Raw genomic sequence first — 57,010 nt, 5'->3', positions numbered from 1 at the left:
CCATCCGGGTGCGGTAAAACCACATTGTTGCGCATTATTGCCGGACTGGAATCGCCTGATAAAGGTCAGGTATTGTTTGATGGCGTCGATACTACACATGCAGATGTGCGTGAGCGCCAGGTTGGCTTTGTATTTCAGCATTACGCGCTGTTCAGGCACATGACGGTGTTTGAAAATGTAGCGTTTGGTCTGCGTGTGCGTCCAAAAGAGACACGTCCTTCAAACGCCGAAATTAAAAAGCGTGTACACGACTTGCTGAAGCTGGTGCAACTGGACTGGCTGGCAGACCGTTACCCGCCACAGCTTTCCGGTGGCCAGCGCCAGCGTATTGCCCTGGCACGTGCACTGGCGGTTGAGCCAAAAGTATTATTACTGGATGAGCCATTTGGCGCACTGGATGCCAAGGTGCGTAAAGATCTGCGCCGCTGGTTGCGCCGCCTGCATGACGAGTTGCATGTGACCAGCGTATTTGTGACTCATGACCAGGAAGAAGCCCTTGAAGTGGCTGACACCATTGTCGTAATGAACCACGGCCAGATCGAGCAGGTGGGTTCGCCGCAAGCCGTGTATGACGATCCGGCCACGCCATTTGTGTATGAGTTCCTCGGCAATGTAAACGCGTTTGAAACCCCGCAAGGTAAAGGCTTTGTGCGCCCTTACGAGATTGCAGTCAGCCGCGAACCAGCATTGAATACAATTGCCGGCGCACTGACTTATGTGCACTCGGTCGGTTCATTGGTGCGCCTGGAAATCAAACGTACAGACAATGAGCAATATGTCGATGTGGAATTGGGCCGCGATGTCTTTAATCAGCTCAATTTCAAGCAGGGCGAAACGGTATATATCAAACCTACGCAATTGCGCGTGTTTTAATCTGTACTCTAGCTTAGGCTGATAAAATAAAAAGGCGTAACGGTGATCGTTACGCCTTTTTTGTTTAAAGCACACTAAGGCATAGCTGTTCCTATGCCTTATTTTTTTCCAGGTGATGCGCGACCAGGGCATTGGCATGACCATGTCCCAATCCATGTGCCGATTTGAGCAGGTTGACCAGCTCCATATGTTTTTTAAGATCACCAGCCTGGCGCAAGATATCAAACCAGTGTTCAACCGGATGGCCATACTTTGCTTTTATAGACGGGAAGTAAGAGGCGGGGCCTTTGATTTTCTCTGTGTCTTCCATCATGTCTCAGAAGTAGTCGAATAAGTCATTCTATAAAAAAACAGGCCTTGCTGGTAAAACCAGTAAGGGAGTTATTGGGGACTGGCAATCTTGCTGAGCACCTGCATCAGCCTGTCAATGTTCAGTTCATTTGCTGACCCCACAATCTGTTTGACGGCTTGCGCAGTCTGCGCATCATCGAAAACCTGCTGCCAGTTTAAATGGGTGCCATCGCTGACAGGCGTAAGCTCCACCGTCAGCGTGAAAAACGGCTGGCAGGCATGATAGATGACGACTTTGGCATCCTTGACCAGTTCCTTGAAGGTGCTTTCGTTCGCATAATGCTTGCCGTCAGGGCCATGCATCACAAACTTCCAGCGTCCGCCCTTCTTGAACTCAAAAATCTCGAAGGTATTGGTAAAACCATCCGGCCCCCACCATGCTGCCAGCAGCTCAGCGGATGCAAAGGCGTCATAGATTTTACTGGGTGTGTAGGGCAGCGTTCGTGACGTGCTTAGTGTTCTTTCTTCGCTCATCAAGTGATTTCCTGGGTTATCAGTTGATTAGTATGGGGCAATAGTGACTATTTAATCACACCACAGGCAAACCGCGCACCACCACCGCCCAGCGCTGCAGGATGATCAGAATGATTGTCCCCACCGACATGTACCATCAGGGCGCGGCCACTGATATCACTCAGCTTCAGTCTGGGAGCCAGTACCGGCTGGTTAGATGTGCCATTGGCGTTCACATACAGGGCTGGCAAATCACCCAGGTGGCCATCACCCCATGGTGCATCGTGCTTGTTGCTATTGTCAGGGTCATAATGACCACCCGCTGCACCAGCAGCCGTCATTTTTCCATCTTTCTCTTTTGGGTCACAGCTAGGGTTCTGGTGAATATGAAACCCATGTGTCCCTGCAGGCAGGCCTTGCAATTCCGGCGTAAACACCAGGCCATATTTGGTTTCAGAAATCGTGACTTTCCCGGCGTTTGCACCCGTGCCTTTTTCCATCCACCACTTGTAGCGGTACGACAATATTTGCGAGGGTGGCGTTTGAAACAATTGCCAGAGTAAGCGCAATCATGGTTTTCATGTTTTTTCTCCAAGGATGATCCATCGTAAGGGCATGTTAGCAGACATGGCTTTTTAAAGTGCCTGAACAGTCAACAATCAAAGCCTGTCATCGATCTGATGACAGCAAGATAATAAAAGTTCTAGGCCATCATCTGGCATGTGCAAGTTATTTCTCACTGACGATATTGCCCGTCACGACATAGCGCTCTTCGCCTTCAATAATGGTTGAGTAAACTTTCAAGGTGTTCAGATTAATCACCCGGGATACCTGAATTCCTGTTTTTTCTACCCAGCTGGAAAAGTAAATCTTGTCTGCTACTTTAAAACGCTCAGGGTTTTCTATGCCTTGCGCACCTTTTTCCGGGCCTTTGATGCATTCCCGTGACAGCGACATGGCATCCTTCAAAATCACGCGATAGACGCTGCCGCCTTCATAATTGAAAAGAAACTGGCCGATATATGACCCTGAAGCACAAGCGACCGCAGTAAAAGTCAGCAACAGTATGCTGGTGATAAGCGAGCGCACAGGCAGTAATTGTTTTCCCTCTTTATAGTATTAGCAGAAACACTATGCCGAAATCAGGTGTTCGTCAAAGCGTCATGCGTTATCAATGTTTATACCTTTGACAGTGCCTGCTCCAGGTCGGCAATCAGGTCATCAATATGTTCCAGGCCAGCCGAAAGCCTGACCAGGTCTTCGCTGACACCTGCTTTTGCCAGTTCTTCAGGATTCAGTTGACGGTGCGTGGTTGTCGCTGGATGGCAAGCTAGACTTTTGGCATCGCCAATATTCACCAGGCGGGTGAACAATTGCAGCGCATCTATAAATTTGGTACCGCCTTCTTTACCGCCCTGCACACCAAAGGAAAGGATGCCCGAAGCCAGGCCATTCAGGTATTTTTTGACCAGCGGGTAATCCCTGTGATCTTCCAGCCCGGCATAGTTGACCCACTTCACTTTTGGATGCTGCTTGAGGTAATGCGCAATCGCCAGGGCATTGCTGCTATGACGTTCCATGCGTAGCGGTAATGTTTCCAGCCCTTGCAGGATAAGGAAGCTATTAAAAGGGCTGATGGCTGCGCCGGTATTACGTAAGGGCACGACACGGGCGCGGGCGATGAAAGCAGCCGGCCCCAATGCTTCAACATAGTTAACGCCGTGATAGCTGGGGTCAGGTGTATTCAAACTAGGGAAGCGCGCTGCGTGATCCCCCCACGGAAATTTGCCGCTATCGACAATAATGCCGCCAATCGAGTTGCCATGGCCGCCTATATATTTTGTGAGTGAGTGCACAACAATATCTACGCCATGTTCAAACGGCTTGGACAGAATCGGAGTCGCAACCGTGTTGTCTACAATCACCGGTACGCCATGTTTGTGTGCGGCTTCACTGATGGCGGCTAGGTCGACCACATTACCCAGTGGATTACCTATGGTTTCTGCGAACACCAGCTTGGTACGGCTATCGATCAGTTTCTCAAGCGAAGCCGGGTCGCGGTAATCAAAGAACCGGACCTCAATGCCTTGCTTGGGCAATGTGTGCGCAAACAGGTTATAAGTGCCGCCATACAGCGTTGATACCGAAACGATGTTGTCGCCAGCTTCGGCAATGGTCTGAATGGCGTAAGTGATGGCAGCCATGCCTGAGGCCAGCGCAAGCCCGCCAATGCCGCCTTCAAGCTGGGTGATGCGCTCTTCAAGCACCGCGGTGGTCGGGTTCATGATGCGCGTATAGATATTGCCCTGAACCTTGAGATCGAACAGGTCGGCGCCATGCTGGGTATTGTCAAACGCGTAAGAAGTGGTTTGATAAATAGGGACGGCGACCGCTTTGGTCGTGGCTTCTGGTGAATAGCCGCCATGGATGGAGATCGTCTCAGGTTTCATCTTGCTGCTCCTTGTGATTGCGTGACAAGCGTGCAGTATAAACCTGGCGTTTGGCCATGGTTATAACATTTAATTCAATGCTTATAACCGCAAGAAATCGGTCGCGTTTTGAACTGAAAGCGCTCAAGCGTGCTTGCCGCGACTTACCCCATCAGGTCAGGAATAATATGACCAAGTTTTGCGGATTTGGTTTGCAGGTATCTCAGGTTTTCTAAAGTAGGTTCGGTCAGCAAAGGTACTTGCTGGTGCACAGTAATCCCTAGCATTTCCAGTGCGGAACGTTTGCCAGAGTTGTTGGTAAGCAGGCGCACAGAATTAATTTCAAAGAATGCCAGCATCTCTGAAGCCGCTTCGTAGCTGCGACTATCCACCGGCAGCCCAAGTGCTTCGTTGGCTTCTACTGTGTCCAGTCCCTGGTCCTGCAAGGCATAGGCGCGCATTTTATTGCTGAGGCCTATGCCGCGTCCCTCATGGTTTTTCAGGTAAAGCACCAGGCCGTGGCCATGTTCCTGAATCAGCCGCTGGGCATGATGCAACTGTTCACCGCAATCGCAGCGCGTAGAAGAAAACACATCCCCGGTGAGGCATTCGGAATGCACGCGTACCAGCGGATTCTGTGAACGGGTGATGTCGCCGCAGGTCAGCGCGACATGTTCAACATTGGTCCGGTTATCATGAAATACGTGCAGATCAAAATCACCATACTGGGTAGGTAACCTTGCGCTGGAACTATGGGTAAGAAATTGCATGTGTTTGACTGGAAAATAATTTAAATCTTCAAGCCATTATTGTAACGTTTACATGCAGGTTCGTATGTATTTTTTGCTTTAAACCTTGTGTGTGTTGCAGTCAAAACCCGCGTGAATAAACGAACCGATTCAGCTTGGATTAATCCTAATGCTGTTACACTTTTAGCCAGTGACAGTTGGTAGCCGCTGTTAACGGCAATGTTATTGAGGAGTGATATGCGCAGGTCGACGACCTTTTCTCGAGTAATGATGGTTTGCCTGGTGTGTTGCAGCCTGGCTGCTACCGGCTGGCTGTTACCAATTGCCGGTTCTGGCGAAAGCCCTGCTATTGCCGCGCAACTTGCTGCCAAAGGTCAGATTTTGAGCCTAGAGAAAATATCCAGGCTGGCAAAGTCACATAAGCCAGGTGAAATTCTCGAAGTAGAACTGGAGAAAAAACATGGCCGCTATCTTTATGAGGTGGAAATCCTCGATGCGCGCAGCCAGGTATGGGAACTCAAGCTGGACGCCAAGACCGGCCAACTACTTAAAATGGAGCTGGATGACTGATGCGTATGCTGCTGGTCGAAGATGATGCCTTGCTCGGTGCCAGCGTGCAGCAGGCGTTGAAAGCTGCCGGTTATGCCAGCGACTGGATACAGGAAGGTAACGAGGCCAGAATACAAGGTAGCCTGGAGCCTTATGACGTGGCTATCTTGGATATTGGTTTGCCGGGGCTAAATGGGCTGCAAGTATTGGCCGCCTGGCGTGAGGAAGGACGGAGTATGCCGGTGATCGTATTGACGGCCCGCAGTAGCTGGCAGGAAAAAGTGGAAGCCTTTAACCTGGGCGCGGATGATTATGTGACCAAGCCATTCCATATTGAAGAACTGCTGGCGCGCATTAGTGCGGTACACAAACGCAGCGTTGGCTTGGTCAGTGGCGAATTGAGTATGCAAGGATTACGTCTGGACGAGCATACGCAAACGGTCTGGCAGGGCGCTGATTCTTACAGTTTGACGGGTACTGAATTCCGCCTGTTGCGTTATTTCATGCTTCATCCCGGGCGCATACTCTCTAAAAGCGAGCTTACCGAACATGTGTATGCTTATGATGAAGATAAAGATAGCAATGTGATCGAGGTGTATGTCAATCGCTTGCGCCAAAAAGTCGGGATGGACAAAATCCAGACCCGGCGCGGACAAGGCTATGTATTCGGCCAGCTTCATCCAGAAAGTCACTCTGCATGAAGTCATTGCGCAAGCAGCTCACCCTTGGCCTGACGTTAAGCCTGGTAGGGCTGTTAACGTTGCAATGGGCGGTGGTCACATTCACGATTGACCACCTGATCCAGTCTCAGATGACAGAGCGCATGCAGCAGGAAGCAGAAGCGCTGCTGGCGGGTGTAACCGTTAATAGCCGCGGCCAGCCCGTAGTAGAACAGCGGCTGATCACCGCAAGTTACCAGCGTCCTTTCTCCGGACGTTATTTTATCGTCATGATTGATGAAGCGCATAAACTCCAGTCGCGTTCAGCTTGGGATGTGAATTTGCCAGTGATGCCGCTAGCGGTGGGGCAGCAGCAGGTGACCCATATCACCGGACCTGAGGATCAACCTTTATTATTGTGGGGGCATGGTTACCGCAAGCAGCAACGGGATATCACTATCTATATCGCCGAAAGCCTGGTCGATTTGCAGCACAGTTTACGCGTGTTTCATGGTATCTACGGTGCGCTATCTTTATTAGGCCTGATTGCTTTATTAGCCCTGCAACGCTGGATTGTGCTGAATAGCCTGAACCCATTGCAGCAAATCAAGGAAAATCTGGCACGGGTTGCCAGCGGTGAATTACAGCAGATTAATGCCAATGGCCCGGCGGAAGTCATGCCGCTGGTGAATGAATTCAACCGCATTCTCAAAAGCGCCAGCCAGAAAACCAAACGGTCGCGCCTCTCTATCGGCAACCTGGCGCACGCGCTTAAAACGCGGCTGGCGCATTTGCAACTGCTGTTCGATAACGACTCACGGATAGGCATTTCGCAGTTGCGGCTAACCATGAAAGCCTGTGCAGAAGAAATACATCAGGATGTCGAGCGTGAGCTCAAACGCGCCCGTCTGATGGGTGACGTGTACACCAGTCAGCAGACCGATTTAGAGATTGAAGTGCCTAAACTCGTGGCAACCTTGCAAAAAATTTACAGTGAAAAACAGGTGGCATTCGCCTGGCAACATGATGCCCAGACCAAGCTGATGGTTGACCGCGAAGATATGCTCGAGCTGTTGGGGAATGTACTGGATAACGCTTTTAAATGGTGCCGTGGCCAGGTACAACTCAATATCTCGGTACAGGATGGAATTACCGTGATGGTAGAGGATGATGGCCCAGGCAGTAGCGCACCTGAACTGGATACATTATTACAGCGTGGAATGCGCATGGATGAATCCAAACCGGGCAGTGGCCTGGGGCTGGCGATTGTGCAGGATATTGTGCAGCATTATCATGGGGATATTTCCCTCGATCACTCTGCCCGGTTAGGTGGGTTACGTGTGCAGTTGCGCTTAAAGCCTGCATGAAGCAGGCTTTATATTAGAACCAGTCGCGGTTCACGCTATTCACTTTGCCGGTTTTCGCATCAATATACACTTCCCATTCAGCGCCCTCGGCATCCACAATTTCCACTTCGTAATCCCAGCCGGATTTGAATTTGCGGCGTTCCAGTTCGACTTCTTTAACGACACCTGGCTTGGCGGCCAGTGCTTTACTTTGTGCGTCTTCCCATGAAATAAAGCCGAATGCTTTTGCCGTTTCGGTCATTTTCTGAATATCGTCCCCATCATCGTCTGCCATGGCTGGTTGATTGGTTAGCACGCCGCAAAGCAGGCTGATCATCAACACACTGCCTGAAGTTTGCATAAAGTTTTTCATCGTGATTCTCCTAATAATTGTTGTCGAATTATCAAGATAGTCTGCACGCCTTAATTCAAACTGAATAATTGTTGGTAATACTGTAAGGCTACTGAAATATTCACGAAAGCTTTTTGTAAGGCTGGCGCGCTACAGTGAGTCACATCAAATCCGTCATCTATATATGGCGGTGTACGCAAGGTTATATCTCTAAAATATTATTTTGAAGGAGCGAACGATGAAAAAAGTGAAAGCGTATCAAGTGATGGGATTGGCTGCATTAGTCTTTTCCGGATCGGTATTGGCGGAGCAAGCCAATGCCACCCAAAATATCGCCAGAAGAGCAGTGACTGCGCAATCTGTCAGTGCGAGTGCAGATCAGGCATGGGAAGGGACCAGTTTGCAGTTGAATGCAGCCCAGCAAAAACAGCAGGCAGCTAAACCGTTCAGCTTGCAATATGTGAGCAGACGCTCGACTATCTGATCCAAGAGGCAAGGCGCTGCAAATTTACGAGTAATTGGGCATTTGTAAATTAGGCTGATGTTGTTTGAGCTGGGTAAATAACCAGCGTGTCTCTAGCAATATCCAGACCCGCAGCATGGCTTCCATTGGGTCAAATGGCTTGGTTAGAAAGTCTTTTGCCCCCAGTGCCAGCGCCTTGCGTCGTGTAGCAATCGTGGCATCAGCTGTCAGCACCAGTACTGGCAGATACTCATTCGGCCCGACATGATGTGATAACTGGTCTAGCACGGCAAAGCCATCCAGCACCGGCATCATTAAATCCAGCAAAATCAGGTCAGGCTGGAAAGCGTTCACCAGGTCCATGGTTTTGGTAGAATCGGTGGTGCTGATGACTTGCTCAAAGCCTTCTTTGGTCAGCAGCTCTTCCAGCAGCCTCAGGTTGGCTTCAGCATCATCAATAATCAGGATTTTAGAGGCTCGCAGCTGTTCAATATTCATGGTGTCGGTTCTGGTAATAGTTTTAACAATAACTGGTTAAACGTGGCGACATTTAACGGTTTGGTGAAGTAGTGGGTGATGCCTAGCGCCTGCAAACGCTGGATGGTTTCTGGCAGTGCGTCGGCACTCAGGATCACTAGCGGGATGTCACGCAGATTATCGCGGTCAGACTGTATATGTTGAATCAGTAATTCTCCCGAGCCATCGGGCAGGTTTAGATCGAGTAATAATAAGTCAGGCGTCATGTCGCGCAGCCAAACCATGCTGCCTTGCAGGCTGGCAGTGACGTGCAGTTTGATATGGCGATGCTTGCTGATAATTGCTTCCATCAATGCCTGATTGCTAGGGTTGTCTTCTACATACAGGATATGACGCTTGCGCGGAGTTGCAGAAATGGTGGCTGGCATTTGCACATCAAGCTCTTCTGCGGTTTCTGAGGCGGCCTGCATTTGAATATCTTCTTCACAGGCTGGCAGGCTAAACCAGAACATGCTTTTATCTTCCGCCACGCCGATCTGCCCGCCCATAGCGTCCATGAGTTGTTTACTTAACACCAGACCTAACCCAGTACCTTCGGTCACTGTGCGTTCTGCACCCAGGCGGTCAAATGGCGTAAACAGGCGTGATCGATGTTCTGCGGGAATACCTTTGCCCTGGTCTTGTACTTCTACTCGGATATGGCCTTGCTGGCGGTATGCGCTGATGGTGACCAGGGTATTTTCCGGCCCATATTTCAGTGCATTCGCCAGCAGGTTTAAAATCACTTGCAATAACCGCTGCCGGTCAGCACGCACCTTCAACCGCGGTTCAAAGCGGGTTTCTATGCTCATGTCACGTACTTTTTCCAGCGGCTTGAGGTAATGATAGGCTTCTTCCAATAGAGGATTCAGCGCGATGACTTCCATAGACATGCCGATATCACCACTTTCGATACGTGAGATATCCAGTACTTCATTGATCAGTTTCAGTAAGTGCTGTCCCGCGTTATGGATTAACGTCGCACTGTCTTTCTGGCGGCCATCGGGCAAATCGTTTTCCAGGATTTGCGCAAATCCTAAAATCGCATTCAGCGGAGTGCGTAGTTCGTGACTGGTACGTGACAGGAAATTACTTTTTGCAGCGCTGGCTTCTTCCGCTTCAACTCTTGCCTGATGTGCTTCGTGCGCACTTTTTTTCAGTAATTGTGAGGCATGCTCTAGCTCCATCGTCAGTTCGCCCAATTCATCCTGGCTGATACTGGGTAACGCCAGCGGCTCACTTTTTACCAGGTGAATGGCGCTGTCACGGATAGTCCTGACACGGGCGACGATTGTTTGCGTAAATACCCAAACGCCAATCAGAGAACCGAATACGCCTGCGATCACCGCCATCAACGTAATACGCAGGTTGCGTTTACGCTCAAAAATCACTTCTTTTTTATCTTGATCGACAATTCGGGATTCCCGCAGACTCATTTCGTCCAGGTGTGAACGTAACTGATTAAGCGCAGCGCCCTGGGAGCTGAACTTGCGTATCAACTCTTCATCGGCTTCTTTTTCGGTATTGCTGGCCAACACGGCCAGGTCGTTAAGGTTTTTTTGTACCAGCGGATGTATCACCAGCAGCAATTTCTGTTGTGCCTGGTCATCCAGGCGCAGTTCCAGTGAATCCAGTAACTGCGGCATGGCTTGTTTGGCACTTTCATAGCCGGACAAAAATTGACTGTTGTCGGTAAGCAGGTAATCGCGTACGCCGGTAGAAGCTTCGAGCAACTGCGTTTGCAGGGTTTGAATATCCTGCTGGATTTGTAGCGCATTTTGCACGCGGCGTTCCAGTAACGCCGCCTGTTGCTCACTTTCAAAAATCAGGGCCAGTGACGCCAGCAAAACGGTCAGTGGCAAGGTGTTCAGGATAATGCCTTTGATCGTTAAAGGCGCGTCTTGCCAAAGTTGGTTTAAATAGCTGAATAGTTGCAGGTTGCGAAAAGGCATATCAGGTATCACAATCCATCGCTTTTGAACCCAGCCTCCACTGCCTTGACCGCGGCCTGGGTACGGTCATTGAGGTCCAGTTTGCTGAGGATACGCTCTATATGAATTTTGACCGTACCGGGTGAAATGCCCAGCTTACTCGCTAGTAAAGCATTGCTTGCACCGGAAGGCAGCAGGGCAAACACTTCGCGCTCCCGTGGCGTGAGTTTTTGCACGTAACTGTCATCAATCATGGTGCTTGACTGGGCTTGACCGTATAAGGCAAAACCCAGCATGCCGCACAGGCTGTATAAAATCTGCAAGCTGTTATGGCTTAAAGGATTGCCTGTGATCAATGCCAGTAAACCGACAGGGCGTTGCTGGCAAGCAATGGGCAAGTGATAACAATGCACATTTGCCTCGATGGTGGCAGGCAATGTCCATAAGCTAGACACGTATTGCTGATGCACTTCAAAGCGGATGGGTTCTTTTAACCATTGCCCCAATACACCCAGCATGGGAATACGTGCACCGACCGGGTAGCTCTTGCCACGCAATGCCAGAATCTTTAGCGCACCGCCATGTTGCTGGCTGATCAGGCCGTGCTGTGCGCCGAATTGCATGCATATTTCATCAAGCAACCATTGCAATAACTCGGTGGACCAGCCGGAAACAAATAATTGCTGGCCAAATTTTTCAAATAATTTGTCTTGGGCAATTTGCGCCTGGTTTTGTTTCAAGGCGCTGCGCAGGGCAAACGCACTCTCGGCTTCAGGGGTTGGGCTGTCATTCGGCATATGCCGTTAAGTATATACCGAACTACCTATATTGGTAGATTTTTTGTTGCCAGCTACGGTGCAAAATGCAAACCATGATGAATCAATTAAAACCCCAACGAACAATGAATGTCCAACAAACAGTGAATAGGAGAAATAATATGCGTAACGTTTATACAGCAATGTTAATGGTGTTTGGTTTGGTAGCGGCTTTGCCGGTGAATGCCCAAGACCAAAATGAAGAAGTGACCATAGAATCCAAAATCCATCACCACCAGTCCCTGAGCAGAAGACCTTACCAGGCACCAGTAGTGATAGCGAACAAGCCTGCTGCCGAACAAGGCTGGGAAGGTGCGTCCATGACAGCCGGCCAGGAGCAGAAAGAAAGACACCTGCAATTATTGAGAATGCATTCCATTGGTAAGCGTCCACTTTAAGTCAGGGTCAAATTAGCGAGTCAGAATTGCGTAAGGATACTGGCACATAATATTGCCAGGCCTTGGCTAGAATGCTTGAAGGCTGCCTGACGTTTATATGATAAAGGAGTATGAAAATGAGCAAATTATTATTGGTAGTTTTGGTGTCATTCGGAGTGATGGCAAATGTTCATGCGGATGAAACACAAGCGCAGGATAATGATGTACGTACTTTACATCATAAGAACTTTAGCAGCCGTCCTTACAGTAAAGCTCCAGTGGCTAAACAGCAGAGTGCTGAAGATAAATGGGAAGGTGCAGGTATTGTGACCGATAGTCCAGATAAAGGATTTGATAAACACGATCAACTGCGTTTAAACTTTATTGGTAGACGTCCTTACGTAGCTGATACTCCAAGAGACTAATGAATACTGCATATAGTCTTTAGCGTTCAAACCACCCCGCACGCGTGCGGGGTTTTGTGTATTGTGTATATGGCATAATCATAGAATCTAATTATAATTAACGATAATAATATAACGAAAAATTGTTTCACTTGTGAAGGAAAAACACTATGTCCGCTACACCATCAAGGTCGGATTTTTTCGACCTGTTTAAGCATTTGAATCGGGATTTACCGGCTTCAATCGTTGTTTTTTTTGTAGCTTTGCCGCTTTGCCTGGGCATCGCACTAGCCTCAGGGGCACCACTCTTCTCAGGCGTCATCGCCGGGATTGTCGGCGGTATCGTCGTTGGCCTGGCCAGTGGATCCCAGCAAGGCGTTAGTGGCCCGGCAGCCGGTTTGGCTGTGATTGTGATGGCCGCCATCAGCAACCTGGGATCTTATGAAGTATTTTTAGCCGCTGTAGTATTGGCCGGTATTTTTCAATTTCTACTTGGTCAATTTAAAGCAGGTTTCATTGCTTACTTTGTCCCTTCTTCAGTGATTACCGGCATGCTGACCGGTATCGGTTTGCTGATTATCCTGAAACAGATTCCGCATGCATTTGGTTACGATGCCGACTATGAAGGTGATGAATCGTTTGGTTTTGACGGCCACAATACTTTCAGCGATATTTTGCAGGCATGGGACTTATTGACGCCAGGGGCTGTGTTGATTGCCGCAGTTTCTTTTGCGATCCTGCTTCTGTGGGATACTGTGCTGACTAAAAAACATAGAGTGTTCCAGTTGTTGCAAGGGCCGATTGTGGTGGTATTGGTAGGGATTTTGTTCAATATTGCCTTTATGCGCGGCTGGTTAAATTTTTCGCTGGCTGAAGACCAGATTGTACGATTGCCGGTAGCGGGTAGCCTGGGTGAATTTACCAGCTTTTTTACCCACCCGGATTTCAGCCAGGTTGCACAGCCTGCAGTGATTAAAACCGCGTTGGTCATGGCGATTGTCGCCAGCCTGGAAACATTGCTATGCGTAGAGGCAACCGACAAACTGGACACCCTGAAACGGGTGACGCCGACCAACAGGGAGCTCAAAGCGCAGGGGTTAGGCAATATCGTGTCCGGTTTAATCGGTGGTTTACCTGTGACCCAGGTGATTGTACGCAGTAGTGCGAATATCACGTTTGGCGCACAAACTAAAATATCTGCAATTTTGCATGGTTTCTGGTTACTGCTCAGCGCCATTACCATTGCCAGCTTCTTGAATCTTATTCCCCTGGCCAGCCTGGCCACTATCCTGATCATGGTGGGCTATAAACTGGCTAAACCGAGCTTATTTAAACAACAGTTCGCCCTGGGCTGGGAACAGTTTATCCCGTTTATTGTGACTATTATCGCCATTGTATTTACCGATTTGCTGACGGGTATCGGCCTCGGATTAGTGGTAGCGATCTTTTTCACTTTGCATCATAGCTACCGTAACTCTCATTACATCAAGCAAACACGCAGCACCAAGGATGGACAGGAAGTGTTTGAACTGGTGTTGGCGGAAGAAGTGTCTTTCTTCAACAAGGCCAGCATCCTGGAGGTATTGGAGTCGATCCCGCGCAACAGCAAAGTGGTGATCGATTGCACTCACAGCAAAGCGATTGCCTATGATGTGGTGGAGTTTATTCATGGCTACCAGCAGCATGCCAAACTGAAAAACATTACCGTAGAAACCATTGCGTTTAACCCGCCCAAGCATTTGCTGGGGCATTAATCAAAAGCGGGGCTGAATAGCCTTGCTAAAACAATAATTTACTAGAGGATTATTTGTATGTACAAACACCCATTACTTGATCGTGACAAAATGACGCCGCGTGAGGCACTGGATATTTTGATCGAGGGTAACCAACGTTTCACTTCAGAGGTGGAAGAGGAAAAAGACTTCAAGGCTCTGATTCAAATCACCAAGGACAAACAGCATCCGTTTGCGTCTTTCCTGAGTTGCAGTGATTCTCGCGCACCGGTTGAATTACTGTTTGACCAGGCCCTTGGCGATATTTTCAGTGTGCGTCTGGCCGGTAATATCGCTTCCGACAAAGCGATGGGCAGCCTGGAATTCGCTAGCAAATACCTGGGGAGCAAACTGATTGTGGTGATGGGGCATACTTCCTGTGGCGCGGTGAAGGCGGCTTGTGATGACTTTAAAGATGGCCATATCGGTGAAATCATTAACCTGATCAAACCTGCTATCCGTCATGAAAAAACGGTGAGTGATGCGGCACAGCGTAATTCCAAGAATGCTGATTTTGTTGAAAAGATTAATGAATTGAATGTCAGGTATCAGATAGATACGATTATCCGTAGCAGTGATATTGTCGATGACATGATACACAGCAAGCAAATTGCGATTGTTGGTGCGATATACGACATTTCTAACGGTAAGGTGAACTTCCTGAATGATACTTACGTCGGCTAATCAATCCGTGGTGTATTAAATAAAAAAGCCGATGTTACAACATCGGCTTTTTTATTATCATTTTGATTACTGATGGCCTTCTTTAGCCAGGTTGATACTGTATTTAGGGATTTCCACCGTCACATCGGCCTCTTGTAAAATGGCCTGGCAAGAGAGTCTCGAGAAGGGCTGCAAGCCCCAGGCGCGATCCAGCATATCTTCTTCATCTTCTTCAATCTCGTTCAAGGTTTTAAAGCCTTCTCGCACGACCACATGACAAGTGGTACAGGCACAGACGCCGCCACAGGCGCTGTCAATGTCGATCTCGTTATTATGCAAAGCATCACAGATGGAGGTGCCTTTTTCTGCTTCAATCACAGCGCCTTTCGGGCAAAGTTCAGCATGGGGGAGGATGGTGATTTTAGGCATATTACAGTTCCAGAGAGTCCAGGTTTTTACCCGCTAGGGCTTTTTGTACAGAAGCATCCATGCGTTTGGCTGCAAAGTTTTCTGTCGCATGATTCAATGCTTCAGTGCCATGCTTGATGGCTTGGCTATCTGTGCCCTGGCACAAGGTGTGCAAGGCCTCCAGATGCGCTTGTATGGTATCGCGCTCGTCCTGCGCGAGTAAGGTTGCGCCATTCTCAGCCAGTGCTGCCTGAATCGCTTCTATCAGGCGTTGCGCATCCACAGTGGCTTCACGCAGCATACGGGCTGCTTTGTCGCTTTCAGCCGCGCCAAATGAATCTTTGAGCATGGTGGTAATCTGGTCTTCGCTCAGGCCATAAGATGGTTTCACGGTAATATTGGATTCAACGCCGCTGGTTTGTTCACGAGCCGTCACCGAAAGCAGGCCATCGGCATCTACCTGGAAAGTGACACGAATACGCGCAGCGCCTGCGGCCATTGGCGGAATACCGCGTAGCTCAAAACGGGCCAGTGAGCGGCAGTCGGCCACCAGTTCGCGCTCGCCTTGTACCACATGGATAGCCATCGCTGTCTGGCCGTCTTTGTAGGTAGTAAAGTCTTGCGCGCGCGCAATCGGTAAAGTCGAATTGCGAGGAATGACTTTTTCAACCAGTCCGCCCATGGTTTCCAAGCCAAGAGACAATGGCGTCACATCCAGCAGCAATAAATCTTCTTCGCTACGATTGCCTACCAGCACATTCGCCTGGATGGCTGCACCCAGTGCAACTACTTTGTCCGGGTCCAGATTGGTCAACGGTTCCTGCTTGAAAAATGCCTGCACTGCATGGCGGATATGCGGCATGCGGGTGGCGCCACCAACCAGTACAACACCATTGATATCCTCCATGCTCAAGCCGGCATCGCGCATGGCTTTGCGGGTAGGGCTTAAAGTCTTGCTAACCAGGTTTTCAGTCAGGCTGACAAACTGCTGAACTGTAAGCGTTTCATCAACCAGTGCGCCATTGCTGAGCTTGCACAGAATATTGGCTTCGTGGTTATCGGTCAGCCATTCTTTCGCCTGACGCGATTTGGTCAACAGCAGGCGGGTATCGGCTTCGGTCAGTGGCTTGAAGTCTGCCGTTTTACTCCGCACCTGATCCAGTACCCAGCAATAGATGCGGTGATCAAAGTCATCACCGCCAAGGGCCGAGTCACCGTTAGTCGCCAATACCTCAAAAATGCCTTTACTCAAGCGTAGAATCGAAATATCAAATGTGCCACCGCCAAGGTCATAAATGACATACACCCCTTCAGAGGCATTATCCAGGCCATAAGCGACTGCAGCGGCAGTTGGCTCATTCAGTAAGCGTAAAACGTTCAGGCCAGCCAATCTGGCAGCATCTTTGGTGGCCTGGCGCTGGGCATCGTCAAAATAAGCAGGGACGGTCACCACGACGCCGGTGAGTTCACCGCCAAGTGCTTTTTCAGCACGTATTTTTAATGCTTTTAAAATATCCGCAGAAATCTCAACCGGGCTTTTTAAGCCGGCGCGCGTTTTGAGTTCTAAAATGCCTTCTGAAGATGCATTTTCAACAAAGTGGTAGGGGATATGTGCACGGTCGGTAATGTCGTTTAAAGCGCGCCCCATAAAGCGTTTGACTGAGACGATCGTATTGACCGGATCCTGGCTTTGTGCGGCTTGCGCTGCATGGCCAACCACAATTTCATTTTCAAGATAACGTACAACAGAAGGCAATAAGGCATGGCCATGTTCATCATGCAATACTGTACTCATGCCACTGCGTACTGTAGCCACCAGTGAGTTGGTCGTACCCAGATCTATGCCTACCGCCAGCTTGTGCTGGTGTGGGGCAGGGGACATACCTGGTTCGGATATCTGTAATAGCGCCATGAAACTTAGTCTTCCAATTGAGCGATCAGCTGGTTCACATCTTCGCTCACTTTATCTATAAACCGCAGCTTGCGAACAGTCATTGCCGCTTGTGTCGGCGCTTGCGTAATTTCTTCTGCCACTTGCTGTTGCAGGATGTTGGCTTGTGCGCGCATATCAATTAAAAGCGCATCCAGTGCTGCGATATCTTTGGCAAATTTGGCGTCGTCTATTGCTTCTCGCCATTCCATTTGCGCCATCAGGAAATCGGCAGGCATCGCCGTATTGTTTTCTTCTTCAGTCTCAATACCTGCTAATTGCAATAAATATCTTGCACGCGATGTGGGCTGTTTGAGAATTTGATAGGCTTCATTAGCCAGTGTCGCTTTTTGCATGGATTGCATGCGTTCTGCAGATGAGGCATTCACAAACTTGTCCGGGTGAACTTCGGCCAGCAGTTTGCGGTAATTGCTATCTAACACTGCCAACTCAATGTTGAATTGTTGCGGTAGCTGGAATAAAGCGAAATAGTTTTGCATAGTAGAAATTAAAACCTATGCAAAACTAATAGAAGTTAACATCAAGTAGAGCATAAAGTAAGCAGCTTTAAAACACAGTCAAATCAGACCGTGAACGACTCGCCGCAACCGCACTCATCCTTAACGTTAGGGTTATTAAACTTAAACCCTTCGTTTAATCCTTCTTTGGTGAAGTCCAGCTCGGTGCCGTCGATATACACCAGACTTTTCGGGTCCACAATGACTTTGACGCCATAGCTCTCAAATATGCTGTCTTCCGGCAACATATCATCGACAAATTCCAGTGTGTAAGCCATGCCGGAACAGCCGGTGGTTTTCACGCCCAAACGCAGACCAATGCCCTTGCCACGGTTGGCAAGGAATTTTTCTACGCGTTGAGCTGCGGTTTCTGTCAGGGTAATCGCCATCTTATTTACCTTGTTTGGATTTCAGGTCAGCAATCGCAGATTTAATTGCATCTTCAGCCAGCACTGAACAGTGAATTTTCACTGGCGGCAGGGCCAACTCTTCCGCAATCGCAGAGTTCTTGATTTCCTGCGCCTGGTCCAGCGTTTTGCCTTTTAACCATTCAGTGACCAGCGAGCTTGAAGCGATCGCTGAACCACAACCGTAGGTCTTGAACTTGGCATCTTCAATCACGCCAGCTGTATTGACCTTGATTTGCAGTTTCATCACGTCACCGCAAGCAGGCGCACCCACCATACCGGTGCCGACTGTCGGGTCGTTTTTATCCATAGAACCTACGTTACGTGGATTTTCGTAGTGGTCCAGTACCTTATCGCTATATGCCATCTCTATACTCCTCGAAAATTAAAATGCTTCACAAACTCTGTGTTGGATCGGCTTGCCATACTTACGAACTGTCTTCGCCTCACCGCCTTGATTTTGTTTTGCCTTTTAATTTTTAGTTAAACTTCCATTCTTTAAAAAAATGAAGATTTGATTGTCTGGCAAGGCGGAGGATGGCGCCGTTTAGTGTTTCTAAACAAGCTATCCCACAACGCCGCCAGGCGATCAAAGATCAGTTTTTAATGCTCTGCCCATTCTACTTTGGACAGATCAATGCCATCCTTGAACATCTCCCACAATGGCGAGAGTTCTCGTAATTTGTCGATCTTGCTCTTCAACAGGTCAATTGTGTAATCGACATCTGCTTCAGTAGTGAAACGGCCAATGCTGAAACGGATAGAGCTATGTGCCAGCTCGTCTGAACGGCCTAAAGCACGCAACACGTAGCTTGGTTCCAGACTGGCAGATGTACATGCAGATCCGGAAGAAACTGCAATGCCTTTAATCGCCATGATCAATGATTCACCTTCCACAAAGTTGAAGCTGACGTTCAGGTTATGCGGCACACGATGGTCCAGATCACCATTGACATAGGTTTCTTCAATATCCAGCAGGCCGTGAAGTAAACGGTCACGCAACATGCGGATACGCTCGTTTTCGCTGGCCATTTCTTCACGCGCAATACGGAAAGCTTCGCCCATACCGGCAATCTGATGCGTAGCGAGCGTGCCTGAACGCATACCGCGCTCATGACCACCACCGTGCATTTGCGCTTCAATACGGATACGTGGTTTACGGCGCACATACAATGCACCAACCCCTTTAGGACCGTAAGTTTTATGTGCAGAGAAGCTCATCAGGTCAACTGGCAGTTTTTGCAGGTCAATCACGACCTTACCAGTGGCTTGTGCGGCATCCACATGAAAAATCACATTATTGGCACGGCAAATATTGCCCAGTGCTTCAATATCCTGGATCACGCCGATTTCATTATTCACCAGCATGATAGAAGCCAGCACGGTGTCTGGACGGATGGCAGCCTTGAATGTCTCGATATTGATCAGGCCATCGGCTTCCGGCTGCAGATAAGTCGCTTCGTAACCTTCGCGCTCCAGTTCACGGAATGTATCCAGGACTGCTTTATGTTCAGTCGCTGCCGTGATGATGTGCTTGCCTTTACCTTCGGCATAAAAGTGCGCAGCCCCTTTGATCGCGAGGTTGTTAGACTCGGTCGCGCCTGATGTCCATACGATTTCACGTGGATCGGCATTGACCAGTTTGGCAACTTCTTCGCGTGCATTTTCAACCGCTTTTTCGGCTGTCCAACCGTATGGATGGCTGCGTGAAGCAGGGTTGCCATAATCTTCGGTCAAAAATGGGATCATTTTTTGCGCAACACGTGGGTCCACCGGTGTAGTCGCAGAGTAATCCAGGTAAATCGGCTTTCTTTCAGACATGTTCATACTCTTTCAATAAAAACTTATGCCGCAACGGCATTTAATCCTTTTAAGCGTTTCACTTCTTGTTGCAACGCTTTTAAAAAACCCTGTACTTCAGCTTCACTATTGCTTTCGCCTAAACTGACGCGGACTGCACTGCGGGCGAGGTCAGGTTCAATGCCCATTGCCAATAAAACATGGCTAGGTTCTGTGCTGTCACTTGAACACGCTGAACCGCTTGCTACCGCGTATCCTGCTTTATCCAGTGCCGTTACCAATGTTTCCCCTTCAATATTGGGGATAGCAAAAAAACTGGTATTTGGCAGGCGCTCTGCCTGTTGGCCAAAAATAACTGCATTCAAATTCTGCAAACCAGTTTCAAGCTGGTCACGACACTTAGTTTGGGCCATACTGCGCATTTTCAATGTTGCAACAGCCAGCTTGCATGCTTTGGCAAATCCCACGATGCCAGCGACATTCTCAGTACCGCTGCGCAAACCACGTTCCTGTCCGCCACCATGCAGCAAAGGAGCGATATCTAAACGCTTATCCAATATCAACGCACCTACACCGACCGGGCCACCAATTTTATGACTGGATATCGTCATCGCATTCACACCCAGTGCACCGAAATCGACTTCCAGCTTGCCAAATGCCTGTACTGCATCAGTATGTAGCAAAGCACCTTTAGCTTTGGTTAATGCAGCCAGCTCAGCAATGGGCTGGATGGCGCCAGTTTCGTTATTCGCCAGCATGGCTGAAACCAGGCCGGTATGTGTGTTCAGCTTTTGTTCAGCATCCGCCAGATCAATCACGCCTTGTGTATTGACCTCCAGGGTTTGCACTTTCCAATCGTGCCAAGCAAGTGATTGTGCGGGACGCGACACACAAGGATGCTCAATCGCACTTACTAAAATTTGGGTAGGCGTCAAATTCGTAGTGATGCCTTTGACCGCAAAATTATTGGCTTCAGTGCCGCCAGAGGTAAATACCACTTGCGAGGCTTGCACACCTACACATTCAGCAATTTCTTTCCGTGCAGCTTCAACGGCGTCTCGCACATTACGGCCGTAAATATGACGGCTGGTCGCATTGCCGGCTGTTTGTGACAACCACGGCAGCATGGCTTGTAAAACCTCAGGCTTTAAAGCGGTAGTGCTGTTATGGTCGAAATAAACCGTAGTCATGCGCTTCAAAAAATCTTAAGCTGCAAGCGTGGCGTCAGAACCACATTTACGTGGTGAAAAATGCACTGTGCCAGCGCCTTTTTTCTTTTGCATATCCACCATGTCGGCCAAACTCACCCCAGACAGATAATCCAGTATTTTGCCATTGAGTGAAGCCCACAATTCATGCGTCATGCAACGGCCTTCATCGTGACAGTCTTCATTGCCACCACATTGGGTCGCATCAATCTGTTCATCTACAGCCGTGATAATGTCAGATACTGAAATTTCTGAATGAGCTTTAGCGATTCGATAACCGCCGCCTGGTCCACGCACACTGGATACCAGGCCTTGTTTGCGCAGGCGGCTAAATAGTTGTTCCAGATAGGAAAGAGAGATACTTTGACGCTCGCTGATGCCAGCCAAAGTAATTGGCTTATCAGCCTCGTAGAGGGCAATGTCCAGCATTGCTGTCACTGCAAAACGTCCTTTAGTGGTTAATCGCATCTATGACACACCTTTAAAACAGACTCAAATTTTATAATAACCTACTAATTTAGTCAATTATTATGGTAAAAAGTTTCTGTATAAAAAATGGCTTAAACCCGCATGGATGCTGGTATTGGGAATGGTTCTTATTCAGGGATGTTATTCAGGCTTTTTGGCAAAAGCGTCGCCAACATCTGATTCAGTTTCTGCGTCGCTCAGTTTGGCTAACTTGGCTTTGAGTTCAGCAATATCCAATTCCTGCTTGTGCGCATGATCCAGCAATCCGTTGATGGCTTTGATCATGGGATCATTCTCATCGTTACCCACTGCATAAGCGCTGAAGCCCATTTTTTGTGCTGCGCTTTGCCGCTGTTTGGTTTTTTCTTCCTCCAGGATACGCGCAGGGATACCGACCGCTGTTGCACCTTCAGGAACATCTTTAACGACCACGGCATTAGAGCCGATTTTGGCATTTTTACTGATCGTAATCGGGCCTAGTACTTTGGCACCAGCCCCTATCACAACGCCAGACTCCAGCGTAGGGTGACGTTTACCTTTATTCCAGCTGGTGCCGCCCAGCGTTACACCGTGGTACAGGGTACAGTCATCGCCGATAATGGCGGTCTCGCCAATCACCACGCCCATGCCATGATCAATAAATACGCGATGGCCGATCACTGCACCCGGGTGGATTTCGATACCGGTGATCCAGCGACCAAAATGCGATAGCATACGGCCAAACCAGTACAAACGATGTGTCCACAGCCAGTGGCTAACACGGTGGATAATCAGCGCGTGAACGCCAGGATAAGTCGTCAGGATTTCAAAGTGCGTGCGCGCCGCAGGGTCGCGGTCAAACACGATAGAGATATCTTCTTTGAGGTGATCAAACATGCGCGCATTATGCCACAAGTTAAGAGGGTGTCAGAAAATCACGACCTTAAAGACTGGCTAAAGATATTGGTAGGTGTCTGGTAAGGAGTTGGCGCGCAAAGCTACAATGATGCTTTCATTTCATCTTTAAATATATGTCGGATCCTTGCCAGTCGTGTGGTGCCTGTTGTGCCAGTTTCAGGGTGTCGTTCTATTGGGCTGAAAGCGATGCTCATCCGCAAGGCACCGTGCCGGCACACCTGACACAGAAAGTGAACGATCATTATGTTTGCATGCAAGGCACCGGGCAGTTTCCCGTGCGGTGCGTGGCTTTGCAGGGGGCGTTGGGACGGTCAGTAGGTTGCAGCATTTACCCATTACGCTCCAGTACATGTCGCGAATTCGAGGCCGGCTCCGAGAGTTGCAACCAGGCGCGCCAGTCCATCGGGCTGCCTACAATGTAGGTCTGTTGATATAAGGAAACTGGGAGTTAGGGGTTAAGGCTAATGCGGCCTAGTACTTGCTGTGTTTCTTAGGGTTCACACTCAGGGTTAGAATCCCGCGCAATAAATTCACTTCCTCTTTCTCCAGCCGGGTACGGCCATATAACCGACGCAGACGCTCGAACAGTTTCTTGGGTGCCCGTGGATTGATATAACCAATATGCTCCAGCACTTCACGCATATGTTCGTAAAAACGCTCCAGATCATCTTGTGAGGCGAGTTCAACCGGTTTTTCCTGGTAATGTAATTCTCCAGTCGTCATCGCCATGCGGATTTCATAGCACATGATCTGCACCGCCTGTGCCAGGTTAAGTGAAGTATATTCCGGGTTGGCGGGAATGGTCGCCAGCACATGGCAGAGATCAGCTTCAGCGTTACTCAGGCCGCTCATTTCGGTGCCGAATACCAGCGCAACCTGGCTGTGTCCGGCGGTGTTTTTTACTTCTTGCGCGGCTTCACGCACAGTCATCACTTGTTGTGACAAAGAGCGTTCTTTGCCGCTCACACCAATGACAAACTGGCAATCGGCCAAAGCTTCTTCCAATGTTTGTGTCACCACTGCATGATCAAGCACACCGGCCGCATTCACTGCCAGTGAAGTGGCTTCGGGATCTGGGAAGTACTTGGGCCTTACCAGGTAAAGACGATCCAGGCCCATGGTTTTCATGGCGCGGGCAGTGGAGCCAATATTGCCGGGATGGCTGGTCTGGCAAAGGACTACGCGGATATTATTGAAGAGTGTTGTCATGTGAATCACTGATTGCGCTCACAAAATGGCTGAGATAAAAGAGCATTTCATTTTGTGAACGCATGATAAAACGTTAAAATGCTATTTTATCAGTTGATCCTTCCAAACACAGCATGCATCCAACCTTAAATGTCGCCATTCGCGCCGCGCGTGAAGCCGGCAAAATCATTAACCGTGCCGCCCAGGATATTGGCGCTTTAAAAATTGAACAAAAGGATACCAACGACTTTGTCAGCGAAGTCGACCGCGGTGCTGAGCAAGCGATTATCTCTATTCTTAAAGAAGCTTATCCAAAACATGGTTTTTTTGGTGAAGAAAGCGGCAAAACAAATTCAGAAGCAGATAGCATTTGGATCATCGATCCGCTGGATGGTACAACCAACTTTTTGCATGGTTTCCCGGCTTACTGTATCTCAATCGCCTTGCAGGAAAAAGGTGTGCTGACACAAGCTGTCATTTATGACCCGGTGCGTAATGATTTGTTTACGGCTACAAGAGGCAGTGGTGCATTTTTGAATAACCGCCGTATCCGCGTGACACAGCGTGCCAAATTGCAAGAAGCCTTGCTTTCCACCGGTTTCCCGTTTAAAGATTTCAGCTATTTGGAAACCTATATCAATATTTTCCGCGACATGGCTAAGAAAACCTCGGGTTTGCGCCGTCCAGGCTCCGCTGCGCTTGATCTTGCCTATGTAGCGGCAGGCTATTCTGATGGATTTTTTGAAATCAACCTGTCACCTTGGGATATCGCTGCCGGGGCTTTGCTGGTACAGGAAGCAGGCGGGATAGTGGGTGATTTTGAAGGTAATGAAAGCTGGTTGAGGACTGGAAACATTGTCGCGGCGAACCCAAAGGTGTTTGGGCAAATGTTGCAGGTGATTGCACCACATTTGACCGAGCGAATTAAGACTCCGACGCTGGCATAAAATTAAAGATTAAAGATTAAAGATTAAAGATTAAAGATTAAAGATTAAAGATTAAAGTAATGAATAAACCCGGGCAGTCTTGTCCGGGTTTATTTTTTTAGCGACTATTGATCACAAGTAAGAAGGTCATTCTTTTGGTATTTTTTGCCTACAGGCGAAACACAATTGAACTAAAAACCTTCAACGCCTCGAGTCTTAAAGAATGTTTTTTTACATGCTCTTATTTCCAAGCTGACCCATAATCTTACGTCGAGAAATACCGCTTTTGTTGTAAGATACAAAAGCTTTTCTACTCATTATTTTTATAAGTCTTTCCTTCCGATGGCCTTCGAAAACCACACTCCCATGATGCGCCAATACCTGGCGCTAAAAGCACAGTATCCCGATATGCTGCTGTTTTATCGTATGGGCGATTTTTACGAACTGTTTTTTGAAGATGCCGAAAAAGCATCCCGATTATTAGGGATTACACTTACCCGGCGTGGCGCCAGCAATGGCGAACCGATCAAAATGGCTGGCTTGCCATATCATGCGGCCGAACAATATCTGGCCAAGCTGGCAAAAATGGGCGAAGCTGTCGCCATCTGCGAACAGGTTGGTGATCCAGCCACTTCCAAAGGGCCGGTAGCACGTGAGGTGACAAGGATTTTAACCCCCGGTACGCTGACCGATGCAGTTTTGCTGGATGAGACACGCGATAACACTTTGCTATGTATTGCCAAAGATGATGGCGTACTGGGTTTGGCCCGGCTGAACCTGGCTTCCGGCGAGTTTGTATTAAGCGAAATTGCACCCGGGCATTTGTCGCAAGAGTTGGAGCGGATTCATCCGGCAGAGTTGATTACCGGCGATGATCATATCTCAGACATCTTGCAACAGGCTCGATGCGCCAAGAAACGTCTGGCACCTTGGCAATTTGATCTGGAGTCAGCACAGCGTAGCTTGAGTCAGCAGTTTAATACCCATGACCTGGCAGGGTTTGGTTGTGCCGAAATGCCTGTCGCCGTGGCAGCTGCGGGTGCTTTGCTTGACTATGTCAAAAATACCCAGCGAACCGCTTTACCGCATATTTCCGGTTTGCGTGTGGAGCAGACAAATCACTATTTGCAACTGGATGCGGCCACCCGTCGTAATCTGGAAATTGATACCACTATCCGAGGTGAGTCCAGCCCGACTCTGTATTCTTTACTGAATTCAACACGAACCGCGATGGGTGCACGGTTGTTACGGCATTGGTTGCATCATCCCTTACGTAATCAGTTGGAGATACAGCAACGCCATCAGGCGGTGGCTGAATTACTGGAGCAATCGCTGGAAAGTGGATTGCAGCGTGCGCTGCACCCGATTGGTGATATTGAACGCATGACTGCCCGGGTAGCGCTTAGAAGTGCGCGCCCACGCGATTTGTCGGGTTTGCGTGATAGCCTGCTGCAACTGCCTTCACTGGTTCAAACACTGCCCCATATTCAGTCTGAGTTAATACAGAGTTTGCTATCGGAGTTGCAAGTCCCTTCAGAAGCTTTACGTTTGCTGGTCCAAACCATTCAGGCCGAACCTTCAGCGATTTTGCGTGAAGGTGGCGTGATTGCTTCGGGTTTCGATGCGGAACTGGATGAGTTGCGTGCGTTGCAGACTGACCACGGCGACTTTCTGTTGCAGTTTGAAGCGGCTGAAAAAGCGCGTACCGGTATTGCCAATCTTAAAGTCGAATATAACAGTGTGCATGGTTTTTACATTGAGATCAGCCGCTTGCAGGCTGAAAGTGCGCCAGCCGAATATCGTCGTCGCCAGACGCTGAAAAATGTAGAACGGTTTATCACGCCGGAACTAAAGACATTTGAAGATAAAGTATTGAGTGCCAACGAGCGTGCACTGGCTCGGGAAAAAATGCTGTATGAGCAGGTACTGGATGCACTGCTGCCACATATTACAACCTTGCAGCGTATTGCCACTGCGGTTGCGACTTTGGATGTGCTGGCCTGTTTTGCTGAGCGCGCGCGGGCGCTGAATTATGTACAACCCCAGTTCCGTGCCGAAATTGGCCTGGATATCCAGTACGGTCGCCATCCGGTAGTCGAGAGCATTGCCCAGCCTTATGTGGCAAATAATGTCGAATTGAATCCTTATCGCCAGTTGCTATTGATTACCGGCCCGAATATGGGTGGTAAATCCACTTTTATGCGGCAGACGGCATTGATTGTACTGCTCGCTTACTGCGGTAGTTTCGTGCCGGCGCAAAACGCCGTCATTGGTGAAATTGACCGTATATTCACACGCATAGGTGCTTCGGATGACCTGGCAGGTGGTCGCTCAACCTTTATGGTGGAAATGACTGAAACCGCAAACATCCTGAATAATGCCAGCGCCAACAGTCTGGTACTGCTGGATGAGATTGGCCGGGGTACAAGTACTTTTGACGGCTTAAGCCTGGCCTGGGCAGTCGCCAAGCAATTGCTTGAAAAAAATAAATCCCTCACCTTGTTTGCCACGCATTATTTTGAGCTGACGCGGATTATTGATGAGGGCAAGCATGCTGCCAATGTGCATCTGGATGCGGTCGAGCACGGCAAAGGCATTGTATTCCTGCACAAGGTGGAAGAGGGCGCTGCGACCATGAGTTACGGTATACAGGTAGCGCAATTGGCCGGGATTCCAAAATCGGTGGTGCAACTGGCAAAGCGTAAGCTCCTGCAACTGGAGAACCAGACTCTTGCCGCCACGCCACAAAATGACTTGTTTGCAATCGATGCCGAGCCGGAAGAACCACCTTTGCATCCTGTGGTCGCAGAATTAGAGCGCATTCAACCCGATGATTTAACACCCAAGCAGGCTTTAGAGCTGCTATACACTTTGAAAAAACAACTGTGAGGATTTATGACCATACAAAAGCCAGCCATTACGCAACAGCCTATCCATGAAGTGATTGCCAGCCGCTGGAGCGGTCGCGCTTACGACGCCAATAAACCGGTGAGTAAGGAGCAGATCATTAGCTTGCTGGAAGCCGCGCGCTGGGCGCCTTCGTGCTTTGGTGATGAGCCATGGCGCTATGTGGTCTGTAACAAGGCCGATAATATGCAGGCCTGGCAGGCTGCATTTGATTGCCTGGTTCCGGGCAATCAGGGCTGGGCAGTGAATGCGCCGGTATTGTTACTTATCTGCGCAGATACGGTATTCCGTAGCAATGGCAAGCCAAATAAATGGGCGCCTTACGACACTGGTGCCTCGACGGAAAATCTCTGCCTGCAAGCCACAGCACTAGGGTTAATGGCGCACCAGATGGGTGGCTTTGATGCCGATAAAGCGCGTACCACTTTCAAAGTGCCGGAACGTTTCCAGATATTGCCGATGGTCACTGTGGGTTATCAGGCTGCCGTTGAAGGATTGCCTGACGATGTGAAAGAGCGTGAATTAGCTGCGCGTAACCGCCAACCCCTGGGTGAATTGTTTTTTGATGGTGTGTGGGATAACGCGATTGTTTAAAACCCAGTATCCACCCTAACGAATATTAAGCTGGTTTTTAAAAATTTAGAAAAATGCCGTTGGTGAAAGCCAGTCGCATTTTTATTTTTAAAATTAAAGTGACCGCTAAGTGATTGCCCTGGGCAAATTCACCCATTCCTGCACGCTTGGACGCTGCCATTGGCGCTCTGCGTAATCCATTAAATGCTCGGGTACCGGGTCACCAGCCAATACAAGGCGGTTGATCATCACTGCGAGATCAGTATCTGCAATACTCCAGTCACCAAACAAATGTGTCTGGCCGGGCTGTAGCAGCTGGGCTGCAGCATGAAATAGTTTATTCGCCGCTGCTTGCGCCTGAGCAGACAAAGGTGGCGGCGAACGTGTCAGGAATACTACTTCGGTTGACCGTTCCTCACGTATGGGTAGCAAGTCACTTCTCAGCCAGGCTTGCAATTCCCTGGCTTTGGCTTTGGACTGAATATCCGACGGATAAAGTTGCACGCCGCTATATTGCTCATCAATATATTCACTAATTGCTGATGATTCAGACAAATTGAAGTTTTGTTCGCTATCGACCAGGGTGGGCACACGCTGGGTGTTGGAGAAAGCAGCGAATTCCGGCAAAGCCTGCTCCCTTTTGCGCAAATCGACAAGCCGTAGTTCAAATTTCAAACCCTTTTCACGCAGCGCGATATAAGCGGACATGGCGTAAGGTGAAAGATAATTGGCATCGACGTAAAGAATCATCATCAGTCCCTTCTGTGCTATTTTTCTTAAGGGAGCAGGTGCTTATTAACCTGCTTTATTGCAACTACATGAGCGCCGCGAGCTTAAGACCAATAATGCCCGCCACAATCAGTACCAGGCTGCCAATGCGTAACATGGTGACTGGCTCGCCAAACAATACCATTCCCAGTATCACGGTGCCTATCGCACCCACGCCTACCCAGATGGCATAAGCAGTACCGACAGGCAAGGTTTTCATGGCAACGCCCAGCAAGCCGAGGCTGATGATCATGGCCAGCACTGTACCAACGGTCGGCCATAATTTACTAAAGCCTTCGGTATATTTCAATCCTATCGCCCAACCCACTTCAAATAGTCCCGCAATCACAAGAATAAACCAGGCCATATTTCGTTCCTATCTTTTTTCAGGGTCGTCCCTGCAAAAATATTGGAGCGGTGGGGTCGTCCTCACTTCCTGCTGCATCCATGATACAACAGGTGAGCGCTTATTCAAGTGCAAGAGCGCCATGCGCGCATTGCCATGTCGCATTGTCTATTCAGCGTAAAGCAATCATGTATTGAGTTTGGCATGGGCAGTGGCTTCCTCTGCTACAATAACGCCACAAAAATTAATCTACAGGAACAGGAAATATCATGGCAGTGTTGACGCTGACTAAAGCGAATTTTAAAGAAACCATTGAAAATAACGAATTTGTCATTGTGGATTTTTGGGCGCCGTGGTGTGATCCATGTGTGGCATTTACGCCAACATTTGAGGCTGCTGCTGAAAAGAATCCGGATATCGTATTTGGCATGGTGAATACTGAGACTGACCCGGAAATTTCAGATTATTTTGATGTAAAACAGATACCAGGATTGCTGGTCATTCGCGAGCGTGCTGGTATTCATGCCCAGGTTGGCGAAATTGGTGCGCCAGCCTTTGATGAAATCATTAAATGGGCACGTGATTTCGATATGACAGCAATACGCAAACACTACGCAGAAGAAGACGCCAAGAAAAAATAATTGATAGTAATAAAAAGGCCATGCAATGCATGGCCTTTTTATTTTTAAACGACAGGCAACCTCGCCCTTGCAATGACATTACGTAATACAAAACTGGTATGCACACCGGTGACACCGGTAATTTTGGTGATCTTATGCAGTAACAGATGCTGGTAATCATCCATATCTTTGACCACTACTTTTAGTAAGTAATCTGATTGCTGGCCTGTGATCAGCAGACATTCCAGCACTTCAGGCACATTGACGATGCTTGCTTCAAAATTGGCAAACCGTTCCGGCGTGTGTTGGTCCATGGAAATCCCGATTAATGCCATCAGGCTTAACCCAAGTTTTTTTGCGTCCACCAGTGCCTGGTAGCCGGTAATCAGGCCATTTTGCTCCAGCGCTTTTACCCTGCGCAAACATGGCGCAGGCGAGAGGCCTATACGCTCGGCGAGCTCCTGATTACTGATATGTCCATCAGTTTGCAGAATGTCGAGAATGGCTTTGTCAAACTTGTCCAGTTTCATATATTTTTAACTATTCATTTAAAATTGAAATAATATTACATTTAATTTTTATTAATTGAAATTTAATTTCATAATTTAATTTTAAAGCACACATTTCGCAATAATATTTTTTATAAAAGCTCTATTATGTGTGGTATCGAATCAATGTTTACGGAGCACGACATGCACGCACAACCATCACAAAAATATCAGCCGTTTCCACCGGTCAATCTTAAAGACCGCCAATGGCCGAACGCAGTGATTAGCCAGCCTCCTGTTTGGCTGAGTACCGATTTGCGCGATGGGAACCAATCGTTGTTTGAACCGATGGATGCCGACAAGAAGATGCGCATGTTTAAAATGCTGTGCCAGATTGGTTTTAAAGAGATTGAAGTGGCGTTTCCCTCTGCCTCGCAAACCGATTTTAATTTTGTCCGCACACTGATTGAACAGGATCATATCCCTGCAGATGTGACGATAGAGGTACTGACACAAGCGCGTGAGCACCTGATCCGTAGAACGATGGAATCAGTACGGGGTGCACGGCGTGTGATCGTGCATATTTATAATGCGACCTCACCGACTTTCCGCGAAGTGGTGTTCAATATGAGCAGAGAGGAAGTCAAAGCAATGGCAGTCGACTCGGTCAGGCTGGTGAAAACGCTGGCTGCAGAAATGCCGGAAACGGAAGTCATCATGCAATATAGCCCGGAAACTTTTACCGCCACCGAGCTTGAGTTTGCCAAAGAGGTTTGTGATGCGGTGACCGATGCCTGGGACGCAACGCCGCAGCGTAAAGTGATTATTAATTGCCCGGCGACCGTGGAAGTGGCTACCCCCAATATTTATGCTGACCAGATTGAATGGATGCATCGCCATCTGGCGCGGCGTGACAGCGTGATTCTGAGCCTGCATCCGCATAATGATCGCGGCAGTGCGGTGGCGGCGACTGAGCTGGGTATGATGGCTGGGGCTGACCGTGTTGAAGGCTGCCTGTTTGGACATGGTGAGCGCACCGGTAATGTGGATCTGGTCACGGTGGCGCTGAATATGTATACCCAGGGCGTGCATCCAGGGCTGGATTTTTCTGATATGAATGCAGTGGGGCGTACGGTAGAGGAGTGCACCCAGATTGATATCCATCCGCGCCATCCTTATGCCGGTGACTTGGTGTTTACCGCGTTTTCCGGTTCACATCAGGATGCGATTAAGAAAGGCTTCGCCAGCCAGCAGGAAGATGCGCGCTGGAATGTGCCTTATCTTCCGATCGACCCTAAAGATCTGGGACGTAGCTACGACTCGATTATTCGCGTCAATAGCCAGTCCGGTAAAGGTGGCGTCGCTTACCTGATGGAAAGCCAGTATGGCGTGGTGATGCCGCGTCGCCTGCAAGTGGAGTTTTCCGGTGTGGTGCAGCAATTCACTGACGCGCATGGCAGCGAGGTGACAGCGAAAGATATCTGGCAGCTTTTTAACCGCACTTATATCGAGCCAGCGGCACCGTTTAGCTTTAAGGATTACCAGCTGCAATCGGAAGAGGGTGGCCAGGCCATCCGTATGACGGTTGAGGTGGATGGCGTTGCTACTATCCTGAGCGGGCACGGTAATGGCCCGGTGGATGCGGCGATTCATGCACTGCAAGGGATAGGGGTGTTTGCCCAGGTGCGTAGCTTTGAAGAGCGCTCAATTGGCGCCAGCGCCTCAGCAGGTGAAGCTTCGGCGTGTGCGTTTGTGGAAGTCGTATGTGCGGGGAAGGTGTGTTACGGGGTGGGGATCAACCCAGATATTGTGACCGCTTCAATCGAGGCGATTATTAGTGGTATCAACCGCAGCGGGCTTGTTTTAACCGCTATAGCAAAAACTGCTTGATTATGCTGGCCGTTATTTTTAAAGGTATCGGCGCAGCTTACCAGTGTCCGGTAGTCAGCAGTCTGTAAGTAAAATATACGCCTATCAGCATCATGATATATACGGGAAGGTTGCTGGCATTCCGTCGTTGCTGGTTGCTGATATGGCTGTTGTAGCGGTGGAAAACAATCACGACCACCACTGCCAGGATAGCTAAAGCCGCATTCATCGGTGAGGCTGTGATCCAGTACCACCAGTCAAATGGCGTGGTTTTGGAGCCAAACATATGCACCGCAATGCCAATGAGCCCGCAGATAATCAGGGCAACCGTTACTAAAGCCTGCAAGGTTTGCCAGCCGCTATCCGGGCGGATGTCACGATTCTTGTCGAATTGTTTAGGATCCATATAGCTTTCCTTTCTCAAACATCATGCACATGGTGCGATTTGACTGCTTGATACATCCTCGGCGAAGGCGTGCTATATTTAGCTAGCTATTACCGTTATTTGCTGCTGCATTGCCAGGCAAGTAGCTGACTGGATCAACCGGCTTACCTTTTTGCCTGATCTCAAAATGCAACATAGGCGGTTTGCTGTTAGCCGCCGCTGGCAATATTGCCAGTTTTTCACCCTGCGACACGAAAGAACCTTCTTTCACCAAAGAGTTTCCCTGATGTGCATAGACTGACAGCAGGTTGCTGTTGTGTTTGATGATAATCAGCTTGCCATAACCGCGCACATCCATGCCGCTATAAATTACTTTGCCAGCGCCAGCCGCATTCACTGTTTGCCCGGCATTGCCCGTGATATTTAATCCCTTGTTCAACTGCGGGTCGAATCCGGCACTGACTTTACCAGCCAGTGGCCATTGCCATTGAATATCATTGTCGGCAACCGCGTCAATATCTTGCCCGTCTGCAGGTGCTTTCGCGCCGTCTGTGGTAGCGGCTGCGTTAGCAGCACCGCCACTGGCGGCATCACCGGCAGGCGCCAGTTCAGGGCGGGTAATGGCAGAAGTCACCACTTCTGCATCGTCCGTCGAGGCAGTGTCATTGGCTTTATTATTGGTTGTACCAGTCGCCGCTTTTATGTTTAAAACTTGGCCGACGTGAATTTCATAAGGCGTTTGTAACTGATTGATTTCAGCAAGTTTCAGGTGAGGGATGCCGAACTTTCTGCCGATGTTGTACAGATTGTCACCTTTTTGCACCATGTACTGGTTAGGGCCAACGGATACCGGGGCTGCAGGTTTGTTATCCGGTGTTTTAGTGGTGCTGCTAACGGGTGCGCGCGGCATGGGGGAGTTTAGCGCACACGCTGCCAATGTTGCAGCAGTCAATCCGGTAATGAGAAGCGAGCGTAATCTCATGATAAAGCAGTTCCCCCTAATAATGGCACAAACTTGACCGGTTCCAGGGCGGTTTTCTGCACGCCTTGCGCGGTCCTTTCAATCAGATGCAATACTTGTTCAGCAGTGCCCACCGGAATCACCATACGGCCACCGACGGCCAGTTGATCTACCAATTCCTGTGGCACATGGCTGGAAGCAGCGGTGACCATGATGGCATCAAACGGACCGTAGTCTTTCAGGCCGATACTGCCATCCGCGTGATCCAGTTTGACATTGGTGCACTTTAATGTACGCAAATGTGTCCTGGCTTTCATTACCAGCGGGCGGATACGTTCGAGTGAGAACACTTCATTGCTGACGCGTGATAATACAGCGGTCTGGTAGCCGCAACCGGTGCCGATTTCTAGCACCTTGTTCAGCTGTTTACCGTTACGTAGAATCTGCGTCATTTTCGCCACGATATATGGCTGTGAAATGGTCTGGCCATAACCGATCGGTAATGACACATCTTCGTAGGCACGAATGGATAAAGCTTCATCGACAAAAATATGGCGGGGAATCTCGGCCATCACGTTAATCACCACTTCATCCTGTATGCCTTGCTCGCGCAAGCGCGTCAACATGCGCTCGCGTGTGCGGGATGAGGTCATGCCAATGCCGGTTTTACTGGTGTTTCTTGGAATCGCCATCTTGCTTAATTCGTGTTCTGCAACCATTGTTGCAAGTGTTTGATTTGTGAATGCTTGGTCAGGTCTACCTGAATCGGCGAAATCGATACATATCCCTGGGATACGGCATAAAAATCAGTGCCTTCGCCGCCATCATTCGGTTGACCGGCCGCACCTACCCAATAAACAGTTTCGCCACGCGGGGTTTTCAGTTGAATCACTGGCTCGGCTTTGTGACGCTTGCCTAAACGGGTCACCTGGCGGCCTTTGATTTCGCTAAAGGGGATATCCGGTACATTGACGTTCAACAACGTCGGTTCGAGGATTTCACTATGATTGAATTGCTTGACCAGGTCGACGATCACGCGCGCTGCCGTCTCAAAATGTGCAGGTTGGTGTTGTGACATAGAAACTGCAATAGACGGAATGCCTAATAAATAACCTTCTGTGGCAGCAGCGACTGTGCCTGAATAAATGGTGTCATCACCCATATTGGCGCCGTCATTAATGCCGCTGATGACCATATCCGGCATTTCTTGCATCAATCCGGTCAGCGCAATGTGCACACAGTCAGTCGGGGTGCCGTTCACATAAAAAAAGCCATTAGCGGCCTGTTTTACGCTTAACGGTCTATCCAGCGTGAGGGAATTGCTGGCGCCACTGCGATTGCGTTCCGGTGCGACTACGGTAATATCGGCCACTTTACTCAGGTGTTGCGCCAGTGCAGCCAGGCCTGGGGCTAGGTAGCCATCGTCGTTGGATAACAGAATTTTCATGCCGGATATTATATAAGGTTTACTGACCTTGTTTATGCCATACCCTGAAAGAATTTAGCATGAGAATAAGTATTTTTTCCTGCTAATGGCTGCAATACATACAGTGCATTCCGCCAGTATTTTAATCTTAATCGCTGTGAGTGGTTTCACGCTGCATTTTGCAAAGACGTTTGGTAGCGCTGCCCGGTATATTTGGCATAAGCAATCGCGCTGGCAAAAAATACTATGCTTAATAATATCTCTGACCATGCCAGCAGGCGTGTGACACCAGTCTCAGACCAGGCCCTGACCGCGCCTTCGGTAAAGTAAAACAGGATAAGCATGCCTGCCCATTGATAGGTATAGCGTTTACCGCGCAGGATACCAAATAGCGGTGCCAGCAACGGCAAACTTTTCAGGAATAGCAAACTGCCACCGCTACGCAAGGGCGCCCAGAAAATTTCCCAGCCCAGGCACAATACGATTAAACCAATCAGGCTGATACTCGCGCCCAGGCGGCTCCATTTCAGAATAGCCGGGATCATGAGCGGCCAGCTTGTGCCAGAGCCACTAAAGCCTTGCGTGCATCCATCGCGTTGAGTACGGGTTGGTCAAAATTAAAACGCAACTGGCCATACACTTCTTCGCCATGCATATATTTCACATCAAAGCCATCGGCATCCAGCCCTATCATTTCCGCCTGATCGGCCGTAACGCCATGCACGTGCTGACAATATTCCAGCATGCTGTCTATGTGGTCTTCATTCATATGCGAAACGATGCCGGATTCCTGCGAGGCCAGCATGCTATCTGCCAAATCTTCATTCAGTGAATCACCCTCAAACCAGTCTAGCCTGCCAAGGCCTGCGATGTAGCGCACATGCTCGACGCGGATGCGATACAGATGAAACTCTTCCAGGTCAAAATAAGTCACTGCATCAGGGAAGTAGCGCAGATAGCGTGCGCGTAAATCCGAGTCATTTTTATCGGAGGGCAATGCCTCGCCTATCAATGTCAGTTGTGCGTGCGCATGCTGGTTTTGTGCTTCCGAAAATACCAGTAAGGATACTTTGGCGTTTTCATGCATATTTTTGGCATGTTCAGCATTGGCATTCACCAAAATGATTGGCTCAGCCTGCTGGCTACAGATAAATGGCGCAATGGCGCCGAAGGGATAGCCAGGGTATTTCATGGAGTAGGTGGACAACACGGCATGGCGTGTGGCAAACAGAAATTGGCGTGCTTCGCGGGTGAGGGCGGCTGACATACAGGTTTCCTAAATACAGTTATTGCAATTTGAGTGCAGTTTCGGCCAGGCGTTTCCCTAAAGCCATGCACAATTTTTTTTCATCATCGGAAATTGGCTGGTCATCCATCGCACCACCTACGTGGCTGGCACCGTATGGAGTACCGCCTGTTTTGGTAGTGCCCAGTTGCGGCTCGGAATAGGGCAGGCCAACCATCAGCATGCCGTGATGCATTAACGGAATCATCATGGTCAACAATGTCATCTCGTTACCACCATGCAGGGAACCGGTTGAGGTAAACACAGCTGCCGGTTTACCGATTAATGCGCCTTTAAGCCAGAGACCTGAGGTGCCGTCGAGAAAGTATTTCACCGGTGCGGCCATATTGCCGAAACGCGTAGGACTGCCCAGCGCAAGGCCGGCACATTGTTCGAGGTCCTGCAAAGTCGCGTAAGGTGCGCCGGAGGCTGGAATGTCCGATTCAGTCGCCTCTGAGTTGGCAGAGACTTTCGGCACGGTGCGCACTCTGGCTTTGGCGCCATTCACGCTTTCCACACCACGCGCAATCAGTTGCGCCATGTCTTTGACGGCGCCGCCTTGTGAATAATAAAGAATAAGGATTTCAGTCATTTTTTTCGTTTGTCGCGTAATTTCTGTTTTTGGTCATCTAACTCAAACAAGCCGATGGCATTTACCAGTTCACTGAATTTTGTATAACCGTAATTGCGTGAGTCAAAGGCGGAAAAGTTTTTAACGATATGGTTTTTGACTGCGCCCATGGCGGCAAAACCCGTCTCGTCAGACAGCCCTTCAATGGCTGAGCGGATCAATGATACCAATTTGGCATCATTCGCTAATTGCTGTTTGGTTTTTTTACCAATTGGCACAAGCCTAATTTGTTCTTCATCCGACTTGGGTTTGATCGTGGCTTCCACTTGGGCAGAAGATTCCTCCACGTTTTTTTCCTGGAGCAGGATTTCGAAATAAACAAACTGGTTGCAGGCCGCCCTTAGGGATTCCGGCGTTTTATTCTCGCCAAAGCCATACACAAATTTCCCTGCTTCACGCAAACGAATCGCTAGCCGCGTAAAGTCACTGTCGCTGGATACGATACAGAAACCATCGAGCGGAGCAGTGTAAAGCAAATCCATAGCATCAATGATCAATGCGCTATCAGTAGCATTTTTACCTTTGGTATTAGCGTACTGCTGAATCGGCTGAATGGCATGTTTAGGCAGCACAGGCTTCCATTGCTTGACATGATCAGAAGTCCAGTCGGCATAAATACGCCTGACACTGATATCGCCGAACTTGGACATTTCTTCAAACAGCTCATCAATGATAGGAATGACCTTGAAGGTATTGTCAGCATCAATCAAGACTGCCAGTCGTGGATTTTTATTATCCTGTTGCATGCAATCCTCCTGGGTTAATCAAAGCTGAAACCGTAAAATATATCCAGCGCGTTATCCGAGCCAGTCCTGGTTTCTATCGAAATCCGGTTGGTCAGCTGGTAGGTGAGTTTACCAACATTTAATAGCCCGACAATGCTTTTTTCGTAGCCTACCACCAGGCGGCTGTTGATGCGTTTGCCAACGCTGACTGCGTAATTGGTCGACCCTGAGCCGCGCACGTCTATACTATCCAGGCCTATGGTTTGGGCGATTCTGGTTTGCAGTGAAACTGAATCGCCTTGCGACAGTAACGCGCTGGCAGCGACGGATAACATCGCCATATCACTGCTGCCGACTGCTGACATCGGTTGCCCAAGCACCAATAACGAGATTTTGTTTTCATTGCTGGTTTCAGGGGTGGAGACCAGTTTCAGTTGTGGCGTTTGCAGGCTACCATTGATTTGTATGCCTACTTTGGTGTTTTCCACCTGCCGCGTCGCCAGTACATCCAGGCCAATATTAGGGATTTTGCCACTGAAAATAAGACGGCCGGTTTCGATATTGAGCGATTGGCCATAAGCCAGATAGGTGCCGGTCACTTCCAAAGTGCCACTGGCAGCGAGATCATCCAGCATGCCGTCAAGACGCATTTTCCCGCTCAAAGCACCATTCAGGCCTTGACCGCGCAGCATGAATTGTTCTGACTCCTTAAAAGGGAGGCCGGGTTTATCACCAAAATCGAGACCGAAATCCTGGAAGCTTATCTGGGATTTTTTAGCGGGCGCTGTATTTTCAGGCGATTGAATGATGACGTCGCTATCCAGCTGCGGTTTATCGCCTTTGGGCAATTCAAATAGCCCTTTGTGGATTTTAAGGTTGCCGCTGATGCTGGTGTTTGCACTGGTCAGTTTTAACTTGGTGTCGCCACTCAGTTGTACCCAGCGGTCCACGCGGGAAAGTGCCTGTAATTGATTGAGTTTGGCAGATAAATCCAGTTGCCATTCAGGCTGCTTTAAAGACAAGCCTCCCGTGGCATCCAGCTCACCGCTCTTACCGGCAAAATGGATCTGGTTGAAAGTAACCTGATCGCCAGCCATGGTCGCATTCAGGCGGCCTTGTTCCAGCCATACCCCTTGCGAAGGTATTTGCAGTGCGAGCGCCTCACCTGTCATCGAGCCTTTTAACTGTGGCTTGGACATCACACCGCTGACCTCCGCATCGATCGCCAGCCTGCCGGCAGGTTGAATATCCGAGAATAATCTGGAAAACCAGTTTAGCTGCCGGACATCCGCTTTCAGGCTGGCAGATACCGGCGCCGAATTTTTGATCACAAATCCAGTTGCTGTAGGTGTGACGAGTGTGTTTGCTGACAATTGCAGGTTAATCGCATCAGCGGAGTTGATGGTGCTTTCAACACTTACCTTGTCATTATCTGCTTTAACATTTGCAGTGAGTGTTTGTAGACCCAGGCCCTGCCATTTGGCATTGTTGATGTCATATACCTGCCAGTCACCCTGGCTGCGTTGTAGTTGCAGAAATCCGTTGAGGCGCTGGTCTAGCTGCAAATCCCACTGTGCAGATAATCGCAGATGATCCGCCGGTAACGTGGCTGATTGCTCAGGCACCAGCCACGCCATTAATGCTTGCAATGGAAAGTCCTTGAGCGTACCGCGAGTCTGTAATTGCATCATCTCTGCCAGTTGCGCTGAAAGGGTTCCTGCAGGTTTAGCCGGGCGGTAATGTAGCCGGTCCACTTGCATCTGGCCTTCGTATACATTTAATACCAGTTGTTGCAGATCGAAACCTTGCGAAGCGCCCCAGGACATGTTCGCCGGATTGGCTAACCGGAACACCTTTCCGCTGGCATCCTGTAATTGCGTTAGCTGGGCTTGCCAGCGGTCATTCTGCCATGCGCCGTTAAGCGCTAATTGTATGTTGCGTTGCAATGAAGGATCAGAGTCTTTGATTTGCAACGCGAGTTGATGCTGTGCCAATGAGCCCTTTAAATTGAGTTCAGCCTCAATGGGCGGACTATCTGTGCCCTGGGCGTTTTGTTGCGACAAACCATGTAGCTTGATCTGGTGGTCTAAAGAGGCCTGCACATTGTCAGAAGCTTGTCCCTGCACCTCAAACCCGGCTAATGCCAGACCTTGTGGTAATTGCAGTTGTTGACCTGATAAACGGTAGCTTGCATGAAAGCCATCTGACAGGCGCTGGAGCGTGCCTTCGCCTTTCACCTGGCCGGAAAAGCCCGGCATAAACTGCGCCAGGTTTGGCAAATTGGCCTGCCATGAGAGCTGGTTTGCCTGAGGTGTAGCGGCTTGCGTACTATGGATTGTGAATGTGTTTTTATCCAGTTGCGCCAGCAAATCCAGAGCGGTTAATTGCTGGCCTTGCAATGTGGCCGTCCCGCGGACTATCAACGGCTGCGTTTGCAGGCGGCTGTCTCCTGCATCCACTTTTACCTGGATAATGCCGGTGTCGGTCAGGCTGCCATCGGCGGTCACTTTTAAATCCATATGTCCAGCCAGTTGCGGATGCACATGCCTGGCCTGGAATTGTTGCAGGTGAAACAGGAGATGGCTGTTGCGGGTGTCATCCAGGCCTATGCTGGCTTTCAATAACACCATATCTTCACCAGGCTGTGTGGCAGGCACAATAGCAAACGGTTTACTCTCTGGCTGATAGTGGTGGCTGGCGGCAATATCGACTTTAGTCAGGTCGCCATGTAATTCGGTGCGCAGGTGGTAGGGCAGATCACCTTGTGGTTGCTGGATATCCATCCAGCCATTTAATGGAAACGGCGCTGCATTCTGCATCTGGAAATGGGTGCTGATCTCCCCCCATGGGCTGTGCGCCTGCGCGATGCGGAACTGCATGGCTTTATTGTCAGCATCCAGATCAAACTTGATCTTGTCTATATGGTAAGTGCTTGGCCCTTGGATAATGGTTAGCCGTTCAATATTACCGGACAGCAAATGGAAAGGTAGAGGGATATTGATGCGGTTCGGCAAAGGCCCGCTTGCCGTTTTCGCGCCTGTGGCTGGCGTCACTGGCTGCGATTTAAACTGTAAAGTCACCTGTTTGGCCACAAAACTTGATACGGTCAATTCACCGCGTGGCGAGACGCCTAATCGCATATCTGATGCAATACCTTCGACCTTGAGGGTGGCATTACCCAGGTCAGTTTCAAATTCTTTCAGGCTGGTGACCACCATGACATTGGCTGCCCATACCATTTGCGGTGTGATAATCAGACTAAAACAAAGCGTAGTCACCAGTAATAAACGGCATAATCTTGAGAGTGTGTGCATGAATAACATTAGAAATTCACTCCCAGGTTAAAGTGCAAACGGTATTCCTTGGTTTCTTCTCCATAGGCGATATCCACCCCTACCGGCCCGATCGGGCTACGGAAACGTGCACCCACACCATAACCCAGCACCGGGTCATAATCTTTCCAGCTGTTAGTAGCGTTACCAAAATCCACAAACACTGCTGCACCCCAGGAGGGCGTCAGCCATTGCACTACCTCACTGCTGCCTGTCAGTAACACCCGGCCGCCAATCGTTGCGCCACCTTCATTCACCCCTAATGACTGGAAGGCATAACCGCGCACAGACTGATCACCACCGGCACGGAATAAATAAGTGGCAGGAACGTTGCTGGCAGAACCGGTCACACTGCCGACTTCAAGCCTGCCTAGCCATTGGGTAGAGCTGGTCAACGGGTAAAACACCTGCGCTCTGGCTTGTGATTGCAAAAAGCGCCCGTCAGAAATCTGTTCAAACGGTGAAAGCTGGAATTGGGTATTTAATATCCAGCCTTTGGTCGGTGCCTGCTGGTGGTCAAGATCGCGCAGGTTAAAACCGTAAGTGACCGTAAGCGCTTTATTGAATTGTGAAGTAACGTCATCCACTTGCAGGTATTCATACAGCAGGTTGGCGCCAATGAACTGTTCAAATTTGCGCGGTTGGCCCCAATAACGACGTACCCCGTTTTGCAATGCGGTGGTGACTTGTCCTTCCAGGTCGGTGCGGGTAAGGCTGTTCTGTATGCTATCCCGGTAACCTTTTGCATCCATCAGGAAGTTGATATTCGAAGTAGCCGCCTGTAAACGTTGCTCAAGACGGATGCTGCTGTCCCACAGTAATCCGCGATCAAACAAATTGCGATCCGTGTAGTTAAACACAATGCGCGCACCTGTATTGGTGCTGGCGCCAACGCCTACACGGAAAGATTTTTCCTCCATCTCACGCACAGTGACATCTACATCAGCCGTGCGGTCCGGGTTCAATGCCTGGGTGTTGGCGACGACATCCACCTGGCTGAATTTGCCGGTGCTCATAAAACTGTTCTGTAAAAGCAGTAAGTCCGATTGACGGTATGGGTCACCGGCTTTAACGGTATTCAGCGGACGGATCAAGGTTTCCGGATAATGCTTCAAGCCGTGGATATTCACTTTGCCAAAACGCACTGCCGGGCCGGAGTCTACTGCAATGTTAATAGAGACTTCCTGTGTTTGCGGTTGGACCATCGCTTGTGATTGCGTGATTTTCGCATTGGGGAATTCTACCTGCAGCAATGAGGCTAACAGGTCACGTTTTGCTGCTGCCCAAGCCTGCTGGGTAAAAACATTATTCTCTTTTAAAGGCCAGCTTTTGTTGGCGTTTTCCAGAATCTCTTTATAGGTGGGCTGCTGTATTTCGCCTGTCAGCAGCACAGAGACTTTGCTGACTTTTGCTTGAGGCGGCAAGTGGATGCGAAATTCAACGACATGTGGGGAAGGCTGGTAAGCCACCGTTTTTACTTTGAAATAGCCTTCTGTGGCCAGCAGGTCGGCGATTTCCTGCGGCGTTTTCTGGATCAGACGCCGCCATTCACCTTCGTTCATGCGCGGGTTTTGCATGGCTTCATGTAACGTCAGGTGTTTTTCGAGCAACTCGCGCAACTGCGCTTTATTTTCAGGTGCTGATTCGTTATCTAATGAAAAGCGGGTTTGGTAAGTCTTGCCTTCTTTGAGCTGGAACCAGTCGCTATCTTTTGCCTGAGCGACAGGCGTCATAATGATTGTTGTCGTAAGCAATACACAAAAAAATATGAAGTACTGCGAAGAATGAGGTTTTAGAGAAATCAGGCGTAGCAGCCAGGGCAGTCCGCCCTGACTAACAAAAGAAATGAAACCAAAAGCGGGCTGCCTTAATGCAGTGTGTGAGAAATTAAAAACAGAACAATCCCTGAACAAGTCACTAAATATGTTTTACCAATTGACTCGCCTTACCGGTATAAGTTGCAGGTGTCATTGCCAGTAACGTTTGTTTGGCATCGGCCGGGATTTGCAGCGTTTCAATAAAGGCATGCAGCGATTGCTGATTAATGCCGCCTTTGCCGCGAGTCAGTTCTTTTAACTGCTCATACGGGTTTTCAATGCCGTAACGACGCATCACGGTCTGGATAGGTTCGGCCAGCACTTCCCAGCTATTGTCCAGGTCTTCCTGCAAACGTTGTGGATTGATCTCAAGCTTGTTAAGGCCGCGCAGGCAGGAGTCATAAGCCAGCAGCGAGTAGCCAAGAGCGACACCCATATTACGCAACACGGTTGAGTCTGTCAGGTCACGCTGCCAGCGGGAAATCGGCAGTTTTTCTGCCAGGTGACGCAGGATGGCATTGGCCAGGCCCAGATTACCTTCAGAATTTTCAAAATCAATCGGGTTAACTTTATGCGGCATGGTAGAAGAGCCGATTTCGCCAGCCTTGACCTTTTGCTTGAAGTAACCGACCGAGATATAACCCCATATGTCACGATTCAGGTCGATCAGGATAGTGTTGATGCGGGACAGCGTGTCATACAACTCAGCCATATAGTCATGTGGTTCGATCTGGATAGTCATCGGGTTGTAAGTCAGGCCCAACGACTCTACAAAGGTTTTGGCGAAGTTTTCCCAGTCGATATCAGGATAGGCGGACAAATGCGCATTGAAGTTACCCACTGCGCCGTTGATTTTCCCCAGTATTTCATTGGCTTGCAGTTGTTTGAGCTGGCGTTGCAGGCGATATACTACATTGGCCAGCTCCTTACCCATGGTAGTCGGGCTGGCTGTCTGGCCGTGTGTACGCGACAGCATTGGTTGCTCGGCCAGTGCATGCGCAAGCTCGGTTAAGCGGGTAACGACTGAAGAAAGGTTAGGCAGGATCACGCTGTCACGTGCAGATTTAAGCATCAATGCATGTGACAGGTTATTGATATCTTCTGAAGTACAGGCAAAATGGATAAATTCACTGGCTTTTTTAATGTCGTGATTGCCGTCAAACTTTTCCTTGAGCCAGTACTCTAGCGCTTTCACGTCATGATTGGTACGTGATTCAATCGCTTTTACCTGCATGGCGTCATCTTCACTGAAAGCCTTGATGGCTGTGTCCAGCTCAGCAATAGTGTCGGCACTGAAAGGCGCGATTTCTGCCAGTTTTGGTTCCGCGCTCAGTGCTTTTAACCATTCTACTTCCACCAGGGCTCGATGCTTGATCAGTGCATATTCGCTAAAAAATGGGCGCAGCGAATCAAGTTTAGTGTGATAACGGCCGTCTAAAGGGGAGAGTGCATTGAGGGTGGTAAGAGACATGAGTTTAAAGCGGTGTGGATTTGAAAGTCGACATTTTACCCAATCCGGCAGCGCTTGTCTTTTTCTATTCTTGTGCGGTTATGTGCCTTTTCACCCTAGGCATGGGTTAGAGTACCGTTACAGATGAGCGAATTTGCAGATGAAAACCACTTTGTTTGGCAAATTATGCTTGCCAGTGCCGTGACATAATCGCTCACTGGAAATCTATTGCACATGAGACGCCACTCTCCATCCTTCATTAGTATTGCGGCAGGCTTTTGCCTGTCGCTGTGTCTGCTATGGTCGCAGATACTGGCGGATGATTACGTGCTGGCGATGCTGGAGAAGGTCCGGCAACGTTACGGGGAAGAGGCATATCAGAATGTCATGCGTCTGAACGAGCTGTATAGCCAGCTGGCAAATGCCAGTGAAATGACCAAGATCGGCATGGTCAATGATTTCACCAACCAGCATGTATTATTTGTCGATGATATCAATTTATGGGGCGTAGACGATTACTGGGCAAGCCCACTGGAAACCTTCGGTAAAGGCGCGGGCGACTGTGAAGATTTCAGTATCGCAAAATATACCTTACTCAAAAAACTTGGCATTCCGCAAGATAAGCTACGACTGACCTACGTCCGCGCACGCATGCCTAGTGGAAACATCCGTCCGCACATGGTACTGGCCTATTACGCCATGCCGACCAGCGACCCGCTCATTCTGGATAACCTGAATTTCGAAATATTGCCGGCTTCCAGGCGCGGCGATTTATTCCCTGTGTTCAGCTTTAACGAAAAAGGCCTGTTTGTGGCCAATAACCCGAATATGCGTGCCGGGTCACCGAATAATATTTCCAAGTGGCGCGATGTGCTGACACGCATGCGGCAGGATGGACTGGAATAATGAGAATGCTTAGATACCTGAACCAACTGGAATATTTGAAAACCTTGGCTAAGATATGGTTAACGTGGAAAGTTAATGCTAGGCTTATGATTAAAGCCTGCATGAGAGCCGGGTTGTCGATGAGTTTACCCCAAGAAAAAAGAGGGCTTAGAACATGTCATTAATAAAACAAATACGCATAGCGATTTCTGTCATTATCCTGATGGTGGCAGCGGGGTGCCTGTTTCTGGGAGTGTACGATGACCACCGCTTTATGGCTGAGCAATTGCAGAAAAAAAATAACGATAATGCCAATGGGCTGGCGATTACCTTGTCAAATATCCAGAAAGATAATGTCACGGTAGAACTGATTATCAGCGCCCAGTTTGATATGGGCCATTACCGTCGCATCGCGATTATCTCGCCTGATAACAAAACTATGATTGAACGCGTCAACCGCAATCCGCACTCTGTGGCACCGGCCTGGTTTCAATCGCTTTTCTCTGTCAACATTCAGCCAGGTATCGCCAACATCCAATCCGGTTGGCAGCAGTATGGCACGCTGGAACTGGAGAGCGAACCTTCGCTGGCCTATGACCAATTATGGGAAACTTCACGCCATGCGGTACTGTGGACACTGATCGTCGCCTTTATGAGTTATGTGGTTTCCGGCTTCTGGTTGAAGAAAATCCTTAAACCACTGGATGATGTGATAGCGCAGGCAGAGTCTCTCGGTGAACGTAAATACATTACGATTGAAGAGCCACAAACAGAAGAATTCCAGAAACTGGTGCGCACCATGAACACGCTGTCTGACCGTGTGAAATCAATGGTGACTGACGAATCTGAGCGCTTGAATGTGTTGAACCAGCAGATCAACTATGACGAAGTCACCGGTTTGATGAACCAATCGCACTTTACCAATACTGCGTCAGTCGCATTGAAAAACGACAGTTTTGTTGAGGGTATGTTGACCCTGGTGCAGTTGCGCAATCTGTCAGATATAGACAAACAGCTTGGCTATAGCGTGACGAATCAACTCATTAAAAAAGTAGGTGATGCGCTGGAACAACAGATGGCGCATTACCCTGATGTGGTTTGTGGCAGGCTCTCCGGCAGCGAGTTTGGTATTTTCAGTCGTCAACCGCTGGATGATTTCAGTGTGGCTTCAGAACTCAAATTGGTCCTTGAAAAACTGAATGCAGCGCAACAGATCGTTCAATTCCAGTTCGTAGTCACCCATACCAAAACCAAAAAAGGTGATGATTTTGTCGATATCCACCGTGTGATGCAGTTTATCCTCGACCTGGCTGGTGACCAGGCCGCCTTGCCTATGCGTGTGATGAATGCAAACAGTATTGTGACTTCGAGAAAGAATTACCTCAGCCAGTGGAAAGAACAGTTCCTGCATGCCATCGAGCATAAACAGATCAAGCTCGCGCGCTACCCGGTCATGCAAAAAGACAAACAGTTGCTGCATTATGAGTGCCCATTACGCCTGCATATCGATGAAGGCGATCAATGGCTGGCAGCGGGTGCCTTTATTGACTGGGCCAGCCAGCTCGATATGATCAAAACGCTGGATGGCCTGGCGCTGGAGTATGCTGTCGATATGCTGGATAAAAATAATGCTAACTTGAGTGTGAATGTCTCTGCTGCCGCAATGCGTAGCGATGAATATAAAGACAAACTGCAAAGTTTGATCCTCAACGTCAAGCAGCCTGCCAGATTGAGTTTCGAAGTATCTGAAGAAGCGGCGTTTAGTGATTTTGTCCAATTCAAGCAATTTGTGCATTTGGTGAAATCGCTGGGCTGTGTGGTTGGTATGGAGCACGTGGCGACGCGTCTGGCGCAACTGGGCGACTTGCATGAGCTGGGCTTAGACTTCGTTAAATTTGATGCTTCACTGATACGCGATATTCATTTGCGTCCACAGCAGCAATCATTGTTACGCGGCTTGTGCATGATGGTGCGCACCATGGGCATCATGCCGATAGCAGAAGGGGTGCAAGATCAGCAAGAGCTGGATAGCTTAAATTCTGTAGGTATTGCAGCAGTGACAGGCCCATTTGTGCAGGAAAATCTGCAATTTGGGGAGTGATGAACATTGTCAATCTTTGTAATTCGCAGGATTTTTGCCATATACTCAACGGATTGAGTGGGGTTGACACTACATATAATCGAAGCTGCTTAATATTAAGTATGAGCCGTTGATAAGGACAATAAAAAGCCAAAGCCATGGAAACGACGCAATATTTTAATCAAACTGACAAAGACGTTTTACTCGAGTGTCTGCTTTACATCTGCCGTCATAATCGACTGGCTACCACTCGGGATGCGTTAACCTCCGGCTTGCCTCTTGAAGATGGCAAGCTCAATCCCGAATTGTTTAAACGCTCTGCCGAACGGCTACGTCTCGACGTCACTGTCCAGCAAGCTGCAATCACGGCCCTGAACCAGCCGCAAACAGATATCACCCTGTTACTGAAAAATCATCGCGCCTGCCAGCTCTTAAAAGTCGATGACAGCCATCATTTTGCACAAGTGGTTTTCCCTGACTTGTCACCAGAGCCTGTGACCATGAGCCTGGCCGATCTCGCTGCAGAATATACGGGCTACGCGCTGGTCACCAAACAAAACTATATTTTTGATGCGCGCACACCAGAGGTCGGCAGGGTGAAGATCCGGCACTGGTTCTGGGGCACGATTGCCGAGAATAAAGGCATTTATCGCGATGTGATGGTCGCAGCCTTGCTGATCAATATCTTTGCGCTGGCGATGCCGTTGTTTACCATGAATGTGTATGACCGCGTAGTCCCTAACAAAGCAGTGGAAACCTTGTGGGTATTGGGCATTGGTGTAGGCCTGATTGTGCTGGGTGATTTGCTGTTGCGTTCCATGCGCGCCTATTTCCTGGACTGGGCCAGTGCACGTATCGATGTGAAGCTCAGTGGGCAGATCATGGAGAAGGTACTGGGTACACGCTATGATGCCAAGCCAACATCAGTCGGCTCCTTCGCTTCCAACCTGCGTTCATTCGAAAGCGTGCGTGACTTTATCACCTCGGCCACGGTAGTGACGCTGATCGATTTGCCATTCGGAATTATTTTCCTGATTGTGATTGCCTGGATCAGTCCGTTTATGGTGTTGCCAGCCCTGATCGGCGGCGCAGTGGTATTGATCTACTCACTCAGCGTGCAAAGCAAAATGCATGACTTGTCCGAGACCATGTACCGGGCCAGTGCACAACGTAATGCGACACTGATTGAAAGCCTGGTCGGCCTGGAAACGGTGAAATCCATGGGAATCGAAGGACAGATGCAGGGCAAATGGGAGCGTAGCGCGCTCTTCCTGTCTGAAGTCGGCAGCAAGCTCAAATTATTGTCTTCCTCAATCACCAATGGCTCTTATGCCTTACAGCAAATTATCAGCGTAGCCATCATTATCCTCGGTGTATACCTGATTTCAAACGGCGACCTGACCATGGGTGGCCTGATTGCCTGTTCACAATTGACCAGCCGCGCATTAGCGCCGATTTCACAGATCGCCAGCCTGTTTACGCAATACCATACTGCTGCGACTTCACTGAAGTCGTTAGAGGCGATCATGGAAAAACCGGTCGAGCGCGGTAAAGATGTGAGCTTTCTCTCTCGTCCCGCTTTTAAAGGCGAAATCGAATTTAAAAATGTATCTTTTAAATATCCCGGTACAGATGAGTTGGCATTAAATGGGATTTCTTTCAGGATTCGTCCGGGCGAGCATGTGGGGCTTATTGGGCGTATGGGCTCAGGCAAGACGACGATTAACAAGTTAATTCTTGGTTTGTATCAACCTACTGAAGGCGCGATTCTGATTGACAGCATTGATGCGCGGCAGATTGATCCGGCCGAATTACGCCGTAGTATTGGCTATGTGCAGCAGGATAACCACCTCTTTTATGGCACATTGCGAGACAATATTACGTTGCGTCATCAACATGCAGACGATAATGCTGTGTTGAATGCGGCACAAGTGGGCGGGATTGCCGAGTTTGTAAATGCGCATCCGAAAGGCTTTGACCTGGAAGTGGGTGAGCGCGGCGATACGCTATCCGGTGGCCAGCGCCAGGGTGTGGGGATTGCGCGTGCTTTTGTGACCAGTCCGCAGATTGTGTTGCTGGATGAGCCTACCAGTGCGATGGATCACTCGGGAGAAGAAAACGTTAAAAACAGGATTGCTGAAGCATCCGCCAATAAAACCCTGATTGTGATTAGTCATCGTAACGGCATGCTGGAGTTGGCAGAGCGCTTAATCGTGATTGATTCCGGGCAGATTGTGGCTGACGGCTCTAAAGAAGATGTCACCGCGGCGTTGCGTGCGGGTAAAGTGGGTAAGGCAAGGTAACATCATGGCAAAAAAAATATTCGATAAGTTTGGTGACGTTACTAAAAATGACAGCATTTGGATGCGCATGGGCAAACCAGTGCATCTATTGGTAGACAAAATAATTAAAACAGATACATCAGAAAACCGGTCATGGTCTGAGCAGGCGCATGATGTGATGGTTGAAGATAGCATGTTGCATGCAAAATTAATCATGTACGCGATCCTGATTATTCTCGTGGTATTGCTGGTGTGGGCCAACCTGGCTGAAGTTGATGAGGTGACTCGTGGTGAAGGCCGCGTGATTCCATCGCGTCAGATCCAGCTTGTGCAATCACTGGACGGTGGTATCGTGACAGATATCATGGTTAAGCTGGGAGATACCGTAAAACGTGGGCAACCGTTGATTAAAATTGATGAGACGCGTGCGATTTCTTCTCTGAAAGAAAATGAAAGCCAGTATTTGTCACTAAAAGCCAAGGAGTCACGCTTAAAGGCATTGGCCAATGGCGGTCCCTATAATCCGCCAAGTGAAGTGCAGCAAAAAGTCCCTGATACTTATTTGCAAGAACTGCAGTTATTTAATGCTGCGCGCGCCGAGCTGGATTCACAAGTCAATATTGCCAGGGATCAATTGTCTCAAAGAGAGCGTGAGCTTTCAGAAGTGCAATTTAAAAAAGAGGTGGCAATCAAGACTTACGACTCCAACAGCCGCGAACTTGCTGCGAATCGCCCTCTGTTGAACAGTGGCGCCGTCTCTGAAATTGAAATCCTGCGTCTGGAGCGTGAAGCCAATCGAGCCAAGGGTGATATAGACCAGGCTTCAGCGCAAATGAGCCGGTTGACGGCTGCCATTTCCGAAGCACGTCGCAAAGTGTCGGAAGCACAGCAGACTTTTATGAGTAAGGTACGGACCGACCTGAACGAGACTACCGCCAAAATCAACAGCCTGACACAGTCCAGCCTGGCGTTATCCGATAAAGTGAAACAGTCAACACTACTTTCTCCTGTAAATGGCAAAATCAGTAAGCTATATTACAACACTGTTGGCGGCGTCATTCAGGCGGGCAAGGAAGTGATGGAAGTGGTGCCATCTGATGATGCACTGGTGATCGAAGCTAAAGTCCAAACCAAGGATATTGCATTCATTCGCCCCAAACAGCCTGCGATCGTGAAGCTTACTGCTTATGATTACAGTATTTACGGCAGCCTGGATGGTGAAGTGCAAGATATTGCAGCGGATTCGACGATTGACGATAAAGGAAATGCTTTTTATGTCGTTAAAGTAAGAACAATAAAGAATAATATCGGCGACCATCTGCCAATTATTCCTGGTATGGTGGCACAGGTAGATATTTTGACGGGCAAGAAAACGGTAATGTCCTACTTGCTTAAACCTGTGCTTAAGGCTAAATCGTATGCATTAACCGAGCGCTAATCTATGAAACATATTTTTATTACTTCATTAAAGCAGCCTGTAGAAGCCTGGCTGAAAGCATTTCCTAAATTGGTCACCAGTGCGGAAGTGGTTTCTGCCGATGTAGCTGGTGCAACTGTAGTATGGGTACATGCGCAATTGGAAAGCAGCAACCAGTGGCGTACTCAGGTGCAACAAGTGTTGTCCTTGATTCCATCTGCGAAAGTGATTGTACTGTCTAACAACCCCGAGCAGGCTGAAGCTATGCAAGCGCTGGAGCTAGGCGTCGTAGGTTATTTGCATGCTTATGCGCATCATCAAGTCATGAAAGAAGTTTACAGTGTCGTTTCCCATGGCGGTATCTGGCTGGGGCGTGATTTGTTAAAACACCTGATCACATTAACTGCGCGTGGCTCACGCCAGACTGTGGATGTGCTTGATGAGGTATTGGAAGGCCTTACCAAACGTGAGCGTGAGGTGGCTCTGGAAGCAGCCAAAGGAAACAGCAATAAGGAAATAGCCCGTACACTTTCGATTTCTGAGCGCACCGTTAAAGCCCATTTGACTTCTGTTTTCGATACTTTAAAAGTGAGGGACCGTTTGCATTTGGCGCTGGTCTTACAAGGCCAGTCTCCTCAAGGACATTTCGAGCTTGATAAAGCCGTCAAAACCGGTACTTCAAACAAATCCCACCTGAATTCATAAAATTGATGCTTTAAATTTGTATCAATTTTATGAAAATAAACAGATTTTAGGGATTTTTCTTTATGCACAATAGTCTCAAAGTTCAGATTTGTGACTTTTTCCCCTAAACCCCTTAATTAAAACCACTTTTATGGGGTGGGATACTCTTGTGCCTTAACAATACTGTAGTTATACTGACTTCAGGATAAATCTTTAATAACTTGTTAAGAGTCTGCACATGAAACTAAAAAAAATTGCCTCTGCACTAATAATAGGAGTGTTTTCCTACTCATCTGTGTCCTGGGGAGCAAGTCCGGAAACTTTGGAGAAAATAATCGAGAAAGCGGTGTCTGAGAACCCTGAGGTTCAAGCCCGCTTTCATGCTTATAAGGGCGCTGAATTTGATGAAGCTGCTGCGAAAGGTAGATACCTGCCAAATGTGACAGTTGATCAAGTTTTTAGAAATCAGGAGCGTGTAGTTCCTGTAAATATTAATAATACTAACTCTCCAAATCAGCAATCCACACTTACTTTGCGTCAAATGATTTTTGACGGCCTGGCAACGCCTGCAGAAGTAGGTCGTCTGGATCACGTTGCGAAATCTCGCTTCTATGATCTGCAAGGGCAAATGCAAAGTGTCGCTTTAGATACTGCCACTGCTTATTATGATTTATTACGCTATCGCCGTCTGGTGGCGTATGCGCAAGACAACTTTGTAGTGCACAAACAGGTTCACGAAAAAATCAAATCCCGAGTGGATGCAGGTGTAGGTAAAAAAGTTGACTTGGAGCAATCTACTGGTCGTTTAGCGTTGGCTGAAGCAAATCTGTTAACTGAAACAACGAATCTTTTTGACGTTTCAGCACGCTTCCAACGTTTAGTAGGCGAATTGCCTCCTGAAAATGTTGTTGAAGTGCAAATGACTGGTGAGGGTTTGTCCGAGAGTGCGGACCAGGTGCTTGATACAGCATACAAACAAAACCCGAACATTCTTGCAGCTATCGAAAATATTGTTGCAGTTGAAAAGTCTGTATCCGGACGCAAGGCTCCTTTTATGCCGCGTCTGGATTTACAAGGGCGTAAAGTCCTTGATGTGAATGATGCAAGCAGAAACAGCATACTTGCTGCAGATACACTTGAAGTTACCGCTAGCTGGAATATTTTCAACGGCTTCACTGATAAAAATAATTTAGATTCTGCTTCTCAAGAACTTAACCGTTCACATGACTTGCGTGACAAAGCTTGTATCGATACACGTCAATTGGTGGCAATCGCTTACAACAATATTCGTCAGTTAAATGAGCAAGTTGCTTACCGTAAACAGCATCAGGATTCGATTGAGAATGCGCGTCTTGCTTACCGTAAACAATATGATATCGGTCAACGTACATTGTTGGACTTGTTGGATACCGAAAACGAATATTTTCAAGCCCGCCGTAACTTTACAAATGCCGAAATGGATTTGAGTACCTCTTATGCCAGAACTTACGCAGGTCAAGGTTTGTTGCTGCGTAAATTGGGTGTGAGTCGTGCTGACGTTGGTGAGTATGCACGTGAAGAATATTTAGATCGCGAAAATGTATGTAAGGCTATCGCTCCAACGCAAGTGGTTGTTGATAAGGCTGCTTTGCTGGCAAATGCTAAACCTTGGGAAGGCGAAGCCTTCAAACCAAAAGGTCCAGAAAAAGCGACCATGAAGTTCACACCACGCATACTGTTCCAGGCCAATAGCGCTATTATCTTGCCAGAGTCTTACGCGGATCTTGACATCGTTTATGATGTAGTGAGAGAGTGGGGCAACGATAAGATTGAGATCGCTGGTCACACAGACAAACGCAATACTTCAAAAGAGAAGTATAACCTTTTACTCTCCGAGAAGCGCGCGAAGGCTGTAGCAGACTACCTGATCAAAAAAGGATTGGATGGAAATCGTATCGTAGTTAAAGGTTATGGTTATTCTCAACCTATCGCTGAAAATGATCCAATTAATGGTAATGACGCAAACCGCCGCGTTGAAGTTATTCGTTTTCAATCAGTAGCTGAATAAACAAATAACAAAAAACTAGTTGTATTAATAAAAAAAGCGAAGCCAGAAATGGCTTCGCTTTTTTTATGGGTTTTTGAATTTTCGTGATTGGTAAAGTTGTTTTTAAAATCATTCGAAAACCCGTATTGAATGCTCAATATTGTACTTCAGTACAATAGATTTTCTGTTTGTATTCGCGTTAAATACGACACTATCAAAACTCTCTCAACCTTTATTGGGGAAAAAAATGGCTACAGTGATTGGTACTGTTACGAATGTTCAAGGTATGGCAATTGTGGTGGATGCAAATGGCAACCGTCATATGTTACAGGTAGGCGAAGTGCTTCATGCTGGTGATAAGGTAATCACGGCAAGTGGAGCGACAGTGACTGTCAAACTTGCAAACGGTGAAACAGTAAATTTTGCTGAAGCGCAAACAATTAAGATTACTGACAATTTGGCGCAAGTCGATGTGTCAGATGTAACAGAAAATGCGGTGAATCAGGCTGTATTTGATGCAGTTTTAACTGCATTGAACGAAGGCCGTGATATCACAGAAGTTCTCGATGCGCCTGCTGCAGGTGAGGCTGGTAGTGATGGTAACGCCAGTTTTGTTAACCTGGATCGTATTTCTGAAAGTGTGACTGGCGCAACCTATGATGGTGGAAGCGGCTTCGTGGAAACGCCTCCTTTATCAGTTTTGCCTAACTATCAGTATTTTCCTGAAGACCCCACTATTGATTTCGTTACTCCAAGTAACCCAGCCATTCCCGGTAACGACCGTGTGATTGAAGGTAGCTCAATGGTATTTACCGTTGGCTTAAGCACTCCTACTCAAGCACCAGCAACTTATACGTTTGCAATAGGTGGTGGAACGGCTTCCAGCGCAGACTATGGTACTCCTGTGTTCAGCAATGGCGTGGTATTGAATGCCAACGGCACTATTACTGTGCCAGCCGGTGTTAGCAGCTTCACTGTGACAGTACCAACTGTCGATGACACCGATGTTGAGCCTAACGAGACTTTGCCAATCAACGTAGGTGGTGTGGTTGGCGTAGGTGTTATTGTTGATAACGACACAGAAGTTGTGACCGTAGAACCAGGTCAGCCAGGCACGGGGGACGACAGCGTAATCGAAGGTGCGGCTTTGGTATACAACGTCACATTGAGTAATACTACCAATGTAATTACGACGTTTACTTACAGCCTAGGTGGCGGTACAGCCTCCACCGCTGATTACGGCACCGCCGTATTCAGCAACGGTGTGGTATTAAATGCCAATGGCACAATCACAGTGCCTGCTGGTGTAAGCAGTTTCACCGTGACAGTGCCAACTGTGGATGACTCCATCGTTGAGCTGAACGAAACCTTGCCATTGACTATCGGTGGTGCAACCGGTACAGGCATCATTGTCGATAACGACAGGGCGACAGTCGTGACTGTAGAGCCAGGCCAGCCTGGACCGGGTGGTGACAGCGTTGTTGAAGGTAACAACCTGGTTTACACGGTCACGTTGAGTGCCACTACCAACGTAGCCACAACCTATACATATAGCTTGGGTGGTGGAACAGCTTCTGCTGCAGATTACGGCACAGCCATATTCAGCAATGGCGTGGTATTAAATGCCAACGGCACTATTACCGTACCGGCAGGTGTCAGCAGCTTCACTGTGACAGTGCCAACTGTGGATGACACCATTGTTGAACAAAACGAAACCTTGCCACTGACTATCGGTGGCGCAACCGGTACAGGCATCATTGTCGATAACGACAGAGCTACTGTAGTGACTGTAGAGCCAGGCACTCCCGACCCCAATGATGACAGCGTCGTTGAAGGTAACAATCTGGTGTACACAGTGACTCTGAGTGCTACCACCAACGCACCTACTACCTACGCTTACAGCCTGGGTGGYGGTACAGCSTCRACTGCWGACTAYGGWACAGCCGTATTCAGCAATGGCGTRGTRTTGAATGCCAACGGCACGATTACCGTGCCAGCTGGTGTGAGCAGCTTCACCGTAACAGTGCCAACCGTAGATGACACCATTGTTGAGCCAAACGAAACCTTGCCACTGACTATCGGTGGTGCAACTGGTACAGGCATCATTGTCGATAACGACAGAGCGACTGTGGACACTGTAACTGCAGGTCCAAATGGTGGATCAGTGGTTGAAGGTAACAACCTGGTTTACACAGTAACTTTAAGTGCGACAACAAACGCAGAAACTACATACAGCTTTACACTTGGTGGCGGTACAGCATCAGCTGCGGATTATGTAACTCCTCCAACATTCAGCAATGGCGTGACATACAACTCAGCTAACAACACCATTACAGTACCTGCTGGCGTTAAAGATTTCACAGTGACTGTACCTACAGTAGATGACACTATTGTTGAACTGAACGAGACGTTGCCACTCACTATTGGTGGTGCGACAGGTACAGGCATTATCGTTGATAACGACAGAGCCACAGTAGACACTGTGACTGCTGGCCCAGCTGGTGGCTCAGTGATTGAAGGTAACAACCTGGTTTACACCGTAACTCTAAGTGCTACAACCAATGTACCAACTACATATAGCTTCAACTTGGGTGGAGGTACTGCCTCTGCGGCTGATTATGTCACTCCTCCGACATTCAGCAATGGTGTGACATACAACGCAGGTAATAACACCATTACAGTTCCTGCTGGCGTAAAAGACTTCACAGTCACTGTGCCTACAGTGGATGACACCATTGTTGAGCCAAACGAGACCCTGCCATTAAATGTTGGTGGTGTAGTTGCCGTTGGTACGATTGTAGATAACGATAGAGCGACAGTAGTGACGGTAGAGCCAGGTCAGCCTGGTACTGGTGATGACAGTGTAATCGAGGGCACTTCACTGGTTTATACAGTGACCCTGAGTGCAACAACCAATGCTCCAACTACTTACAGCTACAGCCTAGGTGGCGGTACAGCTTCAGCTTCTGACTACGGCACAGCAGTATTCAGCAACGGCGTTACTTACAATGCAGTTACTGGCACGATCACAGTACCAGCTGGTGTAAGCAGCTTTACAGTGACAGTACCAACTGTGGATGACACGCTGGTTGAACTGAACGAGACTCTGCCACTGACTATTGGTGGTGCGACAGGTACAGGTATCATTGTTGATAACGACAGGGCAACAGTTGTAACAGTTGAGCCAGGTCAACCTGGACCAGGTGATGACAGCGTTGTTGAAGGTAACAACCTGGTTTACACAGTGACTCTAAGTACAGCTACCAATGCCCCAACTACCTATACATACAGTTTGGGCGGTGGTACAGCCTCATCCGCTGACTACGGWACAGCMGTATTYAGCAATGGCGTRGTRTTGAATGCCAACGGWACRATYACTGTTCCWGCWGGTGTRAGCAGCTTTACWGTGACAGTWCCWACAGTGGATGACACKMTSGTTGAACTGAACGAGACKCTGCCACTGACTATCGGTGGTGCGACTGGTACTGGTGTGATTGTTGATAAYGACAAAGCGACTGTTGTGACTGTAGAACCAGGTCAGCCTGGCCCAGGTGACGACAGCGTTGTTGAAGGTAACAACCTGGTTTACACCGTGACCTTG

At 48.7% G+C, this 57,010-nt stretch carries 56 protein-coding genes (1 of these 56 cut by a window edge); 22 read left to right on the top strand and 34 right to left on the bottom strand.

Going from position 1 to position 57,010, the window contains the following annotated elements:
• Positions 1-873: the 3' portion of a sulfate/molybdate ABC transporter ATP-binding protein gene (locus ASG34_RS08270; RefSeq protein WP_055829346.1), read on the top strand. 105 nt of this gene lie to the left of the window's left edge; only the last 873 of its 978 coding nucleotides appear in the window; its start codon lies beyond the left edge, outside the window; it ends in the stop codon at positions 871-873.
• Between the two features lie 91 nt (positions 874-964).
• On the opposite strand, the gene ASG34_RS08265 is transcribed toward ASG34_RS08270, so the two are convergent.
• The 6 genes from ASG34_RS08265 to ribA all read right to left on the bottom strand — a co-directional run bounded on the left by ASG34_RS08265 (position 965) and on the right by ribA (position 4,876).
• A complete protein-coding gene (locus tag ASG34_RS08265) occupies positions 965-1,186 on the bottom strand; it encodes a DUF4287 domain-containing protein (RefSeq protein ID WP_200934486.1) in 222 nt (73 codons plus the stop codon).
• Positions 1,187-1,254: 68 nt separating this feature from the next.
• On the bottom strand, positions 1,255-1,698 hold the full coding sequence (locus ASG34_RS08260) for an SRPBCC domain-containing protein (RefSeq protein WP_055829342.1): 444 nt from the start codon (positions 1,696-1,698) through the stop codon (positions 1,255-1,257).
• Between the two features lie 47 nt (positions 1,699-1,745).
• Positions 1,746-2,246, bottom strand: a complete 501-nt coding sequence (gene sodC / locus ASG34_RS08255) for a superoxide dismutase [Cu-Zn] SodC (RefSeq protein ID WP_235559714.1) — start codon at positions 2,244-2,246, stop codon at positions 1,746-1,748.
• Between the two features lie 160 nt (positions 2,247-2,406).
• Entirely contained in the window at positions 2,407-2,766 is a 360-nt protein-coding gene (locus ASG34_RS08250; protein ID WP_235559710.1) for a MoaF-related domain-containing protein, read from the bottom strand.
• 89 nt (positions 2,767-2,855) lie between these two features.
• A complete protein-coding gene (locus tag ASG34_RS08245) occupies positions 2,856-4,127 on the bottom strand; it encodes an O-acetylhomoserine aminocarboxypropyltransferase/cysteine synthase family protein (protein ID WP_055829336.1) in 1,272 nt (423 codons plus the stop codon).
• Positions 4,128-4,270: 143 nt separating this feature from the next.
• Positions 4,271-4,876, bottom strand: a complete 606-nt coding sequence (gene ribA, locus ASG34_RS08240) for a GTP cyclohydrolase II (RefSeq protein ID WP_055829333.1) — start codon at positions 4,874-4,876, stop codon at positions 4,271-4,273.
• Between the two features lie 249 nt (positions 4,877-5,125).
• Here ribA and ASG34_RS08235 point away from each other — a divergent pair, with 249 nt between their 5' ends.
• Genes ASG34_RS08235 through ASG34_RS08225 form a run of 3 tightly spaced genes read left to right on the top strand, consistent with a single transcriptional unit; the run spans position 5,126 to position 7,430 of the window.
• Positions 5,126-5,425 (top strand): PepSY domain-containing protein, encoded by a 300-nt coding sequence (locus ASG34_RS08235; RefSeq protein WP_235559765.1) that lies wholly within the window; start codon positions 5,126-5,128, stop codon positions 5,423-5,425.
• Positions 5,425-6,105, top strand: a complete 681-nt coding sequence (locus ASG34_RS08230) for a response regulator transcription factor (RefSeq protein WP_055829328.1) — start codon at positions 5,425-5,427, stop codon at positions 6,103-6,105. The genes ASG34_RS08235 and ASG34_RS08230 overlap by 1 nt, the downstream gene beginning before the upstream one ends.
• Positions 6,102-7,430 (top strand): sensor histidine kinase, encoded by a 1,329-nt coding sequence (locus ASG34_RS08225; protein WP_055829325.1) that lies wholly within the window; start codon positions 6,102-6,104, stop codon positions 7,428-7,430. The genes ASG34_RS08230 and ASG34_RS08225 overlap by 4 nt, the downstream gene beginning before the upstream one ends.
• 13 nt (positions 7,431-7,443) lie before the next feature.
• On the opposite strand, the gene ASG34_RS08220 is transcribed toward ASG34_RS08225, so the two are convergent.
• Complete coding sequence (locus ASG34_RS08220) at positions 7,444-7,782, bottom strand: PepSY domain-containing protein (protein WP_055829322.1); 339 nt, start codon at positions 7,780-7,782, stop codon at positions 7,444-7,446.
• A 217-nt stretch (positions 7,783-7,999) separates the two neighbouring features.
• Between ASG34_RS08220 and ASG34_RS08215 the strand changes: the two genes are divergently transcribed.
• The gene (locus ASG34_RS08215) at positions 8,000-8,245 is read left to right on the top strand and encodes a hypothetical protein (protein WP_055829319.1); all 246 of its coding nucleotides are present in this window, start codon (positions 8,000-8,002) and stop codon (positions 8,243-8,245) included.
• 24 nt (positions 8,246-8,269) lie between these two features.
• Here the strand turns inward: ASG34_RS08215 and ASG34_RS08210 are convergent, their stop codons facing one another.
• Genes ASG34_RS08210 through ASG34_RS08200 form a run of 3 tightly spaced genes read right to left on the bottom strand, consistent with a single transcriptional unit; the run spans position 8,270 to position 11,468 of the window.
• Complete coding sequence (locus ASG34_RS08210) at positions 8,270-8,722, bottom strand: response regulator (protein WP_055829316.1); 453 nt, start codon at positions 8,720-8,722, stop codon at positions 8,270-8,272.
• Positions 8,719-10,692 carry a hybrid sensor histidine kinase/response regulator gene (locus tag ASG34_RS08205; RefSeq protein WP_055829997.1) on the bottom strand — a complete coding sequence of 658 codons (1,974 nt, stop codon included), beginning with the start codon at positions 10,690-10,692 and terminating at the stop codon, positions 8,719-8,721. Before ASG34_RS08205 ends, ASG34_RS08210 begins: the two co-directional genes overlap by 4 nt.
• An 8-nt stretch (positions 10,693-10,700) precedes the next feature.
• Positions 10,701-11,468, bottom strand: coding sequence for a LuxR C-terminal-related transcriptional regulator (locus ASG34_RS08200; RefSeq protein ID WP_055829314.1), 768 nt, complete (start codon positions 11,466-11,468; stop codon positions 10,701-10,703).
• Between the two features lie 140 nt (positions 11,469-11,608).
• Between ASG34_RS08200 and ASG34_RS08195 the strand changes: the two genes are divergently transcribed.
• The 4 genes from ASG34_RS08195 (at position 11,609) to ASG34_RS08180 (ending at position 14,723) form a co-directional block, all read left to right on the top strand.
• On the top strand, positions 11,609-11,884 hold the full coding sequence (locus tag ASG34_RS08195) for a hypothetical protein (protein ID WP_055829312.1): 276 nt from the start codon (positions 11,609-11,611) through the stop codon (positions 11,882-11,884).
• A 116-nt stretch (positions 11,885-12,000) separates the two neighbouring features.
• Positions 12,001-12,288 (top strand): hypothetical protein, encoded by a 288-nt coding sequence (locus tag ASG34_RS08190; protein ID WP_055829309.1) that lies wholly within the window; start codon positions 12,001-12,003, stop codon positions 12,286-12,288.
• 149 nt (positions 12,289-12,437) lie between these two features.
• Entirely contained in the window at positions 12,438-14,021 is a 1,584-nt protein-coding gene (locus ASG34_RS08185; protein ID WP_055829306.1) for a SulP family inorganic anion transporter, read from the top strand.
• A gap of 57 nt (positions 14,022-14,078) precedes the next feature.
• A complete protein-coding gene (locus ASG34_RS08180) occupies positions 14,079-14,723 on the top strand; it encodes a carbonic anhydrase (RefSeq protein ID WP_055829303.1) in 645 nt (214 codons plus the stop codon).
• Positions 14,724-14,789: 66 nt separating this feature from the next.
• Here ASG34_RS08180 and fdx read toward each other — a convergent pair whose 3' ends face one another.
• The 9 genes from fdx to cysE form a co-directional block, all read right to left on the bottom strand.
• Positions 14,790-15,131 (bottom strand): ISC system 2Fe-2S type ferredoxin, encoded by a 342-nt coding sequence (fdx, locus tag ASG34_RS08175; protein ID WP_055829301.1) that lies wholly within the window; start codon positions 15,129-15,131, stop codon positions 14,790-14,792.
• Position 15,132: 1 nt separating this feature from the next.
• Positions 15,133-17,022 (bottom strand): Fe-S protein assembly chaperone HscA, encoded by a 1,890-nt coding sequence (gene hscA / locus ASG34_RS08170; protein ID WP_055829298.1) that lies wholly within the window; start codon positions 17,020-17,022, stop codon positions 15,133-15,135.
• Positions 17,023-17,027: 5 nt separating this feature from the next.
• The gene (gene hscB / locus ASG34_RS08165) at positions 17,028-17,540 is read right to left on the bottom strand and encodes a Fe-S protein assembly co-chaperone HscB (RefSeq protein WP_055829297.1); all 513 of its coding nucleotides are present in this window, start codon (positions 17,538-17,540) and stop codon (positions 17,028-17,030) included.
• A gap of 83 nt (positions 17,541-17,623) precedes the next feature.
• Positions 17,624-17,947, bottom strand: coding sequence for an iron-sulfur cluster assembly protein IscA (gene iscA / locus ASG34_RS08160; RefSeq protein ID WP_055829295.1), 324 nt, complete (start codon positions 17,945-17,947; stop codon positions 17,624-17,626).
• A gap of 1 nt (position 17,948) precedes the next feature.
• Positions 17,949-18,332: a Fe-S cluster assembly scaffold IscU gene (gene iscU, locus ASG34_RS08155; protein ID WP_055829291.1), complete on the bottom strand. Its 384-nt coding sequence runs from the start codon at positions 18,330-18,332 to the stop codon at positions 17,949-17,951.
• Positions 18,333-18,568: 236 nt separating this feature from the next.
• The gene (locus ASG34_RS08150) at positions 18,569-19,786 is read right to left on the bottom strand and encodes an IscS subfamily cysteine desulfurase (protein WP_055829288.1); all 1,218 of its coding nucleotides are present in this window, start codon (positions 19,784-19,786) and stop codon (positions 18,569-18,571) included.
• 23 nt (positions 19,787-19,809) lie between these two features.
• Positions 19,810-20,955 (bottom strand): cysteine desulfurase family protein, encoded by a 1,146-nt coding sequence (locus ASG34_RS08145; RefSeq protein WP_055829285.1) that lies wholly within the window; start codon positions 20,953-20,955, stop codon positions 19,810-19,812.
• A gap of 15 nt (positions 20,956-20,970) precedes the next feature.
• A complete protein-coding gene (locus tag ASG34_RS08140; protein WP_055829282.1) occupies positions 20,971-21,441 on the bottom strand; it encodes an Rrf2 family transcriptional regulator in 471 nt (156 codons plus the stop codon).
• A gap of 141 nt (positions 21,442-21,582) precedes the next feature.
• Entirely contained in the window at positions 21,583-22,317 is a 735-nt protein-coding gene (gene cysE / locus ASG34_RS08135; protein ID WP_055829279.1) for a serine O-acetyltransferase, read from the bottom strand.
• A 134-nt stretch (positions 22,318-22,451) separates the two neighbouring features.
• Here cysE and ASG34_RS13850 point away from each other — a divergent pair, with 134 nt between their 5' ends.
• Entirely contained in the window at positions 22,452-22,760 is a 309-nt protein-coding gene (locus tag ASG34_RS13850) for a YkgJ family cysteine cluster protein (protein ID WP_082504852.1), read from the top strand.
• Between the two features lie 49 nt (positions 22,761-22,809).
• On the opposite strand, the gene ASG34_RS08130 is transcribed toward ASG34_RS13850, so the two are convergent.
• Positions 22,810-23,547: an RNA methyltransferase gene (locus tag ASG34_RS08130; RefSeq protein ID WP_055829277.1), complete on the bottom strand. Its 738-nt coding sequence runs from the start codon at positions 23,545-23,547 to the stop codon at positions 22,810-22,812.
• 113 nt (positions 23,548-23,660) lie between these two features.
• On the opposite strand from ASG34_RS08130, the gene ASG34_RS08125 reads away from it, so the two are divergent.
• The 3 genes from ASG34_RS08125 (at position 23,661) to ASG34_RS08115 (ending at position 27,953) form a co-directional block, all read left to right on the top strand.
• Positions 23,661-24,473, top strand: a complete 813-nt coding sequence (locus tag ASG34_RS08125; protein WP_055829274.1) for an inositol monophosphatase family protein — start codon at positions 23,661-23,663, stop codon at positions 24,471-24,473.
• 345 nt (positions 24,474-24,818) lie between these two features.
• Positions 24,819-27,341, top strand: coding sequence for a DNA mismatch repair protein MutS (gene mutS / locus ASG34_RS08120; RefSeq protein ID WP_200934485.1), 2,523 nt, complete (start codon positions 24,819-24,821; stop codon positions 27,339-27,341).
• 12 nt (positions 27,342-27,353) lie between these two features.
• A complete protein-coding gene (locus ASG34_RS08115) occupies positions 27,354-27,953 on the top strand; it encodes a nitroreductase family protein (RefSeq protein WP_055829995.1) in 600 nt (199 codons plus the stop codon).
• 105 nt (positions 27,954-28,058) lie between these two features.
• Here ASG34_RS08115 and yfcF read toward each other — a convergent pair whose 3' ends face one another.
• Both yfcF and sugE read right to left on the bottom strand, forming a co-directional pair.
• Positions 28,059-28,685, bottom strand: coding sequence for a glutathione transferase (yfcF, locus tag ASG34_RS08110; protein ID WP_200934484.1), 627 nt, complete (start codon positions 28,683-28,685; stop codon positions 28,059-28,061).
• A gap of 61 nt (positions 28,686-28,746) precedes the next feature.
• Positions 28,747-29,067 (bottom strand): quaternary ammonium compound efflux SMR transporter SugE, encoded by a 321-nt coding sequence (gene sugE, locus ASG34_RS08105; protein ID WP_055829266.1) that lies wholly within the window; start codon positions 29,065-29,067, stop codon positions 28,747-28,749.
• A gap of 248 nt (positions 29,068-29,315) precedes the next feature.
• On the opposite strand from sugE, the gene ASG34_RS08100 reads away from it, so the two are divergent.
• On the top strand, positions 29,316-29,687 hold the full coding sequence (locus tag ASG34_RS08100) for a thioredoxin family protein (RefSeq protein ID WP_055829263.1): 372 nt from the start codon (positions 29,316-29,318) through the stop codon (positions 29,685-29,687).
• 44 nt (positions 29,688-29,731) lie between these two features.
• On the opposite strand, the gene ASG34_RS08095 is transcribed toward ASG34_RS08100, so the two are convergent.
• Positions 29,732-30,196 (bottom strand): Lrp/AsnC family transcriptional regulator, encoded by a 465-nt coding sequence (locus ASG34_RS08095; RefSeq protein WP_055829260.1) that lies wholly within the window; start codon positions 30,194-30,196, stop codon positions 29,732-29,734.
• A gap of 162 nt (positions 30,197-30,358) precedes the next feature.
• On the opposite strand from ASG34_RS08095, the gene leuA reads away from it, so the two are divergent.
• Positions 30,359-32,044, top strand: a complete 1,686-nt coding sequence (gene leuA, locus ASG34_RS08090; RefSeq protein ID WP_055829257.1) for a 2-isopropylmalate synthase — start codon at positions 30,359-30,361, stop codon at positions 32,042-32,044.
• 37 nt (positions 32,045-32,081) lie between these two features.
• Here the strand turns inward: leuA and ASG34_RS08085 are convergent, their stop codons facing one another.
• The 11 genes from ASG34_RS08085 to purB all read right to left on the bottom strand — a co-directional run bounded on the left by ASG34_RS08085 (position 32,082) and on the right by purB (position 44,056).
• Complete coding sequence (locus ASG34_RS08085; protein ID WP_055829254.1) at positions 32,082-32,429, bottom strand: hypothetical protein; 348 nt, start codon at positions 32,427-32,429, stop codon at positions 32,082-32,084.
• Positions 32,430-32,511: 82 nt separating this feature from the next.
• Entirely contained in the window at positions 32,512-33,390 is an 879-nt protein-coding gene (locus ASG34_RS08080; RefSeq protein ID WP_055829252.1) for a peptidoglycan DD-metalloendopeptidase family protein, read from the bottom strand.
• Positions 33,387-34,022 carry a protein-L-isoaspartate(D-aspartate) O-methyltransferase gene (locus ASG34_RS08075; protein ID WP_082488105.1) on the bottom strand — a complete coding sequence of 212 codons (636 nt, stop codon included), beginning with the start codon at positions 34,020-34,022 and terminating at the stop codon, positions 33,387-33,389. Before ASG34_RS08075 ends, ASG34_RS08080 begins: the two co-directional genes overlap by 4 nt.
• 44 nt (positions 34,023-34,066) lie before the next feature.
• Positions 34,067-34,816, bottom strand: a complete 750-nt coding sequence (gene surE, locus ASG34_RS08070) for a 5'/3'-nucleotidase SurE (RefSeq protein WP_055829249.1) — start codon at positions 34,814-34,816, stop codon at positions 34,067-34,069.
• A gap of 146 nt (positions 34,817-34,962) precedes the next feature.
• Positions 34,963-35,340 carry a DUF2069 domain-containing protein gene (locus tag ASG34_RS08065; RefSeq protein WP_055829246.1) on the bottom strand — a complete coding sequence of 126 codons (378 nt, stop codon included), beginning with the start codon at positions 35,338-35,340 and terminating at the stop codon, positions 34,963-34,965.
• Positions 35,337-36,062 (bottom strand): HugZ family pyridoxamine 5'-phosphate oxidase, encoded by a 726-nt coding sequence (locus tag ASG34_RS08060; RefSeq protein WP_055829244.1) that lies wholly within the window; start codon positions 36,060-36,062, stop codon positions 35,337-35,339. Before ASG34_RS08060 ends, ASG34_RS08065 begins: the two co-directional genes overlap by 4 nt.
• A 19-nt stretch (positions 36,063-36,081) precedes the next feature.
• On the bottom strand, positions 36,082-36,672 hold the full coding sequence (wrbA, locus tag ASG34_RS08055) for an NAD(P)H:quinone oxidoreductase (protein WP_055829241.1): 591 nt from the start codon (positions 36,670-36,672) through the stop codon (positions 36,082-36,084).
• The gene (locus ASG34_RS08050; RefSeq protein ID WP_055829238.1) at positions 36,669-37,457 is read right to left on the bottom strand and encodes an NYN domain-containing protein; all 789 of its coding nucleotides are present in this window, start codon (positions 37,455-37,457) and stop codon (positions 36,669-36,671) included. Before ASG34_RS08050 ends, wrbA begins: the two co-directional genes overlap by 4 nt.
• Positions 37,458-37,471: 14 nt before the next feature.
• Positions 37,472-40,759, bottom strand: a complete 3,288-nt coding sequence (locus ASG34_RS08045; protein ID WP_055829235.1) for a translocation/assembly module TamB domain-containing protein — start codon at positions 40,757-40,759, stop codon at positions 37,472-37,474.
• Complete coding sequence (locus ASG34_RS08040) at positions 40,759-42,501, bottom strand: autotransporter assembly complex protein TamA (RefSeq protein ID WP_082504851.1); 1,743 nt, start codon at positions 42,499-42,501, stop codon at positions 40,759-40,761. Before ASG34_RS08040 ends, ASG34_RS08045 begins: the two co-directional genes overlap by 1 nt.
• A gap of 184 nt (positions 42,502-42,685) precedes the next feature.
• On the bottom strand, positions 42,686-44,056 hold the full coding sequence (purB, locus tag ASG34_RS08035) for an adenylosuccinate lyase (RefSeq protein WP_055829233.1): 1,371 nt from the start codon (positions 44,054-44,056) through the stop codon (positions 42,686-42,688).
• Positions 44,057-44,269: 213 nt separating this feature from the next.
• Here purB and ASG34_RS08030 point away from each other — a divergent pair, with 213 nt between their 5' ends.
• The 7 genes from ASG34_RS08030 to ASG34_RS08000 form a co-directional block, all read left to right on the top strand.
• Positions 44,270-44,941, top strand: a complete 672-nt coding sequence (locus ASG34_RS08030) for a transglutaminase-like cysteine peptidase (protein ID WP_055829230.1) — start codon at positions 44,270-44,272, stop codon at positions 44,939-44,941.
• A gap of 154 nt (positions 44,942-45,095) precedes the next feature.
• Complete coding sequence (locus tag ASG34_RS08025) at positions 45,096-47,021, top strand: EAL domain-containing protein (RefSeq protein WP_055829227.1); 1,926 nt, start codon at positions 45,096-45,098, stop codon at positions 47,019-47,021.
• A gap of 137 nt (positions 47,022-47,158) precedes the next feature.
• Positions 47,159-49,303 carry a type I secretion system permease/ATPase gene (locus tag ASG34_RS08020; protein ID WP_055829224.1) on the top strand — a complete coding sequence of 715 codons (2,145 nt, stop codon included), beginning with the start codon at positions 47,159-47,161 and terminating at the stop codon, positions 49,301-49,303.
• Between the two features lie 4 nt (positions 49,304-49,307).
• Positions 49,308-50,720: an HlyD family type I secretion periplasmic adaptor subunit gene (locus tag ASG34_RS08015; RefSeq protein WP_055829222.1), complete on the top strand. Its 1,413-nt coding sequence runs from the start codon at positions 49,308-49,310 to the stop codon at positions 50,718-50,720.
• 3 nt (positions 50,721-50,723) lie between these two features.
• A complete protein-coding gene (locus ASG34_RS08010) occupies positions 50,724-51,404 on the top strand; it encodes a response regulator transcription factor (protein ID WP_055829221.1) in 681 nt (226 codons plus the stop codon).
• A 217-nt stretch (positions 51,405-51,621) separates the two neighbouring features.
• On the top strand, positions 51,622-53,430 hold the full coding sequence (locus tag ASG34_RS08005; protein ID WP_055829218.1) for a TolC family outer membrane protein: 1,809 nt from the start codon (positions 51,622-51,624) through the stop codon (positions 53,428-53,430).
• Positions 53,431-53,656: 226 nt separating this feature from the next.
• Positions 53,657-57,010 (top strand): retention module-containing protein (locus ASG34_RS08000; RefSeq protein WP_156376470.1); only part of this gene is annotated, 3,354 nt, incomplete at its 3' end.

The sequence above is a fragment of the Methylophilus sp. Leaf416 genome (assembly GCF_001424665.1).
GTDB lineage: Bacteria > Pseudomonadota > Gammaproteobacteria > Burkholderiales > Methylophilaceae > Methylophilus.
Note: the sequence above shows the minus strand (reverse complement) of the source record. Positions and strands in the feature narration are given on the sequence as shown.

What these genes read in the sequence shown, in the direction of transcription:
- ASG34_RS08265 (WP_200934486.1), bottom strand. Translation starts at nt 1,186, where the DNA reads ATGATGGAAGACACAGAGAAAATCAAAGGCCCCGCCTCTTACTTCCCG.
- ASG34_RS08260 (WP_055829342.1), bottom strand. Translation starts at nt 1,698, where the DNA reads ATGAGCGAAGAAAGAACACTAAGCACGTCACGAACGCTGCCCTACACA.
- ASG34_RS08245 (WP_055829336.1), bottom strand. Translation starts at nt 4,127, where the DNA reads ATGAAACCTGAGACGATCTCCATCCATGGCGGCTATTCACCAGAAGCC.
- ribA (WP_055829333.1), bottom strand. Translation starts at nt 4,876, where the DNA reads ATGCAATTTCTTACCCATAGTTCCAGCGCAAGGTTACCTACCCAGTAT.
- ASG34_RS08235 (WP_235559765.1), top strand. Translation starts at nt 5,126, where the DNA reads ATGGTTTGCCTGGTGTGTTGCAGCCTGGCTGCTACCGGCTGGCTGTTA.
- ASG34_RS08230 (WP_055829328.1), top strand. Translation starts at nt 5,425, where the DNA reads ATGCGTATGCTGCTGGTCGAAGATGATGCCTTGCTCGGTGCCAGCGTG.
- ASG34_RS08225 (WP_055829325.1), top strand. Translation starts at nt 6,102, where the DNA reads ATGAAGTCATTGCGCAAGCAGCTCACCCTTGGCCTGACGTTAAGCCTG.
- ASG34_RS08220 (WP_055829322.1), bottom strand. Translation starts at nt 7,782, where the DNA reads ATGAAAAACTTTATGCAAACTTCAGGCAGTGTGTTGATGATCAGCCTG.
- ASG34_RS08215 (WP_055829319.1), top strand. Translation starts at nt 8,000, where the DNA reads ATGAAAAAAGTGAAAGCGTATCAAGTGATGGGATTGGCTGCATTAGTC.
- ASG34_RS08210 (WP_055829316.1), bottom strand. Translation starts at nt 8,722, where the DNA reads ATGAATATTGAACAGCTGCGAGCCTCTAAAATCCTGATTATTGATGAT.
- ASG34_RS08205 (WP_055829997.1), bottom strand. Translation starts at nt 10,692, where the DNA reads ATGCCTTTTCGCAACCTGCAACTATTCAGCTATTTAAACCAACTTTGG.
- ASG34_RS08200 (WP_055829314.1), bottom strand. Translation starts at nt 11,468, where the DNA reads ATGCCGAATGACAGCCCAACCCCTGAAGCCGAGAGTGCGTTTGCCCTG.
- ASG34_RS08195 (WP_055829312.1), top strand. Translation starts at nt 11,609, where the DNA reads ATGCGTAACGTTTATACAGCAATGTTAATGGTGTTTGGTTTGGTAGCG.
- ASG34_RS08190 (WP_055829309.1), top strand. Translation starts at nt 12,001, where the DNA reads ATGAGCAAATTATTATTGGTAGTTTTGGTGTCATTCGGAGTGATGGCA.
- ASG34_RS08185 (WP_055829306.1), top strand. Translation starts at nt 12,438, where the DNA reads ATGTCCGCTACACCATCAAGGTCGGATTTTTTCGACCTGTTTAAGCAT.
- ASG34_RS08180 (WP_055829303.1), top strand. Translation starts at nt 14,079, where the DNA reads ATGTACAAACACCCATTACTTGATCGTGACAAAATGACGCCGCGTGAG.
- fdx (WP_055829301.1), bottom strand. Translation starts at nt 15,131, where the DNA reads ATGCCTAAAATCACCATCCTCCCCCATGCTGAACTTTGCCCGAAAGGC.
- hscA (WP_055829298.1), bottom strand. Translation starts at nt 17,022, where the DNA reads ATGGCGCTATTACAGATATCCGAACCAGGTATGTCCCCTGCCCCACAC.
- hscB (WP_055829297.1), bottom strand. Translation starts at nt 17,540, where the DNA reads ATGCAAAACTATTTCGCTTTATTCCAGCTACCGCAACAATTCAACATT.
- iscA (WP_055829295.1), bottom strand. Translation starts at nt 17,947, where the DNA reads ATGGCGATTACCCTGACAGAAACCGCAGCTCAACGCGTAGAAAAATTC.
- iscU (WP_055829291.1), bottom strand. Translation starts at nt 18,332, where the DNA reads ATGGCATATAGCGATAAGGTACTGGACCACTACGAAAATCCACGTAAC.
- ASG34_RS08150 (WP_055829288.1), bottom strand. Translation starts at nt 19,786, where the DNA reads ATGTCTGAAAGAAAGCCGATTTACCTGGATTACTCTGCGACTACACCG.
- ASG34_RS08145 (WP_055829285.1), bottom strand. Translation starts at nt 20,955, where the DNA reads ATGACTACGGTTTATTTCGACCATAACAGCACTACCGCTTTAAAGCCT.
- ASG34_RS08140 (WP_055829282.1), bottom strand. Translation starts at nt 21,441, where the DNA reads ATGCGATTAACCACTAAAGGACGTTTTGCAGTGACAGCAATGCTGGAC.
- cysE (WP_055829279.1), bottom strand. Translation starts at nt 22,317, where the DNA reads ATGTTTGATCACCTCAAAGAAGATATCTCTATCGTGTTTGACCGCGAC.
- ASG34_RS13850 (WP_082504852.1), top strand. Translation starts at nt 22,452, where the DNA reads ATGTCGGATCCTTGCCAGTCGTGTGGTGCCTGTTGTGCCAGTTTCAGG.
- ASG34_RS08130 (WP_055829277.1), bottom strand. Translation starts at nt 23,547, where the DNA reads ATGACAACACTCTTCAATAATATCCGCGTAGTCCTTTGCCAGACCAGC.
- ASG34_RS08125 (WP_055829274.1), top strand. Translation starts at nt 23,661, where the DNA reads ATGCATCCAACCTTAAATGTCGCCATTCGCGCCGCGCGTGAAGCCGGC.
- mutS (WP_200934485.1), top strand. Translation starts at nt 24,819, where the DNA reads ATGATGCGCCAATACCTGGCGCTAAAAGCACAGTATCCCGATATGCTG.
- yfcF (WP_200934484.1), bottom strand. Translation starts at nt 28,685, where the DNA reads ATGATGATTCTTTACGTCGATGCCAATTATCTTTCACCTTACGCCATG.
- sugE (WP_055829266.1), bottom strand. Translation starts at nt 29,067, where the DNA reads ATGGCCTGGTTTATTCTTGTGATTGCGGGACTATTTGAAGTGGGTTGG.
- ASG34_RS08100 (WP_055829263.1), top strand. Translation starts at nt 29,316, where the DNA reads ATGGCAGTGTTGACGCTGACTAAAGCGAATTTTAAAGAAACCATTGAA.
- ASG34_RS08095 (WP_055829260.1), bottom strand. Translation starts at nt 30,196, where the DNA reads ATGAAACTGGACAAGTTTGACAAAGCCATTCTCGACATTCTGCAAACT.
- leuA (WP_055829257.1), top strand. Translation starts at nt 30,359, where the DNA reads ATGCACGCACAACCATCACAAAAATATCAGCCGTTTCCACCGGTCAAT.
- ASG34_RS08085 (WP_055829254.1), bottom strand. Translation starts at nt 32,429, where the DNA reads ATGGATCCTAAACAATTCGACAAGAATCGTGACATCCGCCCGGATAGC.
- ASG34_RS08080 (WP_055829252.1), bottom strand. Translation starts at nt 33,390, where the DNA reads ATGAGATTACGCTCGCTTCTCATTACCGGATTGACTGCTGCAACATTG.
- ASG34_RS08075 (WP_082488105.1), bottom strand. Translation starts at nt 34,022, where the DNA reads ATGACCTCATCCCGCACACGCGAGCGCATGTTGACGCGCTTGCGCGAG.
- surE (WP_055829249.1), bottom strand. Translation starts at nt 34,816, where the DNA reads ATGAAAATTCTGTTATCCAACGACGATGGCTACCTAGCCCCAGGCCTG.
- ASG34_RS08065 (WP_055829246.1), bottom strand. Translation starts at nt 35,340, where the DNA reads ATGATCCCGGCTATTCTGAAATGGAGCCGCCTGGGCGCGAGTATCAGC.
- ASG34_RS08060 (WP_055829244.1), bottom strand. Translation starts at nt 36,062, where the DNA reads ATGTCAGCCGCCCTCACCCGCGAAGCACGCCAATTTCTGTTTGCCACA.
- wrbA (WP_055829241.1), bottom strand. Translation starts at nt 36,672, where the DNA reads ATGACTGAAATCCTTATTCTTTATTATTCACAAGGCGGCGCCGTCAAA.
- ASG34_RS08050 (WP_055829238.1), bottom strand. Translation starts at nt 37,457, where the DNA reads ATGCAACAGGATAATAAAAATCCACGACTGGCAGTCTTGATTGATGCT.
- ASG34_RS08045 (WP_055829235.1), bottom strand. Translation starts at nt 40,759, where the DNA reads ATGTTATTCATGCACACACTCTCAAGATTATGCCGTTTATTACTGGTG.
- ASG34_RS08040 (WP_082504851.1), bottom strand. Translation starts at nt 42,501, where the DNA reads ATGACGCCTGTCGCTCAGGCAAAAGATAGCGACTGGTTCCAGCTCAAA.
- purB (WP_055829233.1), bottom strand. Translation starts at nt 44,056, where the DNA reads ATGTCTCTTACCACCCTCAATGCACTCTCCCCTTTAGACGGCCGTTAT.
- ASG34_RS08030 (WP_055829230.1), top strand. Translation starts at nt 44,270, where the DNA reads ATGAGACGCCACTCTCCATCCTTCATTAGTATTGCGGCAGGCTTTTGC.
- ASG34_RS08025 (WP_055829227.1), top strand. Translation starts at nt 45,096, where the DNA reads ATGTCATTAATAAAACAAATACGCATAGCGATTTCTGTCATTATCCTG.
- ASG34_RS08020 (WP_055829224.1), top strand. Translation starts at nt 47,159, where the DNA reads ATGGAAACGACGCAATATTTTAATCAAACTGACAAAGACGTTTTACTC.
- ASG34_RS08015 (WP_055829222.1), top strand. Translation starts at nt 49,308, where the DNA reads ATGGCAAAAAAAATATTCGATAAGTTTGGTGACGTTACTAAAAATGAC.
- ASG34_RS08010 (WP_055829221.1), top strand. Translation starts at nt 50,724, where the DNA reads ATGAAACATATTTTTATTACTTCATTAAAGCAGCCTGTAGAAGCCTGG.
- ASG34_RS08005 (WP_055829218.1), top strand. Translation starts at nt 51,622, where the DNA reads ATGAAACTAAAAAAAATTGCCTCTGCACTAATAATAGGAGTGTTTTCC.